The following is a 47,490-nucleotide window of genomic DNA, read 5'->3' as shown; positions in this document are numbered from 1 at the left end:
CCGTCCGCGGTGGTGGCGATGTTGCAGGTGTGGGTGTCGGTGCGGAAGTAGCGGTCGCGGGGGCCGTCGTCCTCGGACGTCGCGGGGTTGGCGCCCTCGCCGACGCCGCCGACGTGCGCGGTGTTGCTCTCGTCGTCGACGTAGCCCTGATAGCCCGGAGGCGAAGACGGCGATGGAGAGTCGAGGGCGCTGGTGGTGCGGGTGTCGCGCTCAGTGCGAGCGAAAAACAGAGGGTTGCGAGTCGAACAGCGTTCATGCGTCGTCCCGATCGAGATGCTCGGCGCCGACCACGTTGACGATGACCCAACGATCGCGCTGGTGGGTCACTTCGATGCGCTGTTCGGCAACCACAGCGTCCTCGCTGAACACTTCGTCACCTTCCTGATTAGTGATGGTGACTGGTTCGACTTCCACACTGATGTCGATGGGCCAGATGCCGGTGGGTTCATCTTGCTCGTAGGTGTGCAGGATCTCCACGGTCATTTCGCCGCCATGAAATTCATCCCCGTTCTCGGCGATGGTCCGGGCCTGTTCGAGCCGCTTGGTGCACGTGCTGCATTCCTCGTGCGACATCGCCTCCCATTCGGCGGTGTCGCCTGTCTTCATCATGTGGTCGTCGAGGCTGAGGAAGTACTTCGCGGCGGCCTCGGCACCCTGGTAGCCGTCGTCATCCATCTCGGCGGGCCGCTCGGGAGCGATCACGACCGGAGCGGGTGAGGACTCGACGGGCGAGGGCGACGGGCTCGAGGTGGCCTCCGCCGTCGTCCCTGGCTCTGTGGGTGCGGGTTCGGCGGTGGTGCATCCGGCGAGCAGCAGCGCGACCAGCGCGGCCGCACCGAGGATGGTGGCACGGGACATCAAGGGTTCCTTCACCAGGGGAGTCGACGGCGACATCCACGACACCGTAGCGAAACCACAGGTCCCTTGCGCGCCCCTGTGGACAACGTCTCGCCCACTGGAACGAGCGCTCCTACCTCGGCCGTTGTCCTACTACCTCGGCGGGGTCAGAGACCGCCGACCGTCGAACCCGGCTCGAGGTTTCCGTCGCGAAGGTCCGCCCAGAACTGGTCGGCGTCCTCGGCGAGCAGGACGGTCGAGCCGACGCCGCCACCCGGGTTGTAGCCGGGGTTGGCGATCGGCGGCGTGCCCGTGACCCCTTCGGGACCGGTCGCCCCCTTGAAGGCGAGAGCGAGCCGTCCCAGGTTGAACAAACCCGTCTTCTGGTCGACCACCAGGGCGTCCGTCCCGGCGCCGACGAGCTGGACCTGGTCGATCGGGTTGAGGAGCACGCTCGGCTGCACGGCCGTGTCGGCGATGCCGGCGATCACCTGCTGCTGCCGCTCGCCCCGCCCGATGTCGCCCTTGGGGTCCGAGTACCGCATGCGGGAGAAGGCGAGCGCGGTGGCGCCGTCGGACTGGTGGCATCCTGCCTCCCAGACCAGCTCGGACTTCGGGTCGTCGACGTCGTAGTCGAGGCAGAGCTCGACGCCGCCGACGGCGTCCACGATCTCCTCGAGGCTGCCGAACCCGACCTCGGCGTAGTGGTCCACGGTGAGGCCGCTGAGAGCCTCGACGGTCCGCACGAGCAGGGGCGCGCCGCCCCAGGCGTAGGCGGCGTTCACCTTGTTCATGCCCTCGCCGGGGATCTCGGCGTAGGTGTCGCGAGGGATGGAGATGAGCGCGGTCGGGCCGCTCCGCGGCTTGTGCAGCACCATGATCGTGTCGGTGCGAGCGCCGGAGGTGCCGTCGTCGACGCCGCCCGAGCCGCGGGCGTCGGACCCGGCGAGCAGGTACGTGGTCCCCGGCGTCCCCTCGGCGTCCGAGAGGGCGTCGGTGTGCTGGATCTGCCCGTCGGCCCAGATGATGAGGCCGATCGGCCAGGCGAGGAGCAGCACCAGGACGAGGAGGAACGCGAGCCCGGCGACCCGACGCTTGCGCACCCGGAACCCGCCCGGACGGTTCCGCCCGGGTCCGGAGGGGCCGCGCCCCGACCCGCCACCGTTGCCGCGTGCTGCGGCGGGCGTGGCGGCGGCTGCCGGCGGACGCTGCCGGGCAGGCATGACGCGTGTCCCGGAGTCGCCGGCGGGTCGTCGGGCGGCGGGCTGCCCCGCAGGCCGCGGTGCATTGGTCCGCGAGCTGCCGACGGCGGGGGCGTACGACTGCGGCTGCCGCGAGGGCGCCGCGGACCGGCGTTGCGGTGCCTGCGGCGTCACGGGGATCTCGCGCGACGACTGCCGGCGGACGCGGGGCTCGCGCGACTCCATCGGCACGGCGTCGTCACGGCGTCCCACGCGGCCGCCGGGACGTGGCCGGGCGGAGCCGGCGCCGCCGACCGAGATGGCGTCGCCGGTCTGCTGGGGGCGCGAGCTGTGGCCGCCGGTGGGCGTGAAGCTCGGGGGGATGCGTCGCTCGTCCGTCACGAGATCACCCGCAGACCGAGGTGACGTCGGCGCCCGTGAAGGCTTCGGCGCCGGCCTCACGGGTCTCGGTGGGTTCCGGCTCCGGCTCGGCGTCCGTGGCGTCCTCGTTCTCGTCGGCCGGCTGCTCGCCGGACCCGTCGGTCGTGTCGTTCGCCGTGTCGTCCTCGTCCGCCGCGTCGTTCGCGGACTCGTCGTCGGTCGAGCCGTCCTTGCCGGCTGCGCTCTCCTCGTCCGCCGGCTCCTCCTCGATCACGTCGCTCAGTGGACGGTCGTGCTTGAGGTTGTCGAACACCGTCACCGCATCGTCGGTGAGCACCACGTTGTTGGGGTTCGACGGGTCGTACTGCCACGGGACCGTCATGAAGGCGATCGTGTCAGGTCGCAGGCCGCGGGCGCTGTACGCCAGCCCGGCGAGTCCTTGGATCGAGCCGAGGTTGCTGCTCATCGTGAGCGAGTCGGTCACGGCTCCGAGGAACTGCAGGAGCTGCGGGGAGTCGGTGAGCAGGTTCTGGCCGAGGACGGTGCGCGCGAGGGCGGCCATGAGCTCCTGCTGGCGGCCGATCCGGCCGATGTCGGAGCCGTCGCCGAGCCCCTGGCCGGTCCGGGCACGGGCGTACTTCAGCGCGGTCTCGCCGTCGAGCTTCTGCGTGCCCGCGGACAGCACGAGGTTGTCCGCCTTCTTCGACGAGATGTCGTTCGGGATGCACATCTCGACGCCGCCGAGCGCCTCGATCATCTTCTCGAACCCGGCAAAGTCGACGACGATGAACCCGTCCATGCGCACGTCGGAGATCGTCTCGATCGTCTTCATCGTGCACAGGGCGCCGGACTCGACGTCGCCGCCGGTCATGACGCCCTGGGCGAAGGCTCCGTTGAACTTCGTCCCGTACAGCGGCGCGGTCTCCCCGCCGGAGGACGTGGGACACGCGGGGACGTCGATCGTCGTGTCGCGCGGGATCGACATCAGCTCCACGCGGGACCGGTCGGCGGAGATGTGCATGATCATCGTGGTGTCGGACCGGGCACCGTCCGTGCCGTCGTCGACCACGCCGGCGTTGTCGCCCCCGCGGGAGTCCGAGCCGAGCAGCAGGACGTTGAGGGGCGACCCCGCGGACGGGTCCTCAGGGACGACGACCTCGGGGCGGTCCGAGCCCAGTGCGGCGTCGGCGTCGACGGTCTGGATGTTCCCCGTGAGCTTGACGGCCGCCGTCGCGGCCCCGACGCCCGCGAAGGCGACGGCCGCGGTCGCCACCATCCCGACGGCGCGCACGAGCGAGTGCCGTCGCAGCGTCCGGGCGTGCGCCGGCCCGCGGGACGGTTCGTCCCGTGGCGCGACGTGGCGGGCAGGCGTGTGGTTCACGATAGGTGAGCATAGATGCCTTGGACGTCGGTGCTGCGGTCCCCCAGGTCCGATGCGGTAGAGGAACTGTGAGGGTCAGAGCCGCGAACCCACCGAGAACTGCTTCTTGGTGACCTTGAGGATGACGTGCACCTTGGGCATCGACCCTCCGTTGACCTGGCGGGCACGAGCCTTCGACACGGGCCGGAGCACGCCGTTGCGCAGGATGTAGATCTGGCTCTTGCCGTTCTGGCGCACGGCCACGACGCGGCTCCAACCGCCGGAACGCGGCACCTCGGACTTGAGCGCCTTGCGCCAGTCCTGGCTCTTCGTCGACGACCGGAACTTCCCGGTGCCGTCGGTCCGTGCGAGTCCGCGCGTCGTCAACAGGAACGAACGGCCGTTCTTGCCCTCGACGACGCCCGTCGTCTTGCCGATGTTCGGCAGCCGGGCCATGCTGCCGCGGTCCAGGTAGCCGCGGTCGAGGTCGCCGAGGGGCGTGTTCTTCTGCAGGTAGTTGCCGATCTTCCCGCTGTGCTTGCGGCCGTTGATGATGAGCCGGTCGTTGCCGTTGCTGCGGTTGGTGACGATGACGCCCGGGCGAACGATCGGGTTGCCGTACGGGAGCCTCCTGAGCGCGTCGGGATGCAGGGACACCGAAGAGGAGGATTTCTTGGCGCGCCGGAGCGAGGCGGTGTCGAAGGCTTCGCGCTTGCTGCCGGTGCCGATCCAGAAGAGTCGGCCGTTGCTCCGGACGGTGCGCTGCAGGCGGCTGCTCTTGATGAGGCCCTTCCACGTCGTGCTGCTCACCTTGCGCGCGCTGCTGCACCGCTCGCCGTAGTGCTTGACCACGGAGCAGTACGCCAGGTGCTTGCGGCCGTTCTCCACGAGCGCGACCTTGCCGCCGGGGTTCCGGATGAAGCTCCCGTCAGGGATGTTGCCCTGGAACTGCCTGGCTGCGGCTCGCTCCTGCGCGGCGGTCGCGCGGCGGCGGATCTCGCCCAGCTTCTTGTAGAGCGTGCGGCCCGGGCAGGCGGTCTGCGCGACGTTCCGGTGCCCGTGGATGCGTTGCTCGCGGGTGCCGTTGATCTTCACGGACCCCTTCGCGCGGACGCCGTGCAGCGAGAGCTTCCAGGCGGCCAGGCTGACGACGGCGCTGACGGCGGACTTGGAGACCGTCGCGTTCTCGTAGTTGCCGAGCACCGAGATGCCCGTGGTGTTCGTGTTGTAGCCGAGGGCGTGGCCACCGATGGTCTGCTTGGTGACTCCTCCGGAGCGCCCTTCCCAGATGCGTCCGTACTTGTCGACGAGGAAGTTGTAGCCGATGTCGCCCCAGCCCCGCGTCTTGGCGTGGTAGGCGTAGATCCCGCGGATGATGGCCGGCACCTTGGACTTCGAGTAGTTGTTGGTGCCGGCGGTGTGGTGGATCGTCGCCGCGCGGATCGAACCCCGCTTGGGCTTCCAGGTCATCATCTTCTCGTTGGCGCCCCACGCCTTGCGCGAGTTGATGGACGGCCGCGGGGTCACGGCGCTCACCGCAGCGACGGACGCGCCACCGGGCGAGACGCCCTCGGGCGGGGTGGGCACGTCGTCGTCCGCGGGGGACGTGCCGGGGTCGACGACGGTGAGCTTCAGGTCGTGCACCGGCTCCGTGCCGGAGACCCGTGCCTGGACGCGTGCCACGTCGCCGACGACGACGGGTTCGGTGCCGTCGAGCGTGCCGTCGGGCGCGGGCTCTGCCGAGACCTCCTCCCAGGCGTCCCAGCCGGCGTCGCCGTCGGCCGGTGCTTCGGGGTCCGCGCTGGTCCGCACCTCCACGACGATGGCGCCCTCGGCGACGTCGCCGGACCACGTGACGCCGACGACGGCGAAGCCGGTGGCGTCGGCCGTCGCGACCTGGGGCTCGGCCTCGAGGGCGAGCAGGGGGACGACCTCGTCGGAGTCGGCCCCGCCCTCAGCCTCGCCGTCGCCTGTGGCCACATCCTCGGCCGGGACGAACTCCGCCTCCTCGGACTCGGGCGTCACGGGTCTCGCGGCGGCCGGGTCCTCGGCGGTCCCGTCGGCCGCCTCGACGGCCGCGGGCGCAGCGGCCGCGGGCGCAGCGTCGGCGGCGGGCGCGGCCTGCGCACCCGGCGGCACGAGGAGGGCGAAGGAGAGCAGTCCGACGACTCCGGTGGCGAGTGCAGACCGGGTCCTGGAGAGAGGGTGACGGTTCACACAGCGCACGCTACGTTCGGCCGAGTGGTTGCGCAGGGCGACATCGGACCGGTCCGGATGTGGTCGGCATGTCGGGTCCGTCCGGTTGGGTCGGCGGAGTGTTCACGCGCACGCCAGCGGGTTCACCCGCCCTGGCCGCCCGGACGCAACCGGGTGTCCCTAGACTCGCCAGCATGCGGATCTCGGTGATCGGGCTGGGCTATCTCGGTGCGGTCCATGCGGCGGCGCTCGCGGCATCGGGCCACGACGTCGTCGGTGTGGACGTCGATCCGGAGAAGGTCGGTGCCCTGGCGCTCGGCAAGGCACCCTTCTACGAACCGGGCTTCGACGAGCTCCTCGTCGACGCCATGCGCAGCGGCCGTCTGCGGGTGGGTACCGACGTCGGGGCGGCGGCCGGCTGCGCGGTGCACTTCGTGTGCGTGGGTACCCCGCAGGCTGCCGGGTCGTCCGCCGCGGACCTGCGGTACGTGGACGCGGCCGTCGAGTCGCTGCTGCCGCACCTGGCGGTGGGGGACGTCGTCGTGGGCAAGTCGACCGTGCCGGTCGGGACCGCGGGGCGCCTCGCCGGGGTCGTCTCGGCCGCCGTGCCCGGTGCCGTCCTGGCGTGGAACCCGGAGTTCCTCCGGGAGGGCCACGCGGTCGACGACACGCTGCACCCGGACCGGATCGTCTACGGGGTGCCCGACGGCGAGGCGGGGGAACGGGCCTCGCGGCTGCTGGACGAGGTCTACGCCGTCCCGCTGGCAGACGGGATGCCGCGGATCGTCACGGACTACCCGACGGCGGAGCTGGTGAAGGTCGCGGCGAACTCGTTCCTGGCCACCAAGATCTCGTTCATCAACGCGATGGCCGAGCTGTGCGAGGTCGCCGGTGGTGACGTGACCCAGCTCGCGGACGCGATCGGGCACGACGTGCGGATCGGGCGGCAGTTCCTCAATGCGGGGCTGGGCTTCGGGGGTGGTTGCCTGCCGAAGGACATCCGCGCGTTCACGGCCCGTGCCGAGGAGCTCGGCGCCGGCGAGGCGGTCGCCTTCCTCGGGGAGGTCGATCGCATCAACGGCCGACGTCGTGAGCGGATGGTCGAGCTGACGGCCGAGATGCTCGGTGGTTCGGTGGTGGGCCGTCGCGTGGCGGTGCTGGGTGCAGCCTTCAAGCCGGAGAGCGACGACGTGCGCGACTCGCCCGCCCTCGAGGTCGCGACGCGGCTGCACGAGGCGGGTGCGGACGTCGTGGTCACCGATCCCCAGGCCGTCCCGACGGCCCGCCTGCGCGCGCCGCAGCTCGCCTGCACCGAGGACGTGGACGAGGCGCTGCGGGGCGCCGACGTCGTCCTCTTGCTGACCGAGTGGCGCCAGTTCCGCGACCTCGACCCGGTGCGGGTCGGCGAGCTCGTCGCCGGCCGGACGGTGCTCGACGGCCGGCAGGCGCTGGATCGCGCGGCCTGGGAGGCGGCGGGCTGGCGCTATCGCGCGCTCGGGCGCAGCTGAGCGGTCAGGACCGGGTGATCTGCTCCGAGGTGACCAGCCGCTCGAGCCGGGACGCGTCCTGGGCGAGCTCGCGGGCGGTGGCGGCTGAGGTGAGCACCACGGACCCGCCGCGTGCCCACACGTCGACGGTCTCGCCGAGCACGCGGCGCACGGTTCCCGCGCCGCGGACCAGCGCGCGCCCGGCGTCGTCCCCGGCACCGGCCGCGCCGTCGGCACCCGGGAGCGCCGAGAGCGGTGCGGGTCGCCCGGCCGCGGGGTCGAACCCGATGGCGTCGCCGTAGGTCATGACCGCGGCGGCGGCGTCGATCGCCTCCGGCGGCAGGTCGCCGTCGAACCGGCGGGCCAACGCGGGCAGGGCGACGGCCACAAGCTCGGCGGTCGTGCCCGCCCAGCGATCGGGCCGGGAGGTCACCACCACGTCGGGTGCGTCCGCGTCCGCGGCGTCGGCGTCCGGGTCGCGCAGCACCACGGCGGCGGCGCACCGTGCGGCCGCCAGCGCCCACACGGTCTGGCGCCAACCGACCGGCAGGTCGACCACGACGTCGGTGCCCGGCCCGGCGTCGAACTCCTCGACGAGCAGGTTGACGGTCTTGGAGACCCAGTTGCCGAGGACCGCCCCGGACAGCTCGATGCGTTCGCCGTCGTCGCCGTACCAGGTCAGGGCAGGTCGTCCGCCGGTGGCGACGAGGCGCTCGAGGAGGTCGGTGACGGTGCTGGGTGGAGTGCTCACGGCGTCAGCCTACGAGCAGCCGCGCGCCTCAGGCGCACCTCAAGTGCACCTCAGACAGTTGTGAACACGACGTGCAGTTTGGCGGCTTAGCACATTTCGGCTTGACGACCCGGAAAGACACGCGTGTAATTCCAGGTATGCAGTTTCCGACAGAACGGCATGGAGGGGCACGCCATGTGGAACTTGCTCGACGGGGACGAGGCCTTCCCGTCTGATGTGATGAGCGAGCCGGACCGGGTCGCACCGGTCCTGCCGCTGTTCGGCCAGGACGTCGTCGAGGACGACGCGACCCTGCTGGGGTGGCAGGAACGAGCTCTGTGCGCCCAGACCGACCCGGAAGCATTCTTCCCTGAGAAGGGCGGGTCGACGCGCGAGGCCAAGAAGGTCTGCGCATCCTGCGAGGTCCGGTCCGAGTGCCTGGACTACGCGCTCGAGAACGACGAGAGGTTCGGGATCTGGGGCGGGCTGTCGGAGAGGGAGCGTCGCAAGCTGAAGCGGCGCGCCGTCTGACGGATATCCCACGCGGTCCGCCTTGCGCGCCGCATCATGGCGGACAGGATGACTGCTCCGCACCTGACCCAGGCACCCCGGCACGACGAGGACGCGACCGACGGCGCGGCCCTCGACACGACGACGTCCCGGGGCGGGACCGGCCGTGTCGCGGTCACCGTCACGACCGTGGTCGTCACCCAGGGCCGCACCCGCTTCCTGCAGGCGACGCTCGACGCCGTCGCCGCACAGGACCGCGCGCCGGAGGACGTGGTCGTGGTCGACGTCGACACGACCGAGTCCACCGCGAGCCACACCGACCTGCGCATGGGCGGGCGCCGGTTCGTCGGCGGTGCGGGAGCACGCACGCTCGGCGAGGCGGTGGACCATGCCCTCGCTGTGACCGACCTCCCGCCGTCCACCTGGCTGTGGATCCTGCACGACGACTCGGTCCCGGCACCCGACGCGCTGGGCCGGCTGCTGCGCGCCGTCGAGCACTCGGCCGCCGTCGCCGTCGCCGGGTGCAAGCAGCGTCGGTGGCACGTCGAGGACGACGGGCCGCAGGCCGCACCCGACCCGGAACGCCCCGGGCTGCTCGTCGAGGTCGGCTACACCGTCTCGCCCCTGGGCCGGCGGATGACCGGGCTCGACGACACCGAGATCGACCAGGGTCAGCACGACGCCCGTGAGGACGTGCTGGCGGTCGGGCTCGCCGGGGCGCTGGTGCGGCGCAGCGTGTGGACCACGCTCGCGGGCACCGACCCCGAGCTCGGCAGGTTCGGCGACAGCCTCGACCTCTGCCGCCGTGCACGCCTGGCCGGGCACCGCGTCGTGGTGGTGCCGGACGCCGTCGTGCACCACGCGCAGGCCTCCTTGCGCGGACTGCGGGGCAACCGTGTCCCCGCCGGGGCCACGGCGTCCGCGTACGCCCGGCGGCGCAGCCAGCTGTACGCGCGCCTCGTCGGTGTCCCGTTGCCGCTCCTGCCGGTCGCGGCCGTGGCCATGCTGGTGTGGGCGCCCTTCGCCGCGGCCTACCGTCTCGCCCTCAAGCGCCCCGCGCAGGCCCGGGACGAGCTCGTCGCCCCGATCGTCACCGTCCTGCGGGTGGTGCCGTGGGTCCGGGGACGACGGCGCGCCGCCCGGACCCGCACCCAGCCCCGGCGGGTCCTGCGCCCCCTGCGGGCGAGCTGGCGGCAGGTCGTGGCCGAACGCCGGGACGCCCGCCTCGCCCGCACCGAGGCCCAGCGGGTCGTCTGGCAGCCGAGCGACCTGGAGCGCCACGAGCTGCGCGGGCTGGCCCGCCGCCGTCGGACGGCGCTCGCGCTGGTCCTGCTCGCCGCCGTCGCGGTGGCCGGCGCGGCGTTCGGGCCGTGGCAAGGCGTCCTCGCCGACGGCGGCCGCGTCGTCGGCGGTGCGCTCCTGCCCGCGCCCGCCGACCTCGCCACGGCGGTCGAGGCCGCCACCTCCGGCTGGGTGCGCGACGGTCTCGGGACCGGCGCACCCGCCGACCCGGTGCTCCTCGTCCTCGCGTTCCTGACCGCCGTCACCGGCGGCAGCGCGCAGCTCGTCGTGAACGCGCTGGTCGTGGCGGCGCTCCCGCTCGCGGCGCTGGGCGGCTGGTTCGCCGCCGGAGTGGTGACCCGCTCGGCCTGGGCCCGGGCAGCCGCCGCGCTGGTCTGGACGGCCGCGCCAGGCTTCCTGGAGAGCCTCGGGACGGGACGGGTCGGCGCGCTGCTCGCCCACCTGACCCTGCCGTGGGTGCTTGTCGCGGTGGCCCGCGCCGTCGGTGCCCACGCCCGTGACGCGGTAGGACCGCCCGCCGCACGGCGCGGCTCGCTCGGTGCCGCCGCCGCTGCGGGCCTGCTCCTCGCCGTCGCCGTCAGCGCGGCCCCCGTGCTGCTCCCGGTGGCCGTCGTGGCCGTGGTCGGCGGGATCGCCGTCGCGTGGCGGCAGTGGCGGCGCCTGCTGCTCGTGCTCCTGCCAGCCGTGGTCGTGCCGCTGCCGTTCTGGTGGCACGCCGTGGCGACCTGGTCGGAGGGCGGGTGGCGTCCGCTGCTCGCCGAACCGGGGGTGCCGTTGCCGACACCCTCGCCGGACGGGCTCATGCTGCTCCTCGGCCACCCCACGGCGCCCACGCCGTGGCTCGCGGGGACCGCGCCGGACGACGGCCCGCTCGCGCTGGTGCTGGCTGCCGGCCCGTGGCTCCTCGGCGCGGGCGTGCTGGCGCTCGCGGTCGTCGGGCTGCTCGTGCGCCGCCGCGTCGTGGCCTCACGGCTCGGCATCGCGCTCGCCGTCGTCGGCCTCGTCGCCGCGCTGCTGGCCGCCGGCACGACGGTCGCCTCCGGCCAGGCCGCGGACGGGATGAGCGCCGCCGTCCACGGCTGGCCCGGGGCAGGGCTGTCCGTGCTGCTGCTCGGGCTCGGGCTCGCCGCGCTGGCCGCCGCACCCGCTCCCGGGGAAGGCCGCACCCGGCGGGTCGGCGTCGGCGCGCTGGCCGCGCTCGCGCTCGTCCTGCCCGTCGGCGGCCTGGCCGTGTGGTGGCTGGACGAGGCGCAGGGCGCCGACTCGGTGGCCGACCTGCAGGTCACCGACGCGGCCGTCGTCCCGGCTGTCGGGCAGCAGATGCAGTCGCCGCCGCGTGCGGCCCGGGTGCTCCAGCTCGACCGCACGGACGGCGTCGTCGACTACACGCTGCTGCACGCGGACGGCTCGAGCCTGCTCGACTCGTCCGTCGTCGTGCGGGCCCGGGACGCCGGTCTCGCGCCCGGCCCGGCCCGCGACGACGTCGCCGGGCTGGACGAGCTCGTCGCCCAGGTCGCCGTCGGCCGGGCCCCCGACCTCGCGGCCCGGCTGTCCGCGCTGGGGGTCGGCGCGGTCCAGCTCCCGCCGGAGGGCGACCCCGAGCTGGTGACCACGCTCGACCTCGTGCCCGGGCTGGCTCGGGTCACGGAGGGCGCCGTGCTGCTGTGGCGGGTCGGCATCGAGGACGTCCCGCCACCGGGCTGGGCCTCCGTGCTCGACGACGTGCCCGACGAGGGCGCCGTCGAGGCACCGGGACGTACTCTCGCGGCGGACGGCACCGCCGTCGACGACCGCGTCGGGGACGGCCCCGGCGACCGCGTCCTCGTCCTCGCCGAGACGGCCGGTCCGTGGTGGCGGGCCGAGCTGGACGGCCGTCGGCTCACCGCGGTCGAGGTGGACGGCCGGCAGGCCTTCGAGCTGGGCGGTGAGGCAGGACACGTCACCGTGGCCCACGAGGCGTCCTCGCGACCGCCCTGGTTCGCCGTCGCCGGTCTGGTGCTCGTCGCCTACGTGCTGCTCGCGCTGCCCGTCGCCCGCCGGAGGCTCCGATGAGCCGGCTCGTGCGCGCAGGACGCGCGACCGTCGCCGTCGTCTCCGGCCTCGCCGTCGTGGGCGTGCTGGGCGCGACCGCCGCCGTCGGCGACCAGTGGGTGGGCCGGTGGACGGGTGCGACCCAGGCAGCGCTCGACGCCGGCACGCGGGAGGTCCCGGTCGAGCCCGCGGAGCGGTTGTCGGTGTGCCCGCCGCCGGTCCGGCTCCCGGACGGCGCCGACGTCGGCGACGAGGAGTTCGACGCCGCACCGGTGCGCACACAGACCACGCTCGGTGCCGCCGTCGGCGGCGCCACGGACCTTCCTGGCCTCACGGCGCTGGACGGCTCGGGCGACGAGCCACTGACCGAGGGTGCCGGTGCGGCGGTGACGTCCGGGCCGGCCGACGAGGTGCGGGTGCTGCACGCGCAGCCCTCGGCGGCCGACCCGCTGCGGACCTCCGCCGCGGTGGCGTCGCTGACGACGGCGGGCGACCTGCGCGGGCTCGCCGCCGCGTCCTGCGCCACGCCCAGCACCTCGCACTGGCTGGTGGGCGGCAGCAGCGAGGTGGGGGCCAGCGCGCTGCTCGCGGTGCAGAACCCCAGCCCTCGGCCGGCGTCGGTCGCGCTCGAGGTGTTCGGCCCGTCCGGGCGTGTCGCCGTGGGTGGTCAGTCGGCGTTCACCGTGGCGCCGGGGGAGCAGGTCGTGACGCGCCTCGACTCGCTCGCCCCCGAGCAGCGCAGACTCGCCGTGCACGTGCAGGCCACCGGCGCGCGGGTGACCACGTCCCTGCAGAGCCAGGGCATCGACGGTCTGCTGCCCGCGGGGACGGACCTCGTCCAGGCGGGCGCCGAGCCGGCCGACACGCTGAGCGTCAGTGGCGTGGTCAGCCGCGGCGAGGCGGCCGACGACGAGCATGCCGCGACCATGTGGCTGCTGGCGCCGGAGGGTGCCGGCACCGCCGACGTGCGCGTCTACGGCCCGGACGGACGGGTGACCCTGCGCGGGGCGGAGCGGGTCGCCCTCGCCGCCGATGACGTCGTCGGCGTCCCCCTGGGCGGCCTGGAACCGGGGCCCTACACCGTGGTGGTGGACGCGGACGTCCCGGTGGTCGGGGCAGCACGCTTCGCCGTGCCCGGCGCTCTGGACGAGGACGCCGTGGTCGACGGCACGCCGTACGACGTGGCGTGGAGCGCCGGCCGGACGCTCGGCGCGCCGGACGAACCGACGTCCGGCCAGGTCGCGCTGCCCCGTGGCGCCGACGGCGCGACGCTCGTGCTCGCGGGCGTCCCGGCGGACCGAGGGGTCGACGACGCTCCCTCCGGCGACGTGGTCGCCACGGTGCGCGGCCTGGACCAGGACGGCACGGTGGCGGCCGAGCAGGAGGTCACCGTGCCGGTCGGCGGCACCGTCGAGCTGCCCGTCGCGGACGTCGAGGCCGTCACCGCGGTCACCGTGGAGGCAGAGGCGGCCGGTGACGCGGCCCTGGTCTGGTCGGTACGCCTGGCCGCAGCGGATGCCGCGCAGACGGCCGACGCGCTCGTCGCGACGCTCGACCCGACGCCCACGGTCGTCGCGCCGGGCGGCGTCGCCGTGCGGCGGGTCGACGCGTGGTGACCTGACGGGCGACCCGGGACGGGCGCCCGATCCGTTCAGCGCGCCCCGAAGCCGGGGTCGATCTCCTCCGGCGTCCGCGCCAGCAGATGTGCCACCTGCTCGACGACGACCTCGTGCACCAGCACCGCGAGGTCCTCGACGTCCATGGCACGTGACTCGACCGGCCGCCGGTAGACGACGATCCGTGCCGGCTGGCCCGCCTCCGCGGGGAAGAGCCGGCCCAGCGGCACCCCGCCGGACTCCCACGGCGCCGGGTCCGACGGCGGGACGTCCTCCACGGCGAGCTCGGTGCCGCTCACCGCCGGCCAGGACCTCTCCACGCGAGCGAGCGCGTCCAGCACCAGGTCGTCGAACCGCTCGGCGCGGGTCCGGCGCGCGGGCGCCCCCGGTGGCATCAGCGGGCCACGGATGCCGCGGCCCCGGCGGTCGCGACGGCGCAGGCCACGGGGAGCGGGGGAGTCGCGCGGGGGCGTCAGGTCGAAGCTGCTCACCGTCCGAGCGTAGCCACGACCGGCGCGCCTGGAGCGGGGAGGGCGCACCCGGAAGTATTCTCCCGGCGTGAGATCGACCAGGCAGTGCTCGCGCACGGCATGCACGGAGGCTGCTGTGGCGACCCTCACGTACGTCTACGCGGACTCCACCGCGGTGCTCGGACCGCTCGCGCAGCACGCCGAGCCCCACAGCTACGACCTGTGCTCCGTGCACGCCGAGCGGTTGACGGCGCCCCGCGGCTGGGAGGTCGTCCGGCTGCAGCCGGAGTTCGCCGTCCCGCCGCCGTCCAAGGACGACCTCTCGGCGCTCGCCGAGGCCGTGCGTGAGGCCGGCCGCGGCCGCCGGACCGACGCCGCGCCGTCGCCCGCCGAGCCGAACGTCACGGAGACCGCCCGCCGGGGCCACCTGCGCGTGCTGCGCGCCGAGCCGGACTGATTTCAACGCGTCAGGTGGTGGGCTGCTCCGGCTCGTCGTCGTGGCGGAACGGCATACCCGCAGCAACCTCGATGTCGAGGCGGGTCTGGGCATCCTCCCAGAGCTGACCGAGGAACCGATCATGCTCCGCGGTGTAGACCTGGCTACCACCCGGTGCGGGGGTGAACTCCCCGAAGACGGGACCTTCGGGGGTCTCGTAGAGATCGACGCGGACGAACGGCAACCGCGTCGCCAGTGAGAGTCGTCGTGCGGCCTCGAGCATCTGCGGCAACGAGTCAGGCACCGGGATCGCCGGGTCGACGACGCGATCGGTGGTCAGTGCACCAAGATCCTCCCCGTCGGCGGACAGGTAGCGGTATCGCGCGGTCGAGGTGCGTCCGTGCTTGTCGGCGCGGCGGAGAAGCACGTGCCCGACCTGGCCGAAGAACATGTAGAACTTGACGTCGTCGGGAATCGGGCTCCCGTCCATGCCATGCAGCAGGGTCTCCACGAAGTAGGGCGGCCGTACGTGGTCGTAGAGGCGACGCCGGCCGTTCTGTGCCACTTGATCGCGCAATCGTTCCTGCAGTTGTGCCGTGGTGACCAGTTCATCGGTGGTGATGACCGAGAAGCGATCATCAGTGCGCCGGGCAAGGGGCCAGACGGCGCGAGATGTCGCTCCACCAGCGGACTTCAACACGAACTGGTCCGGCAGGCCGGTCAGGTCGATCAGATCCACGTCGGGCCACGATGCGAGCACGCCCGGTGTCGCCACACCGTGGAGATGTGCGAGCACCTGCATGCGGGCCTTGTCCACGATCCCGTCGCGCGGTGAGCCGGGTGCTTGCTGGTCGAGGAGCCGACGTTGGCACAGGAGCATGCGCCGGAACGAGGGCTCTGCGTCAGAGCGATCGCGGCCTCGATCCATGGCCCGTGCCGCATCGAGCCGGGAGCGCGCCGTGGTGAGCGCGTCGACGAGCTCCGTCTCCCGCTTCTCGAACCGTCCCGCTCGTTCGCGGGCTGAATCGCGCTGGGAGCGCAGGCGCTCGGCCTGCTCTCGCAGCTGCTGACGTCGGGTCCGCAGCTCGGCGCGTTGAGTGCGCAGCTGTTCGACATGTTCGCGGAGCTTTTCGACCTCTGCGCGCAGCTTTTCGACCTGTTCGCGCTGGCGTGCGATCTCAGTGTCGCGCCGCCGGACAGAGGGAACACGGTGCCAGAGCCGGGCGACCGCACGGTGGGCTCGTCGGGGGATCACTGTTGGGGTTACGCCTCTCACGGTGTCGACCTGACCTCGCACTACGGGTGCGGACGGGCTGAGCCTAGCCCTCCGCAGCTTCGGCGATCGCCAACCGTGACCGTTGCGCTGTCGAGATCAGGGGACCCAGGCGCAGACGACGTGCCCCCGGCCCGAGACCCGCAGGGCGCCCGCGTCGTGCGGCACGAACACCGACCCGCCGCGGGACAGCGGCGTCGGGCGCGGCACGGCCGCTGCGTGCAGCTCGACCTCGCCGTCCAGGGTCAGGACGACGCGCGGACCGGAGCCCGGCAGGTCCGCACCTCCGGCGACGTCGGCCAGGGTGAGCGCGAACTCGGTCACCGGCGCGCGGTAGGTGTGCACGCCCCCCTGGGCGCCCGACGTGGTGCGCTCGGGGACGGCAGGCGGTCGCGGCGCGAACGACGCGCACTCCAGCAGTGCCTCACTGTCCACCCGCTTGGTCGTCAGGCCGGCGCGCAGCACGTTGTCGCTCGAGGCCATGACCTCCACCGCGAGGCCCGAGAGGTAGGCGTGCACCTCGCCCGGGGGCAGGAACAGCGCCTCACCGGGGTCCAGGGTGACCCGGTTGAGCAGCAGCGAGGCGAGCACGCCCGGGTCGCCGGGATGCTGCTCGGCGAGCGCCAGCACCGTGGCGTCCGCCCGGGCCGACGGCGACCCGGACGCCAGGCGGTCGCGTACGGCCTCGACGGTGGTCGCCACCTCGCCGGGGCACTGTGCCGAGGTGCGGGCCGAGAGCAGGTGGGTGAAGGCCGACCGGACGCCGGCGGGGGAGCGGTCCGTCTCCAGCGCGGTGCGCATCTGGGCGACCAGGGGGCCGTCGAGCCCCGCCAGGAGGTCCAGGACCGTCCGCGGGGTGCGGAAGCCGGCGAGGCCGTCGAACTCGGTGAGGGCGACGACCATCTCGGGCTTGTGCTGGTCGTCGTGGAAGGAACGCTCGGGGGAGCCGGGGGCGATGCCGAGGCGGTTCTCCCGGTTGAATCCCGCACGGGCGAGGTGCGGCCTGGGGTGCACCTGCAGGGACAGCGCACGGTCGGCAGCGAGGATCTTGAGCAGGAACGGCAGCCGCGGGCCGAACCGGTCGGAGACCTGCCGTCCGAGCATCGCGTCCGGCGCCGACCGGACGAGCTCGTGCAGCGGCACACCGCCCGCCCGGCTCGGGGCGCTGTGGTGGGCGCCGAGCCACAGCTCAGCCACCGGCCGCCCGTCGGGGACCGTCCCGAGGAGCGCGGGGATACGCGTCGGCGAGCCCCAGTCGTAGCGCCGCAGCGAGTTGTCGAGCAGATGCAGCGCGGTCACGGCCTCAGCCAACCACAGGACGGCGGACCCGGAGGGGTGAAGCCTGCCACGGACGGCCGGCTCGCGGCGGGTTGCCGCTGCCGGTGCGCCGTAGGCTGTCCGGTGTGACCGATCTTTCGAGCATCATCAAGGCGTACGACGTGCGTGGCGTGGTCCCCCAGGAGCTCTCGCCGACCGTGGCGCGGGCGATCGGCGAGGCGTTCGCGCGCGAGGTGGTGGCGCCGGAGGGTGCCTCGCGGGTCGTGGTAGGTCATGACATGCGTGAGTCGGGCCCTGGTCTGGTCGAGGCGTTCGCCCAGGGTGTGACGTCGCAGGGTGTGGACGTGGTGCGTATCGGCCTCTGCTCGACCGACGGTCTGTACTTCGCGTCGGGGTCGATGGACGCGCCGGGGGCGATGTTCACCGCGTCGCACAACCCGGCGCGGTACAACGGGATCAAGCTGTGCCGGGTCGGGGCACGACCGGTGGGGCAGGACTCGGGGCTGGCGCAGGTGCGCACCCGGGCCGAGGAGATCCTCGACGGTGCTGCCGGGCCCGACGGCGCCGAGACGACGCCGGGCGTGATCGGCGACGTCGACCTGCTGGCCGAGTATGCCGCGTTCCTGCGGGGCTTGGTGGACGTCACGACGGTGCGGCCGCTGAAGGTGGTCGTCGATGCGGGCAACGGGATGGCGGGGCTGACCGTCCCGGCGGTGCTGGGCACCGCGGCGGGTCTGCCCGCGCTGCCGCTGGAGATCGTGCCGTTGTACTTCGAGCTGGACGGCACCTTCCCGAACCACGAGGCCAACCCGCTGGAGCCGGCGAACCTGGTCGACCTGCAGGCCGCGGTGGTGGCGCACGAGGCCGACGTCGGTCTGGCGTTCGACGGTGACGCGGACCGCTGCTTCGTGGTCGACGAGCGCGGCGGTGCCGTCTCGCCGTCGGCGGTCACGGCGCTGGTCGGGATGCGTGAGATCACCCGTGAGCTGGCCGCGGGCCGCACCCCGACGATCATCCACAACCTCATCACGTCGCGCGCGGTGCCGGACCTGCTCGGCGCCACCGATGCTCGCCTGGTGCGCACCCGGGTGGGGCACTCGTTCATCAAGGCCGAGATGGCCTCCCACGACGCGGTGTTCGGCGGGGAGCACTCGGCGCACTACTACTTCCGCGACTTCTGGTTCGCCGACACCGGCATGCTGGCCGCGCTGCACGTCCTGGCTGCCCTCGGCAGCCAGCCGCACCCGCTGTCCGCGCTGGCCGAGATGTACACGCCCTATGCCGCCTCCGGGGAGATCAACTCCACCGTGACCGACGTCGCCGAGGCGGCCGAGCGCGTGCGCGAGGTCTACACGCGCGCCTACCCCGAGGCGGTCGTGGACACCCTCGACGGCATGACCGTCTCCCACTGGGACGGTCAGCACCCGCGGTGGTGGTTCAACCTGCGTGCCTCCAACACCGAACCCCTGCTCCGGCTCAACGTCGAGGCGGCCGACGAAGACATCATGATCAAGCTGCGCGACGACGTCCTGTCGCTCGTGCGGGAGGAGAAGGACGCATGAGCGAGACCGGAACGCCCTGGATGGACCCGTGGGTGCGCTCGGTGCTGCGCTGCCCGGTGACGGGCGCGGAGCTCGTCGACGCCGTCGGGCCCGACGGCGAGCCCGAGCTGCACTCCACCGATGCGCAGCGCCCGCTCGCCTACCCGGTCCGGGACGGGATCCCGGTGCTGCTGGAGCCGGAGGCACGGGCCCTCTGACCCGACCTGACGGGGGCACGCCGGCCGGGCCGATGACGTGCGGATGAACCGCAGGTGCCCCTCGGGCGAACAGTGGTCGGCGACTCGCCCCACGGTCGCCGAACTGCTGCTTCGGTGACGTCTGGCCTGGTTACGCTCACGCCGTGCCTCGACAAGATACGGCTGTCGTCCATTTCGTCCGCAGCCTGGACGCCCGGATCGCGGGCGGAGCCAGGGCCGTCCTGGAGCGTGCCGGGATGTTCGCGCGGAGCGGTTGGTCCAGCCACCTGGTCGTCACCGGGGTCGTCAACGAGCGTGACGTCGCCATGGCACGGCAGGCAGGGCTGCTCGACCCCGCACTCCATGTCCACGCCTACCTGCACGAGGCGCCCTCGTGGCAGGACCTGCAGGAGGCCGGCAAGAGGGCACCGCTGGCACCGGCAGCCGTGCTGGGGCGGGGGGTCTCGCTGATCCGCCATGTCGAGACGGACGAGTCCCGTCGCGTCGTCGAGACCTCGGTGGACGGCGTCGTGCGCCGCCAGGAGGTGACGTCCCGCAACGGACGTCGCACGCGACGCGTGAGCCTGTACGACGAGCACGGTCGCCGTACCGAGAACTGGCTCTACATCGACGGCGCCCCTGTCGTGACCAGCGAGATCGACCCGGGCACCGGACGGTGGCTGCGGTCGGACTACATCGCCGAGGGCCGGTACCGGTGGGCGACCGTCGGGTACGAACCGCCGCTGGGCACCGCACCGGCGACGTTGCACACCACGGGGGAGCGCACCGACGTGGGCACGGTGCTCGCACGGTGGCTGGACCGCGAGTTCGCGGCCTGGGCGCAGGTCGTCGTCTTCGCCGACGGGGAGAACGTCTGGCAGCGCGCGCTCCGGCGGATGCGGCACCCCGGGGTTCGCGGCGTGAGCGTCCTGCACAACTCCCACCTCGGCGAACCGTACGACGCCACGGCCGGGACGAAGCCGCACTGGGACGGACTCTTCGACGACCTGACGAACGTGCGCACGATGGTGTGCCTGACGAGCCGTCAGCGGCAGGACCTCATCGAGCGGTACGGGGACCTGCCGCTGGAGATCGTGCACCACGCGGTGCCCGCCCCCCGCGAGCGCCCGGCCGTGCCTCGAGGCCGACACCTGGTCTTCATCGGCCGTCTGGCCGAGCAGAAGCGGATCGAGCACCTCCTGGAGGCCTTCGCGGCGGCCCGCAGGACGGTGCCGGACGCGCGGCTCGAGATCTACGGGTCGGGACCTCTGGAGGACGAGGTCCGCCGGTGGATCTCGGAGCGCGGGCTCGAGGGCGCGGTCGATATGCGCGGGCACACGGCCGACCCGTTGGGCGCGTTCGCCGCGGCCCGCGCCGCCGTGATGACGTCCCGCTACGAGGGCCTGCCGCTCACGCTGACCGAGGGCATGGCGGTGGGCACACCGTTCATCGCCTACGACCTCAACTACGGCCCGGCCGAGGTGATCCGCGACGGGACGGACGGCTTCCTGGTGCCGGCCGGGGACGTCGAGGCGTTCGCCGACCGGATCGTCGCCGTCCTGCGCGACGACGGCCTGGCGAAGCGTCTGAGCACAGCGGCACGAGACGTCGTCCGCCGCTTCTCGGCAGGCCGATATCGACAGAGCTGGACCCGTGTCCTGGACGACGTGGCGGACGGTGCCGGCACCGGCCGGGCTCTCGTGAAGGAGGAGGCATGAGCGCCAGGCAGCGCGCGGTGCGACGGGTCGTGGGCATGGTCGGGCAGCGTGCGGCGACCGCGCTGGCGAGGGTGGCGCCGACCTCGGGACCGGCACGCCGGGCGGCCGACAACGCCGCGTTCCGGGAGCTGGCGCTGGAGCAGACCGGAGGTGGGACGGATGCACTGGCCCGGTCGCGCGAGGAACTGGCCCGGCAGGTGCGGAAGACCTCGCCGTCCGGGAGTCGGCTCTGGCTGCGACTGTCCGTCGGAGAATCGAGCTGGTGGGGCCTGCCGGGCGTCGCGAGCCGGTCGTTCGCCGTCGCCGAGGCTGCGGTGGACGCCGGCCGTCTCGACCTCGCCGACGCGGTGCTCGCCGTGATGGAGCGGTCCCGGCCGGAGTACTCCAAGGTGCTGCACCTGAGGGGCACGCTCCACGCGACGCGAGGCGACTGGGCTGGCGCGCGGGAGTGCTGGGAGGTGGCGGAACGGCGCGGCGGGGGCGACCCGGACGCCGTCGGACGGAGGGTGGCCGACGAGAAAGCCCGCGCCCGCGTCCGCCGGCTCGTCGAGCAGGTGCCGGGTCATCTCCCCGCAGTCCAGGACGGAGCCCCCGGTGCGGCCGCGTATCGCCGGGCGGTCGGGCTCGCACCGAAGTTCTTGCGGTCGTGGGCGTTCGACCGGGCCGTGGAGGAGTTCATCGCCCGTTCGAGCGCCGCCGCCCTCACCGACGGCCTGACCCCCCTGATGGACGCCTGGACGAGGATCGGGGCCAAGCACGTCGCCCTCGCGCCGCCGGAGCTGGTCACCGAGACGGAGTGGGTCGACGTCGAGGGATTCGCCGACTATCTCCGGGGGAGGTCGGTGGCACTCGTCGCGAACTCCCCGGCGCTCCTCACGGCGGAGCTCGGCGAGCTGATCGACTCCTACGACGTCGTGATCCGCTTCAACTCGTTCGTGATCGACCCCGTCCACACCGGTGAGCGGACGGACGTCCACGTGGCGTTCCACAAGTACGACTTCAACCTCGACGTCCCGGTGGACGTCCGCATCATGGTGTCGGGGGAGCCGACGCTCTGGAGGGAGTCGGTCAAGGTCCGGGCCGTGCCCGGCCGGCAGCGGATGCTGGGTGATCTCAGCCTGCGGTGGCCGGCGCCGAGCCTGGGCCTGATCGGCGAGGACGACCCGTTCAAGCTGCCGACGGCCGGCTTCAACATGCTCCGCCTGCTGCTGCACCTGGACGTGTGCCCCGTCGTCGACCTGGTCGGGTTCGACTTCTACCGCTCCGGGATGCTGCGCGTCGACGGAGCGCAGAGCATCCCGCACTCGTCCGGGCACGACTCCCGGGCCGAGCAGGAGTGGATCATGGCCCACGCGGCCGCCACCGACTCTCATGTCATCTCGATGAAGACGAGGACTGCCGCATGACCGCCGCCGAAGCGACCTTCTCCGAGCTGCTCGGCCGTGCGGACGATCTCGCCCAGGACGCCGACCACGAGGGAGCGCTCGAGGTCCTCGCCGAGCTGGCGGCGCGGCCCGGCGTCCTCGCGAACCCGCGGTACGTCTTCCTCCTCTCCCGGGTGCTGCGGGCGACGAGTCGGTACGACGCCGCCGACGACGTGCTCGCGCTGCTGCACAAGGACGACTTCCTCGTGAGCCGGGCCGAGACCGAACGGGCGCAGATCGCCTGGATCCGGCACCGGTACGAGCGCGGCGTCGAGCACGCGACGCACGCCGTGCGGGCCAACCCGGGCAACGCGGCGGCACACGCGGTCCTGCGCCGCGTCCGGGCTCCGATCACGCCCGCGCCGGAGACGGCACCCACCGGAGGTGTCGCGCACGCCGCGTTCTACGTCTCCGACGGTGGCAACTTCGGCGACCTGGCTCTGCCGCTCGCCGTCAGGGCGGCGTTCGTCGAGGCAGCGGGACCCGTCGACTGGCTCCCCGTACACGTGCACCAGGTCTTCGACGAGGAGCGCCTCGAGCTGACCAACGCACAACGGGCTCTCGTGGTCGGTGGCGGCGGCCTGTTCCTGCCAGACACCTCGCCCAACGGCAGCTCCGGATGGCAGTGGAACGTCCCGCGGGCGATGCTCGAGCGTCTCGACGTCCCGTTCGCGGCGTACGCCGTCGGCCTCAACCTCTTCGCAGGGCAGCGGTTCCACGGTGACCTGTTCCGCTCGAGTCTGGAGGCGTTCACCGAACGAGCCCAGTTCCTCGGCCTGCGCAACCACGGGTCCGTCGACCGCGTGCGCGAGATGCTTCCCTCCCACCTGCAGGACAAGGTGCGGTTCGTCCCGTGCCCGACGACGGTCCTGCAGCGCATCCGCCCGGGCCTCCCGCCGGTCGAGGTCGGGACCGGCCGGGTGCTGGTGAACGCCGCCTACGACCGGTCGTCGCGCCGGTTCGGTGGCGGCTACGAGACGTTCCTCGCGCAGATGGAATCCTTCATCGGGCAGGTCTCGGCATCGGGCGCCGAGGTCCGGTTCGCCTCGCACCTACCGGGGGACGAGCGGTTCGTGCGGGACCTTGCGGCGCAGCACGGCCGCGAGCTGCCCGTGGACCGGCTGAACCTCATGTCCCCGGAGCAGGGATTCGCGCACTACCGGCGCGCCAGCCTGGTGGTCGGCATGCGCGGCCACGCCTCGATGATCCCCTTCGGCCTGGGCACGCCGATCCTCAGCATCGTCTCGCACCCGAAGATGCGGTACTTCCTCGAGGACGTCGGTCGGCCGGAGTGGGCGTTCGACGTCGACCGCGCGGACCTGGGCATGGCTCTGGCCGGACGGGCGCAGGACGTGCTGGCGCACGAGCAGCGGTACCGGGCCGACGTCGCGCAGCTCCAGTCCGCGCTGCTCGAGCCGATCGAGAAGGCCGCCGCCGACCTGCTGGCGAACGCGTCCGTCCGAGAGGACCGACGACTGGTGAGCTAGCGGGTGTCAGGTGAACGTCATGAGCCCCTGATCTTCGTGATCCACGACGCGGGCATGCTGCCGTGCGTCGTCGCGCGGCCCACCCACGAGCGCATCTGGTCCGCCTTGCCGGACAGCGTCGCCGTGCGCCCGTTGGGCTGGGTCGCCGTGAGGGTGCGCACCTGACCGCTGGACCACTTGCGGGTGACCTTGATCGAGGCGACCTTGTTGAGCCCGAAGAGGCTGCGGGCCTGCTTCTGGGTGATGGTCCGCGTCCACGAGGCGTAGGAGTTCCCGGGCGCGCGCAGGCTGTACGGGTCGTTGACGCTGCGCTCGTAGGACAGCCTGGAGGACCACACGTCCTCGGAGTTGCCGGTACGGCCGCCGCTCGAGGAGAAGTAGTGGGCCGCGACGGGCCGACCTCCCACCTGCAGCACCCGTGCTCGAGTCTTGCCCTTCGTCGTCTTGTCGACCGCCTTGGTCCAGACCGCGCCGTAGCGGCCGCCGGACCCCTCGTTCTCCTTGTTCCAACCCGTGTAGTGCTGGTCGCGGACGTCGTCGACGATGTGGCAGCGGCACGTGGACTTGCCGTCGTGCTTGGAGATCGCGTACGACCGGGCGGTCATGGCCTGCGCGCGGAGCGCGGTGCCGCCGCCGTTGAGTCCCCAGGACGACGGCATCTCGGCGATGCCGTACAGGTACTCGGTGTTGAGCAGCACGTCGTTGGTGATGTTCGGCGTCATCTTCCGGTTGACGATCGTGAGCCGCCCGTGCCGGTAGGAGCCGTGCGCGCCGTCGATCGTCGCGACGGCCTTCTTGCCGTGCGAGCGCCAGTAGTTGGTGCCTGACCACTGGACGCGCATCATGTCGCCCTTGTAGACCTTGCCGCCGACCTTGACGCGCACGGCGCCACGGTTGCCGATACGGACCTTCATGGTGACCTTGCCGCTGCCCTGGGCGACGGTGCCCTTGCCCGGCTTCTTGACGCGCCAGTCGCCGCCCGAGACTCTGACCCAGGTGGTGCGCCCGGAGTCGCCGTAGCCGGAGAAGTTGTACGGGTCGGGACCGTGGACCTGCACCCGGATGCGCTTCGGCGTCTTGGTGTACGGCGCCTTCGCCCCCTTGTAGTAGTGCTTCAGGATCTTGATGCCGCCGTATCCCTGCCGGGACAGCTCGTAGGCCCCGTACTGGCTCATCCCGACGCCGTGACCGTATCCGGAACCGGACACGGTGAACTTGTCGGGCGCGTCCGCGGCCGATGCCGGCGCGCTCGCGGCGACCCCTCCGGCGGCTGCGACGAGCAGTGCGGTCAGCACGGAGACCGTGCGGTGGTACCAACGACGTCGTTGCATGGTGTGAACCCCCTGTGTTTACTGTGCCTCAGGGGTCTATGCACAGCATCTCGAGATCACCGCGCACCGGTGCGTGGAGGGAGAGCCAGTAGGCTCGCCGTCGTGCATCTCGCCCACCGTCTGATCCTCTCCGACCTGCCCGCGCGGCGACCGCTGACCGTCGAGGACGGTCCCGGTGTGCTCGACGGGGGCGCGCTGCACGTGCCGCCCGGCGCCACGCAGGGTCTGGGCACCTACCTGAACGGCTTCCCGGGTTCCTACTGGGCCCGGTGGACCGGTGCGACGCGGGCACGGATCCGCCTCGAGGTCTCCGGCGAGGGCACCTTGCGGCTGCTGCGGTCGGACGCCGAGGGGCGGGTCAGCGAGGTCGCCTCCGGCCCGGTCGACGAGCCGCTCGAGGCGGACCTCTCGCCGGACGGCGGCTGGGTGTGGTGCGAGGTGAGCGCCGCGGCCGACGACGGCGCGACCGCAGGTGGCGTCGTCGTCGGCGGGGGTGGGTGGTCCGTCGACGTGCCGCCCCGGCGCGACGGCGAGGTGCTCCTGTCGATCACCACGATGGACAAGCCCGACTACTGCGTGGCGACGCTGGCGACGCTTGCCGGGTCGGCCGAGCTGACCGCGGCCGACGTCCGGGTGCAGGTCGTGGACCAGGGCACCCGCAAGGTCGCGGACCATCCGGGCTTCGGGGACGTCGCGGCAGCGCTCGGGGACCGGCTGCGGATCGTCGACCAGCCGAACCTCGGGGGTTCGGGCGGCTTCTCGCGCGGGATGCTGGAGACGCTCGACGCCGGCGCCGACGCCGTGCTGATCTGCGACGACGACGTCGAGGTGGAGCCGGAGGCGTTGCTCCGGGCCGTCCGGTTCCACCGGTCCGCAACCACGCCGGTGGTGGTGGGCGGGCACATGCTCGACCTCGCCCGGCCCACGGTGCTGAACTCCTTCAGCGAGGTGATCCACCGCCGTATCTTCAACTGGGGCCCGCCGGTCATGGAGCACCAGTGGCACGATCTCGCCGGTGGCCTGCGTGCGACGCCGTGGTTGCACGCGCGCGCCGAGTCGGACTTCAACGGTTGGTGGATGTGCCTCATCCCGGCGGCCGCGCTGCGCGAGGTCGGGCTCAGCATGCCGCTGTTCCTCAAGTGGGACGACGCCGAGTTCTCGCTGCGCGCCGGGGAGGCGGGCTTCCCCACGGTCTCCCTGCCGGGCGCCTGCCTGTGGCACATGGCCTGGACCGAGAAGGACGACTCCGTCGAGTGGCAGGCGTACCTGCACGTGCGCAACCGGGTGATCACCGCGCTGCTGCACGCCCGAAGGGCCGGGCTGCTGCCGGCGGCCCTCCTCGCGACCGACCTCAAGCTGCTGCTGGCGATGCGCTACTACCCGGTCGACCTGCACGTCCGCGCCCTGCGCGAGGTCTTCTCCGGCCCTGGCCGCCTGCACCCGGAGCTCGGCTCCGTCGTCGCGCAGGTGCGTGCCGTCGGTGCCGAGCACCCGGAGACGGCCCGGCACGGCGCAGGCGACCCGGCCTTCGACACGGTCGCGGGGACGACGGCGGCACCCCGCACGGGTGCGCGGCCCTCCGGCGCGCCGGCGCTCGCCGCGTTCGTGGTGCGCGGCGTGCTGCGGACCCTGCGGCCCGTGACCGCAGCGGGGCGCGAGGCACCCACCGCGGCCCTCCGGCGCACGGACGCCGGCTGGTGGCAGGTGCCCTCCCACGACTCGGTGCTGGTGCTCGACGCCGACGGCACCAGCGGCGTGTGGTTGCGCCGCGACCGCCGCAGGTTCTGGCGCCTGGCGGGGGCCGCCGTCGTCGCTCACGTCCGCCTGGCGACGCGCTGGCGTTCGCTCGCCCGCACGTGGCGTGCGGCAGCCCCCCACCTGGTCTCCCCGCAGACCTGGCGGGCGGACTTCGCACCTGGTCACGACGACTAGGATGTTCCGGATGTCCGCCCCCGTAGTCGTCGCCGTCGTCGTGTCGTACAACCGAGCTGAGCTGCTCGGTGCAGCGCTCGACGCCCTGGGCGACCAGAACCGCCCCGTGGATCGCATCGTCGTCGTGGACAACGCCTCGACCGACGATGCGCTCGCCGTCGCACGGCAGCACGCCACGGCCCCGCACGTCGTCGCGCTGGCCCGGAACACCGGGGGAGCAGGGGGGTTCGGTGTCGGCATCGCGACGGCCGTGGCCGAGCTGGGCGCCGACCTGGTGTGGGTCATGGACGACGACACGATCCCGACGCCCACCGCGCTGTCCGCCCTGCTCGCCGCGCGTGACGCCTACGACGGCGAGGTCGCGGCGCTCTGCAGCCGGGTCGTGTGGACCGACGGCTCCGACCACCCCATGAACACGCCGCGCCGTCGCCCGGGCGCGAGCACCGCCGAGGTCGAGCGGGCGCAGGCGGCCGGCGCGATCCCGGTCCGCTCGATGTCCTTCGTGTCGATGATGATCGACACCGCGGCCGTGCAGCGCTCCGGGCTGCCCGTGACCGACTACTTCATCTGGAACGACGACTTCGAGTACGCGACGCGTCTGCTGCGGCACCGCGTCGGGCTCTCCGTGCCCGGCAGCGTGGTCGAGCACCGCACCAAGAAGCTCGGGGCGACGGATGCGGACCCGGGGCCGCGCTTCTACTACGAGGTGCGCAACAAGATCTGGATGTTCTCGCGCTCCGAGGCGCTGTCCGTCCGCGAGCGCGTGCTGTACGGCGGCTCGACGGTGCGGCGGTGGCTGCGGACGTTCCTGCGCTCCAGCGACCGGCGCACCCTCGCCGGGGCCGGCTGGCGAGGGTTCTGGCACGGGATCACCCGGGCGCCGCGCCCGGACACGGAGGTGCTCTCCGGCGTCGGCCCTGCGGCGCTCACCGTCGCCCGGCTCCAGGCGGGCGCGTCGCTCCCGGCACCCGTGCCCGTGCGTCGCACCGCGGCGTCCACCGGCAGCTTCGGTACCGGCGAGCCGCTCGACGACCAGCGCTTCTCCGTGCTGCTGCCGGTGTACCGCGGCGACGACGCCGCGCACCTCGAGCGCGGGTTCCGCAGCGCGACCGTCGACCAGACGCTGCGTCCCGACGAGATCGTCGTCGTGCGCGACGGACCCGTGGGCGAGGAGATCGCGGCGGTGCTCGAGCGGTTGCCGGAGCTGACCGACGTCCCGGTCACCGTCGTCCCGCTGCCCCACAACCTGGGCCTGGCGCGGGCGCTGGAGGAAGGTCTCGCCGTCTGCCGCCACGAGATCGTGGCACGCGCGGACGCCGACGACATCTCGCTGCCCGAACGGTTCGCGGTGCAGGTGCCGCTCGTGGCGAAGGGCTACGACATCGTCGGCTCGGCCATCTGGGAGTTCGAGGAGGACGAGGACGAGCGCGGCATGGTCCGGGTCCCGCCTTCCGGCGAGGGCATCGCCCAGGCCGCCCGGTTCCGCGACCCGTTCAACCACCCCTCCGTGGTCTACCGCAGGTCCGCCGTCGCCGCCGTCGGGGGGTACCAGCACCTGGACCTCATGGAGGACTACCTGCTGTTCGCGCGGATGCTCGCCGCCGGTGCGCACGCCCAGAACGTCGCCGATCCGCTGGTGCTCTACCGGGTCGGGGCGGGCGCCTACGCCCGTCGGGGCGGACGGCGGCTGCTCGCCTCCGAGCTGGCGCTGCAGCGGACCCTGCACGACGAGGGCTTCGTGTCCACGCCGCAGATGGTGCGCAACGTCGTCGTGCGGGCGGGCTACCGGCTCGTCCCGCAGCGCGTGCGCCAGGCCGGCTACCGCCGCTACACGCGCAAGCGCGGCGGCTACGTCCCCGACGACCTCTAGAAACCTTCAGGAGATTGACCATGAACGCCGACCTCGTCGTCGTCGGGACCGGGTTCTACGGTCTCACCGTGGCCGAGCGGATGGCTGCCGCCGGCCGCCGCGTGCTGATGATCGACCGCCGGGACCACCTCGGGGGCAACGCGTACTCGGAGGACGACCCGACCACCGGCATCGAGGTGCACCGCTACGGGGCGCACCTGTTCCACACCTCGAACGAGCGGGTGTGGGAGTACGCCAACCGGTTCACCGACTTCACGGGGTACCAGCACCGGGTGTACACCACGCACCGGGGCGAGGTGTTCCCCATGCCGATCAACCTGGGGACCATCAATCAGTTCTTCCGGTCGGCGTACGGGCCGGAGGCGGCGCGCGAGCTGGTGCGCGAGCAGGCGGCCGAGCTGGGCGACAAGGAGCCGGAGAACCTCGACGAGCAGGGGGTGCGCCTCATCGGCCGCCCGCTCTACGAGGCGTTCATCCGCGACTACACCGCCAAGCAGTGGCAGACCGACCCGCGGGAGCTCCCGGCGTCGGTGATCTCGCGGCTGCCGGTGCGGTACACCTACGACAACCGTTACTTCTCGGACCGCCACGAGGGCCTGCCCGTCGACGGGTACACGGCGTGGCTCGAGCGGATGGCGGACCACCCGAACATCGAGGTGCGGCTGTCCACGGACTTCTTCGACACCTCGCAGCCGGTCCACGCCGGTGCCGTGGTGGGCCAGGTGCCGGTGGTCTACACCGGGCCGGTCGACCGGTACTTCGACTACGCGGAGGGCGAGCTGTCCTGGCGGACGCTGGACTTCGAGACGGAGGTGCTCGACGTCGGCGACTTCCAGGGCACCACGGTGATGAACTATGCCGACGCCGAGGTGCCGTACACCCGGATCCACGAGTTCCGGCACTTCCACCCCGAGCGCGACTACCCGCGCGACAAGACCGTCATCATGCGGGAGTTCTCGCGGTTCGCCGCCCGCGAGGACGAGCCGTACTACCCGGTGAACACCCCGGAGGACAGGGCGCGGCTGCTGCGCTACCGCGAGCTGATGCGCGGTGAGGCGGACGTGCACTTCGGGGGCCGGCTGGGCACGTACCAGTACCTCGACATGCACATGGCGATCGGCGCGGCCCTGTCGCTGGTGGACAACCACCTCACCTGACCCCTCCCACTCCTGTTGCCGTTCGGCCGCCGGGGAGGATCACGCCGCAGGGTGGGGCGGGGGTCAGGGGACCCAGGCGCAGACGAGGTGCGCGGCGCCGTCGGCCGTGACGGGCCCGGCGGCGTCGGGCACCAGGCAGGACTCGCCGCGGCGCAGCTCCACCTCGCCCGCGTCCGTCAGCAGCCGCACCACGCCGTCCAGCACGAGCACGATCCGCGGACCGTCGGGGGCGAGGGCCACCGGTTCGGCCGGGTGGACGTCGGCGGTCATGAGGGCGAACTCGGAGACCGGCGCCCGATAGCTCGTCACGAGGCTCTCGTTCCCGGCGACGACGGTGTCCGGCCGCACCGGCGGTCGCGGGGCGAACGCCGCGCACTCGACGAGCGCGTCCGCGTCGACGTGCTTCGTCGTCAGACCGGCGCGCAGCACGTTGTCCGAGGCCGCCATGATCTCCATGCCGAGCCCGGAGAGGTACGCGTGCACCTCGCCGGCCGGGACGAACATCGCCTCGCCCGGCTCGAGCGACACCCGGTTGAGGAGCAGCGAGGCGACGGCACCGGGGTCACCGGGGTGCTCGGCGTCGAGCTGCAGCACGGTCGCGTCCGCGCGGGCCGACGGCGAGGCGTGCGCGGCGCGGTCCCGCACGGACGCGACGGTGGCCGCGACGTCGGCCGCGCAGCCGGGCGCCGACCGTGCCGCGACGACCAGCTCCATGGCAGCCCGCAGCCCGGCGGCGGACCGGGTGCCCTCCAGCGCACCGCGGACCCGGGAGACGAGCTGGCCGTCCAGGCCGTCGAGCAGCTCGAGGACGGCGCGCGGGCTGCGGAAGCCGGCCAGCCCTTCGAACGCGGTGAGGGCGACGAGCATCTCTGGCTTGTGCTCGGTGTCGTGGAACGAGCGGTGCGGCGCCCCGGCGGGCAGCCCGGCACGCGTCTCGCGGTGGTAGCCGGCCCGCGCCGCGTGCGGCCGGGGGTGCACCTGCAACGACAGCGCGCGACGCGCGGCGAGAACCTTCAGCAGGTACGGCAGGCGGGGACCGAAGCGGTCCGCGACGCGCCGGCCGAGCACCGCGGTGGGCGCGTCGGCGACCAGCTCCGCCACGGACGCGCCGGTGCCGAGCCGTGACGGGGCGGACGGGTGCGCCCCCAGCCACAGCTCGGCCGCGGGCCGGCCGTCGCGGGGGAGGCCCAGCAGGCCTTGGATGTGGTCGTGGGAACCCCAGTCGTACGGTTGGACCGTGTTGTCGAGCCGGTGGGTGGCGGCGAGATCGACAATTGTTGTTGGTGAGGTGTTCATCGGTGATTCATCGACTTTCCGCGCGGAGATGTGATTCACTCGGCGCTCGATCCTCGCGCCGACCGACCGGAGAATTCGTGCACGCCTTCCATTCCTTGGCCTATCTCGACGTGGAGAAGTCTGGTTCCACCTACGTCTCGCACTTCTTGCGCGATTTCCTGGACGACGACGAGGTGGCGTTCCGCAAGCACGTCGAGCTGGAGGACCGTCCGCCGTCGGGCCGCGTCCACGTGATCTCCGTGCGCGACCCGCTGGACACCTACCTCTCGCTGTACTCGTACGGCTGCCAGGGCCGGGGCGGGCTCGCGGGGACCGTCCGGGAGGCCGGTCTGGGTCACCTCTACGACGGGACCGCCGACGGTTTCGACCGCTGGCTCGACGTCGTCCTCGACCCGGCGTACGCCCCGGCGCTCAACCCGCGCACGTACCACCGCTCGGGCGTCGCGCCGCACACGGGGCTGCTGTCGTTCCGGGTGGCGCGGCTGTCGAGCCCGCGCGCGATGCGCTGGATCCGCCGGGCCGCCTCCGCGGAGGACTTCGTCGCGCGGTACCGCCGCCACACCGTGGTCGACGTGGTGCTGCGCAACGAGTCGCTCACCGAGGACCTCGAGGCGCTCGTCCTGCGCGAGGACCTGGCGTGGCGCCCGTCGCGCGAGGCGGCGCTGGAGGCGCTGCGGGCCCAGCGTCGCCTGAACACGAGCCGACGCCTCGACGACGACGGTGCCTTCGAGGTCCCCGCGGACGCCCGGTCGCGCGTCGTCGCCCGGGAGCGGCTGCTCACGGAGGTCTTCGGGTACGACGGCGGTCATCTCAGCTCCACCAGCGAGCCGACCGCGGCGAGGTCGTCGGTGTAGCGCTCGGCCAGCTCGGCGGCGGTCCCGGCGTCCAGGAACGATGCCGGGACGTCGCCGGGCGCCGGGTGCCGGCCGAGCGCGTCCGTGACGAACCGGTGGAACGCCGCCCGCTCGTCCGCACCGTGCAGCAGCGGCAGCACCTCGAGGGAGAGGTCGGCCATGCGCTGCGTGTAGCGGGTGTTGGTGCGTCGGGAGGCCTCGTCACCGATCTCGACGCCGGTCGCGCCGAGCCGGTCGAGCGCGTCGGTGACGATCTGCCCGACGAGCGGTCGGTGGCCGGTGCGGTCGCGGTCGTAGTCGTAGACGGTGACGTGCTCCGCCCCGAAGACGCGCACGAGCTCCTCGACGACGCCACGCCAGGACATGGTCGCGACGACGCGGTCGGCCAGCTCGTCGAAGCGCACGATCTTGCCGTGCTTGAGCTGCTGCTGGTAGGCGGACTCGAGGAAGTCGCCGTAGCCGCGCACGGTGAACTGCACGTGCCGGGGGACGCCCTCGGTGGCGCGGGCGACGCCCTCGAGGTTCTCGGTGATCCGCGGGTACAGGCCGGGCATGCCGGGGGCGAACGCCGGGCCGGTGTTGGACTCGCAGGAGTAGAACAGCCTCGGCGCCCGGGTGGTGCGCCAGGCGGACGTCAGGAAGTCGCGCAGGTTGTCGTCGGCGCCGGGGCGGGTGACGTCGTACCAGCCGCCCAGCGCGGCTCGGATCTCGGGCTGCGTGGTGCGGGTGACGACGCCGGCGGCCGCGAGCTCGGCCGTGTGCTCACGGCACCAGGACTGCACGGCGGTGGTGCCGGTCTTCTGGGACCCGAGGTGCAGCACGACCTGCCGGCCGGGCGGCAGGGGGCGCCGCGCGGTGACGGCGCCGCGGAGCCGCTGGACGATGGTCATCGGACCTCCACGATGTCGCGCAGCCGGGCCAGGTCGGCCTCGTCGCGGGCGGCCAGCTCGGCCTCCTGGGCGGGCGTCAGGGGATGGGCCGGCGTGCCGCCGTCGTCCACCTGCCGGTCCACGAACCGGGTGAGGGCGCTGCGTTCGTCGTGGGAGCGCAGGTGCGGCAGTGCGGCGAGCGCGACCTCGATCTGGCGTGCGCTCCAGTGCGCCTCGGGCTCGCCCGCGACGTCCGCGAGCGGCAGGTCGTCGGCCCGGCCGGTCAGGTGGTCGAGCGCGGCGGTCAGCACGGAGCGTCCGACGGCGGCGGTCGCCTTCGGGGGGTCGCCTGCGGTGCGCACGGTGGTCGCGTCGTGCACGCTCACCCGGTCGGCGCCGACGGCGTCCACGAGGCATTCGACGAGCGGGACCCAGCTCTGCCCCTCGAGCGTGGACCGGTAGGTGTCGAGGTCGACGACGTGGCCGTGCCGCACGGCGGCGACCCATGCCGCCGTGACGACGTCGGCGTGGGCGGCGACGGTCAGCTGGACGCCCCACGGCACGCCGGTGAGTGCTGCGGCCAGCCCGTCGACGCCGGCCGCAGCGTACGGGTACAGGGTCCCGCCGCGGGGCAGGTAGGCCGGCCCGAGCGGGGCCGTGGAGGAGAACAGCACGGGTCCGTCGGCGGTGAGGTGCTCGCGCAGCCGGTCGCGGCCCTTGTCGGATCGCCAGTCGAGACCGGGGACGGCATCGCGCAGCGCGGACCAGGACGTCCGGGCGGACACGTGGTGCGCGGCGAGCGCTCCACGGTGCGTACCGCACCACTCGCGCACGGCGCGCACCGTCGGGCGGTGCGTGCCGAGATGGACGGCCACCGCGGGGGGCGCCTCGGGCATTGTTCGGGCTCCTTCGTGCCGGGTCGTGGACGCTGGAAGGCTAGCCCTTCGATACGCCTGAAGTGACATCTTCATGGCGTGGGAACGCATTGTGCGACAGATAGTGGAAAGTGTTCACCAACGGGTCACGGAGAGTTCTTCGACAGTTTCCGGGATATGGCCGGGTGCGCTGCTTTCGGCTCATAGTGTCGCCGCCATGAACGAATCCGTGCTCGTCGTCGTCCCCGCCCGTGGCGGTTCGGCCGGCGTGCCGCTGAAGAACCTGCAGCGGGTCGGGGGCAGCTCCCTGGTGGCCCGCGCGGTGCGCTCGGCGGCCACCGCACCGGTGGTGACCGACGTCGTCGTCTCCACCGACCATGCCGAGATCGCCCGCGAGGCCGGCCGGCACGGTGCCCGGGTGGTCGAACGTCCCGCTGACCTGTCGGGAGCCACCGCCAGCTCGGAGTCGGCGGTGCTGCACGTCCTCGACGCGCTCGCGGCCGACGGCGTCCCCGAGCCCGCCGTCACCGTGCTGCTGCAGGCGACCAGCCCGTTCGTCGACCCGGCCGACCTCGACGGTGCGGTGCGCCAGGTGCTCGACGGTGCCCACGACGTCGTCGTCGCGGTGGCACCTACCCACGACTTCCAGTGGCGGACGGGCCCGGACGGGCCGGTCCCGGTCGGTCACACGACCGACCACCGGCCCCGCCGGCAGGACCGGGCGCCGCACTACCGCGAGACCGGCGCGTTCTACGTGATGCGCACGGCGGGGCTGCGGGAGCACGGCACGCGGTTCTTCGGGTCGGTCGGCCTGCAGCCGGTGGCCGCCGAGTGGGCGGTCGAGATCGACGAGCCCCGCGACCTCTGGCTCTCCCGCGTGCTCCTCGACCAACCCACCGGCGCCGAGCGTCGAGGTTCGGACCGTACTGCGCCCGCAGAACGGTCCCGACCTCGACACTCGGCACCGGAGGGGATGGACGTGGATGCGCTCGTCACCGACTTCGACGGCGTGCACACCGACGACGGCGTCTACGTCTCCCAGGACGGCGTCGAGCAGGTGCGGGTGCACCGCGGCGACGGCCTCGGCGTCGGCCACCTGCGCGCCGCCGGCATCCCGCTGCTCATCCTGTCCAAGGAGACCAACCCGGTCGTGACCGCCCGGGCGCGCAAGCTCGCCGTCGACGTCCTGCAGGGCGTCGACGACAAGGCCACGGCACTGCGCGACTGGTGCGCCGCCAACCGGCTCGACCCCGACCGGGTCGCCTACGTCGGCAACGACGTCAACGACCTCCCTGCCCTGCGCGTCGTCGGCTGGCCTGTGGCCGTCGCCGACGCCCACCCCGACGTGCTCGCCGCCGCGCGGGTCGTCACCGAAGCGCGCGGCGGCCACGGGGCCGTCCGCGAGATCTGCGACCGCATCACCACCCACCGGAAGGACCCCGTCATGACCGCCACCTCCACCGCCCCGGCCCAGCCCGTCCACATCGGCGAGCACGCCGTGGGCACCGGCGAGCCCGTGTACGTGATCGGGGAGATCGGCATCAACCACAACGGTGACGTCGAGATCGCCAAGCAGCTCATCGACGTCGCGGTGGCCGCCGGCTGCCAGGCAGTGAAGTTCCAGAAGCGCACCCCGGAGATCTCCACCCCGAAGGACCAGCGGGACAAGATCCGCCAGACGCCGTGGGGCGAGATGACGTACCTGGAGTACAAGTACAAGGTCGAGTTCGAGCACGAGCAGTACTCCGAGATCGACCAGTACGCCAAGGCGCAGGGCGTGCAGTGGTTCGCCTCCCCGTGGGACGTGCCCTCGGTCGGCTTCCTCGAGGAGTTCGGGGTGCCGACGCACAAGATCGCCTCGGCGTCCGTGACCGACCACGAGCTCCTGCGGGCGCTCGCGGACACCGGCAAGCCGCTCATCCTGTCGACCGGCATGTCGACGCTGGAGCAGATCGACGCGGCCGTGGAGATCCTCGGCACCGACGGTCTGGTCATCCTGCACTCCACCTCGACCTACCCGCTGCCGCCCGAGGAGGCCAACCTGCGCACCATCGGCACGCTGCAGGAGCGGTACGGCGTGCCCGTCGGCTACTCCGGCCACGAGACCGGCCTGCAGATCTCCCTGGCGGCCGTCGCGCTCGGGGCCGTCGCCGTCGAGCGGCACATCACGCTGGACCGCGCGATGTGGGGCTCGGACCACGCCGCGTCGCTCGAGCCGAAGGGCCTCACCAACCTCGTGCGCGACATCCGCATCCTCCAGGACGCGCTGGGCGACGGCGAGAAGAAGGTCATGCCGGGCGAGCTGGCCCCGATGTCGCGCCTGCGCCGCATCGACGCCTGAGCACGCCCGGAGACCGACCGCTCGAAGCACGGAGGACGCCGCACGCATGACCGTCTCACGACCGCAGGTGTCCGTCGTCGTCCCCGCACGGGACGCCGGCGGGCACCTGCCCGATGCCCTGGGGAGCCTGCAGCGCCAGGACCTCGACCTGCGCGACCTGGAGGTCGTGGTCGTGGACGACGGCTCCACCGACGACACGCTCGCGGTCCTGGAGGAGGCCTCCGCCCGGCTCCCGCTCCTGCGCTGGGTGCACCACGGCGCGCCGCAGGGCGTGTCGGCGGCGCGCAACCGGGGCATCCGGGAGTCGCGCGGTCGCTGGGTGACGTTCCTGGACCCTGACGACTGGTACTTCCCCGGGCACCTCGCCGCGATGCTCGACGCCGCCGAGCGGCACGACGTCGACTTCCTCGTGTGCGACCAGGTGCAGGCGTACGGCAACGAGCGCCGCCGGGTGCGGGCGCCCGAGCCCCGGCGGCACGTACCGCTCGACCCGCGCACCGGGATCATGCCCACCTCGCGGTCGACGATGGTCAACTACGTCCAGGTCTCCTCCCGGTTCCTCTCCCGCCGGGTGGTCGACGACGGCCTGGCCGTCTTCGACGAGCAGCTCCCGACGGCGGAGGACCGGGAGTGGGCGTGGCGCCTGCTCCTCGGCACCCACCGGTACGCCGTGGTGGACGCGCCGGGCTACGTCTACCGGCGGGCCGTCACGGGCTCGCTCACCGACGTGGGGGACGCCCGTCAGCTCGGGTTCCTCGAGGCCTACGACACGGTGCTGGAGCGCCTCCGGCGGGACGGCCTGGACGCCTACGAGCCCAAGGTGCTGCGCGACGTCCTCGCCGTGCTGCACCACCATGTGGCTCGCCGCAGGGCCTACGCGGACGACGTGTGGCACGCGATGACCGCCCGTGCCCGGCAGCTCGTGGGGCGGTTCGACAAGCAGGTCGTCACCCAGCAGGTCGCGGCGCTCGGCCCGGAGCGCGTGCGAGCCGTCCGCAAGCAGGGGGTGCCGCTGTGAGCGACGTGACCACGCAGGTCGTGACCGCCTCCACGCTGTTCGGTGCGGCCACGGTCGCCGCGGCGTGGGACGCGGGCGTGCTGCCCCGGCGCGAGCGGACCGTCCTGGTCGTGCAGCACAACGTCCCGGCGCCCGAGACCACCGACGACTTCACCACCGGTCCCGCCTTCGCGGCGCTCGCCGACCGGTTCGACGCCGTCGTCGCCTGGAACGACGTGGTGACGCCGTACCACCCCAAGGAGTGGAAGCCGCGGCCGGCGGACGTGCCGCTGTGGGAGCGGCTGCTGCGCGAGCGGTGGGGCCTCGGCGACGGTCCCCTGGAGATCGTCGGGGAGTCCGTGGCCACCCCGCCGACCGGCGCGCTGGTCGCGATCTTCTCCTCGGCCGCCGTCAGCGTGTACGCCGACGGCCTCATGGTCTACGGCCCGACACGCTTCGACCTGCGGCACGACGTCGGCGGTCGTGTCGAGCGGCTGCTGCACCTCGACCTGCTGCCGGGCGTGCGCCCGACGCTGCTCGCCGAGTGGGACGTCCCCGGGGTCGTCGTGCCCGCCGAGTCGTTCCGCAAGATCGTCGGTGCGCTCACCGAGCAGGCCGTCGCGGCCGACGTCGCTCGCGCGGAGCGAGAGGGACCGACGAACGGGCACTCCGCCGTCGTGCCCCGAGCGCTCGCCGAGCGGCTGCCCGAGGCCGGGTCGTACGCCCTGCTGCTGGGCCAGTACATGGCGGCGATCGGGCTGGTCAGCGACGCCGAGGAGGCCGCGCTGCACCGCCGGATGGTCCAGACGGCCGCCGATCGCGGGTTCACCCGGGTGCTGCTCAAGCCGCACCCGTCGGCCCCTCGGCAGGGCACCGCGGAACTGGTCGAGCACGCGCGCACCCTGGGGGTCGAGCTGGAGGTGGCCCCGGCCGCGGTGCTGGCCGAGTCCCTGTACGGCGAGTCGGCGCCCGGGCTGGTCGTGTCGTGCTTCTCGACGGCGCTCGCGACGGCCCGCGCCCTGTACGGCGTGCCCACGCAGAACGTCGGTACCCGCATGCTGCTCGAACGTCTCGAGCCGTACCCCAACTCCAACCGGGTGCCGGCCGTGGCGATCGACGCGCTCGGCCGGTCCGGAGGCCGGTGGGAGGACGCCGCCGCGATGCAGCGGCTGGTCCGCGCGGTCTCCTACTGCCAGCAGCCACAGCTCCTGGCGCGCTTCCGCGACGAGACCGCCGACCTGCTGCGCGAGCTCGACGACGCGAGCCTGCGGCTGTGGTTCCGTCGCAAGCGGCTCACCGCGCTGGGCCTCCCGGGCGGGTTGCCCGTGCCGCGCTGGCGCTCGCCGCGGGTCGTCGCCGTGGTGGACGCCGCGGACCGGCGGCTCCTGGGCGGGCGCCTGCGGCGGCTCGTGCGACGCCGGTACGCCGGGGCAGGCGACGACCTGCGGGCAGCCGTCGGTTCGGTGAAGGGCGAGATGGATGGCTGAGCCCGACGAGACGGTCACCCTGCAGCAGGCCGGCGAGCCGGCACCGACGTGCGGGGTGACCGTCGTCGCGTGCGTGCGGGACGAGGAGGCCTATCTCGCGGCGGCGGTCGGGTCGGTGCTGGCGCAGGACCACGAGGGCGACCTCCGCCTCGTGCTCGCGGTGGGTCCGTCGGACGACGCGACGGCAACGATCGCCGCCGCCCTCGCCGGCCAGGACGACCGCGTCACGGTGGTGGACAACCCGACGGGGTCACGCTCGATCGGTCTGAACCTGGCGATCGAGCACGGCGCGGGCGCCGAGGTGTCGGCCGACCACGCCGTCGTCGTCCGGGTGGACGGGCACACCGAGCTGCCGCCGGACTACGTGCGGCGGTGCGTCGGGCTGCTCCGGGCGACCGGCGCCGTGGGCGTGGGCGGCGTGATGACGCCCGTGGGCGTCGGTACGGTCCAGGCGGCGGCGGCTCGCGCGATGAGCCACCCGGCCGGCATCGGGCCTGCGTCGTTCCACACGGGTGGCCGCGCCGGCCCGGCGGAGACGGTCTACCTCGGAGCGTTCCGCCGCAGCGCGGTGCAGGCCGTGGGCGGCTACGACCCGACGCTGTTCCGGGCCGAGGACTGGGACCTGTGCCTGCGGCTGCGCCGGGCGGGCGGCCTGCTCTGGTTCGACCCGTCGCTGGTCGTGGAGTACCGCCCGCGCCGCACGCTGAGGGCCGTGGCGAAGCAGTTCTGGCGCACGGGCATGTGGCGCCGCGAGGTCGTGCGGCGCGATCCTTCCACGGCGGGCCTGCGCTACCTCGCGCCGCCGGTGCTGGTGATGTTCCTCGGCCTGTCGCTGCTGCTGGTCGCCTGCGGCGCCGCCGTCGGGTCGGCCCTCGTGCTGGGTGCGGGCCTCGCGGTGCCCGTGACCTACCTGCTGGGCGTGCTGGTCGCGGCGGGCCACGCGGCGTCACGCCGACCGGCCCTGCGCGGAAAGGTGGCGCTGACGCTGCCGGTCGTGCTCGTGGTGATGCACGTGTGCTGGGGGGCCGGGTTCGTGCGCGGCCTGACGGCGCGGGCCGCCGCGGACCACCGAGCCTGACGCCCGGTCTCAGCGGGTGAGGCGGGCGGAGAGCGCCACGGGGAGCGCCGAGCGCGTGGTCGACCACAGGTACCGCGGCCACGACCAGGGCACGACGGCGTCCCGCGCCTCGAGGGTCCCGGTCCGGGCCTGCTCGGCGAGCGCGCGCACGGCCGGTCCCAGGTCGTCGCCGCGGTGCAGGTACCCGTCCTCGCACCACGCGGGGTCGGGGGTCGGTCCGCCGGCGCGCAGGACGGCGGCGACCTCGTCCAGCCGGTACAGGCACCCGGACCCGAGGTACGCCTCGTTGAGCTGTTCGCGGCCCACCCCGAAGTCGGCGAGGAAGACCGTCGGCAAGCCGCGCGCGAGCGACTCCAGCCCGGCCGTCGAGCTGACGGTCAGCAGAGCCGTGCCGGGGGTGAGGTGGTCGGACATCGGGCCGACGGCGAAGCCCACCTCGTCGGCGGACCTGCCGAGCCGCCGGTGCTCGGCCGTCCACAGCACGTCGAGCGGGTGGGGCTCGTTGTGCGTCTGGCGCTCGCCCGCGCGTGCCCGCAGCTTGACCGTGATCTTGTAGCCGTCGTCGGCGAGGCGCGCCAGCCCGTCGAGCAGCCGGACCCGCTGGTCGCGGGTGGCCGGCACCTTGGCCTGCGCGGCCACGACCACGCGGTGCGGGGTCCCCGGGACGCGTCGTGGCGACGTGCGCGACGGCGTGCCCGACGGCGGAGCACCGGCAGGGGCGGCGTGATCGGCCGCCGCGTCGAGGAACGGCAGCCGGGACAGCACGACGTGCGGGGCGGCGCCGTGCCGGGCGAACGCGGCACGGTAGGGATCGGCCTCGTGGCGGCCGTGCACCACGAACGCGTCGGCCCAACGGCGCCACCCGGTGCCGTGCGGCGTGGCCGGCAGCGCCATCCCGGGCAGCCCGGTCACCAGCGCCGGGCGCCGTCCGGACCGTGTGGCCCGCAGCACACGTCGTGCCACGAGCTCGGCGACCGGCCCGGTCGCCGCGATGAGCACGACGTCGGGCCGGTGGGTGGCCGCGAGCCGGCCGACCGCTCCGGGGGACAGCACCGCCGGAGTGGTCAGTCCCGTACCGGCGACCGCCGCGCGCGCCTGCTCGGGAGTCGGGGCCAGGGGTGAGCGGACCACGACGGCGACCGGCTCGACCGCCGGGGTGCCGCCGTCGTCCCGGAGCCGGGCGAGGCTCCACGCCGCCCACTTGAGGTAGGAGTCGGAGTCGGCGACCGCGAGGACACGCAGGCCCGTCATGCGACGGAGCGGCTGCGCGGTCCCGACCGGTGCTCGGCACGGGACCCAGGCTCGCCGACGCCCCGCTCGGCCGCGGCACGTGCGAGGTCCGCGGCCACGCCGAGGTGCTCACGCAGCGCTGGGGTGGCGCGCTCCGTCCACCACGAGTCGGGCACGTCCTGCGGCAGCACGCCGACACCGCGGGGCACCAGCAGGCGCGTGAGGGTCACGGCCGACGTGGAGGGCAGGGAGACCACCCGCTGGTCGGCGCCGAGCCCGCGCAGGCGGATCTCGACCGGCGCGCCGGGGGAGTCGACCTGGACCCCGGGCAGCCGTTCGAACAGGGCCGTGACCAGGGGGTCGTGGCGACGGTGCGGGATGTAGCGGACCGGGCCGTCGGCGGCGAGGCCCGCCAGCCAGGCGGCGTACTGGTCGGCGTGCACGAGCCGGTCGGCGACCAGGCCGGAACCGACCACGACCGTCGGCTCGTCGATCGTGGCCGGTGCAGCGGCGTCGGGCCGGGAGGCGAGCCACTCGAAGGCGTGCGCGACGACATCGACGCCGAGGGCGCCCAGAGCGTCGGCCAGGTCGTCGTCCAGGGGCAGCATGGTGCACACGGTCAGCCGACCGGCTCGCGCCAGGCGGCGCAGCCTCCGCGTCGTCACCGCACCGAGGGTGTACCGCAGCGGACCCGCCGGGGTGGACAGGCGCACCATCGGCTCGCCGTCGACGAGCCGCCGGGCCATGTCGAGCGTCGCCAGGCCGTCGTCGACCACCACGATGCGACCCGGGGCGCCGGCGCGTGCCAGCGCGGTCTGGAAGACCCCGGAGAACGGGTCGCCGACCAGGTGCACGGGACCGTCGCCGAACGCCCGGCCCGGCGGCCCCACGGTGACGTCGAGGCCGTCGGGCAGCCCGAGGTCGCGCAGGGCACCGACGGCGATCGCGAGCGTGGGGACGTCGGACCGCGCCACGATCCGGCCGCGCGTCGCGGACGGTGTGACGTGCCCGGCGGCATGCGCCTCGACGGCGCACAGCAGCTGCAGCGGGGACTCGACCAGTGCGCTCACGCCCTCAGGGAAGCACGGAGGTGCGACGCTGCGGTGGCCAGCGGGTTGAGCCGGGATGAACACGGCGCTCGGGTCGGTGCTGCCGGGTGTCGTCCGCCACTACGATGGAGCGGTGCCCAGAACCTCCGGACGCCGCACGGACGCCACGTTCCCGCAGGGAAGCTACGCCGCCGCCACCTGGTCGATCCCCTCCGCCTACGGCGGTATGACGTCGGCGCTCCTGCGCCGGTCACGGACCTTCGTCGAGGAAGCGGGGGTGTCGGTCCGGATCTTGACCTTCTCCGCCACGCTCGACGTCGAGTCGATGCAGGCCAGGCTCATCGAGCGCGGTGAGCTGATCCCGGGCGTCACCCTGCACAACGTCTGGGAGGACGTCCGCGCACTGCCCGACGACCGGGTCGCGCCGAAGCCCGGCGCCGTGCCGACGGCCCGCCCGCAGGGAGAGCCCGGGGAGCGCGTGCGCGTCGAGGAGGACGAGGACGGCAACTCGCTGCGGGAGCTGCACTTCCGCAGGGACGGCACGCTCGCGGCGGTCGACGAGCGACACGACACCGGACGGCAGGTCACGTTGTACACCCGGGACGGGCGCGAGGGCCGCTCGTGGGGCTCCGTCTGGGCCGTGTACCGGATGTGGATCGACCACGTGCTCCCCGAGGAGCCCGCCCACGTCGTCGTCGACAGCAAGTCGCTGACGAAGTTCTTCGCCAGCCTCCGGCGGCCGGGCGTGTACACGGCGCAGCTCGTGCACGGGGCGCACCTGACGGCCGGTGCGACGGACCCGCACGGACCGCTCTCGCGGACCCGGGCGCCGCTCATCGAGCACGTCGACGACTTCGACGCGATCGTGTTCCTCACCGAGGGGCAACGGCGCGACGTGCTGGACCGGGTCGGGTCGCGCGACAACACCTTCGTCATCCCCAACAGCACCGAGCTTCCGCCGGGCAGCGACCCCACGCGAGCCGACCGTCTGGCCGGCGCCATGCTCGCCAGCCTGAACGGCCGCAAGCGCGTCCCGCACGCGATCCGAGGCGTGCAGCGGGCGGCCGCCCGGACGGGGCTCGACATCACCCTCGACGTCTACGGCGACGGACCTGATCGCGAGAAGCTGGAGCGGATCGCCGCCAAGGTCCCCGGAGTGACGATGCGCGGGTTCGTCCGGGGCGCCGCCGAACGGCTCGCCGACGCGTCGTTCCTGGTGCTGACGAGCCGTGCCGAAGGGCTCCCGCTCGTCTTCGCCGAGGCGATGGCACGAGGTTGTGTCCCCATCGCGTACGACATCCGCTACGGCCCGGCGGACATCATCACCGACGGCGTGGATGGGTTCCTCGTGCCGCAGGGCGACATCGACGCCCTGGCCGAGGCGATCGAACGGTTCGTCACGCTGGACGATGCCGCGATGGAGAGCATGCGACGTGCCGCGATGACGACGGCGCAGAAGTACGCCGCACCTGCCGTCGTGGCGCGATGGGCGGACGTCTTCGCGGACATCGAGCGTCGCCGTCCGCGGCCGGCGACGTCGCCGGCACCGGTGTCGGCACCGTCGGCCGAGCGCAACCTGGTGCGGCGCATGGCCGGTATGCTGCGGCGCGCCCCCCGCTGAACCGACCTCAGGAGACCCATGCCCGCCACCCCTCGTGGTGCCACGTTCCGCCGTCGGATCCGGTCTGCCGGCGGTCAGGTCATCCGCCGGTTCGGCCTGCTGCCGGCCGGGACGCCCGACGGTCGCGGCGAGGACGCGGCGCTGCTCGGCACGTCCTGGCCCTACGAGGTGCTGGTGTACTTCGCGGACACCCCGGAAGCGCTCTACCAGCTCGAGCAGTGGTACGAGGCGTTGCGGGCGCTCGACGCCGAGCACCCCGTCGTGGTCGTCACGCGGGACTCGCGCACGGCTGCCGCGGTGCGGCGCGACTCCGGCCTGGCCGTCCGCACGGTGGCGCACTACACGACGCTCGACGACGTCCTGGGTCGCTCGACGACCAGGCTGGCGCTGTACGTGAACCACAATCCCGAGAACTTCACGTGCCTCCGGTTCGGGAGCCTCGTCCACGCCTCGCTCATGCACGGTGACAGCGACAAGGTCGTCACGGTGTCGAACCAGACCAAGGCCTACGACTTTTCCTTCGTCGCGGGTCAGGCCGCCGTCGAGCGGATGGCACGCTTCAGCACGCTCTACGACGCCCACGCGCGCTGCGTGCCGGTCGGGCGCCCTCAGCTCGACGGTCAGCTGCGGCTCCGCTCGGAGACGGAGCGGGGACCGGTGCCGACGATCCTCTACGCGCCGACGTGGGAGGGCGGCCAGCCGTCCGCCGAGTACGGCTCGGTGGCCACCCACGGTCTGCGCCTGGTCCGGACCCTCGTGGAGTCAGGGCGCTACCGGGTGGTGTACCGCCCGCACCCCCTGACCGGCGTGCGTGACGCGGCGTACGGTGACGCCGACGCGGCGATCCGGGAGTACCTGGGCTCGGTGCCGGCACCGGCGGGAGCGAAGCCGCACGCCACCGACACCCACCGGGACGTGGGACCGGCCTTCGCCGACGCGGACCTGCTCGTGTGCGACGTCTCGGGCGTCGCGATGGACTGGCTCGCGACGGGGGCGCCGATCGTCGTCACCCGGCCCGCGGGTGCGGCGATGATCGCCACGAGCCCGCTGCTCGACCTGGCGCCGGCACTGCCCGTGGAAGGGCTTGAGCAGCTTCTCGAGCTCGTCGACCGGGAGGTGCGCGACGACCCGAGCCGCAGCGAACGGCTGCGGTTGCGCGAGCACTACCTCGGCGACACGACGCCGGGAGCGGCGACGCGCCGGTTCGTGGCGGCGTGCGAGGACCTCATGGCCGTCCGAGACCGGGAGGTCGCGCGCATCGAGCGCGAGCTCAGTCGCTGAGGATCAGGGCGTCCCGACGGTCCACGCAGCCGACGACGAAGTCCAGGAATCGACGGCTGCTCTCGCCTCGCGCGAAGCCGAAGTAGTGGTCGCGCATGCCGGCTCGGGCCTCGTGACGGGGGTCGTCCGCCAGGTTCGCCGCGAGGAGTGCCGTGAGGTCGGCGACGGACTCGTCGTCGACGACGTCCACGGCCCCGGCGATCGGGGCGTCGGCAAGAAGGCGCTCGCGGTCGGAGCGCCGGTCGGTGAGCACGATCGGTGCGTCCGGGCGCAGGTACAGGAAGTCGAGGCCTACCGAGGAGATGTCGGTGACCAGGAGGTCCACGCCGTCGAAGAGCCCGAGGATGTTCTCCTCGAAGGGCATGGCGTGACCGGCGGCAGGGTCCTGGTCGGCGAGCAGCCGCCTGATCGTGGCGTGGGCTGCCGCCACCGCCTTGTCGTCGGTCGTCAGCACGCGCGGGTGGGGCTTGTAGATCACCCGCACGTCGTCACGGGCGAGCAGGGTGCGGACGATCGCCACCCCGTAGCGGTCGAGCGACGTGTAGTTGTTGGCGTCGTCCTCGCCCGACCAGGTCGGTGCGTACAGCACCGTCCGTCGGCCGGCGACCGGGGCGAGCACCGGCTCGACCTGCAGGTCGAGCTGCGGACGGCCGCACACCTCGAGGCGTTCGAGGTCGAAGCCGATCAGTGCTCGCTGGTGCCGCTCCACGGCCGCCTGACCCGCCACCACGACGTGGTCGTACGCCTTGGCCTGGTTGGAGACCATCGAGATCTTGTCCGACTCGCCGTGGTTGACGTGGATGTGCAGACCCCGCTGGTAGATGAGCGACTGGAAGTTCCGCATGCCGTTGTTGACGTAGATGACCGCCTTGGCGTCGATCTGGTCGTAGATGCGCCGGAGCCCGTCGAGCTTGCGCGTGAAGAGCACCGGCAGGCTGGTGGAGTCGCGCAGCAGCGTGGTCGTGCCCCAGTTCCGGCTGACGATCGCGAGCGGGCGGTGCTGCGCCAGCTGCTCGAGGACAGGCAACCACTGCTGGATCTGGTAGGCCAGCTCGGGCGGGTCGGCGAAGTAGACGACGACCGGATAGCGGGGCAGCTCGTCGAGCTCGGGGTCGAAGAGCGGAGGCTCACCCACCACCGACTGCCGGACGAGGCGGTTCGCCAGGCTGCCGACCTTGAGCAGGAGGCGGCCGAGGTGTTCACGGCCTCGATCGACGGGCGAGCGGCGCGGAGAGCTCACGGGGGACATCCGTTCCTTCCTGAGGGGGGGCAGGGTGCCGATGGCACACCGAGTATTCCACGCAGGCGGCGTCGGCCACCGACGGCGCCACGGTACGATCGACGGGGCCGGAAGACCACGGCCGCACCTCCCAAGGACAGGTAAGAAACCTTCGTGACCACCGACATCACCTCAGGGGCCACCTCTGGTGACCGTGGGACACCGGACCGCCCCGAGGGGCGGCCCAGCCCGCCGGAGCCACCCGAACCGATCACTCCCGGCATGTCGTCGGCCGAGCGGCGGGCGCTCGCCGACCAGTACGGCCTGACGAAGATGGGCGTGAGACCACCGCTGTGGTCCTACGTCAAGGACGTCGCCTCGCGGTGGGCCTTCATCCGGGTGCTCGGCACGGCGACCGCGTACGCCAAGAACCAGAACACCTACCTCGGGCAGCTCTGGGCGATCCTCAACCCGGTGCTCAACGCCGCGGTCTACGTGATCATCTTCGGTCTGATCCTGCGGACGAGCCGCGGTGTCGAGAACACGATCGCGTTCATCGTGATCGGCATCTTCCTGTTCCGCTTCGTCGAGCAGTCCGTCAACGGCGGCGCGCAGTCGATCAACAAGCGCACCAACCTGATCCGGTCGCTGCACTTCCCCCGCGCGGTGCTGCCGATCTCGAACGTGGTGTCGCACCTCGCCACACTCCTGCCGGCGCTGGTCGTCATGGGGATCATCGTGCTCGCGTCGGGATTGCTGCCCGACTACGACACCGTGCACATCACCTGGGAGTGGCTGCTCCTCGTCCCGGCCGTCGCACTCATGTGGGTGTTCAACATGGGGCTCGCCTTCATCATGGCGCGCGCCGTGGCCATCACGCCGGACCTGGACAACATCATCTCGTTCGTCCTGCGCTTCGCCATGTACGGCTCGGGAGTGATCTTCCCGCTGGCGCACTACGTCGGCAGGCTCCCGGAGTCGGTGCAGGTCTGGTTGGAGCCGGTGCTCACCTACCAGCCGATCGCCGTCTACCTGTATCTGGGGCGCTCGTCCATGATGGAGGAGGAGGCGTTCGTCCAGGAACCGATCATGTGGATCCTCGGGGTCGTCTGGGCGGTCGTGTTCTTCGTGGTGGGCTTCATCATCTTCTGGCGTGGCGAAGAGAGGTACGGACGTGACTGAGGACGTGAGCGAGGCCGACGCCCACCTCGACTTCGACATGGAGCTCGAGGAGGACGACGCCGGTCAGCACGCGGAGAGCATCCCGCTCGGAGACCCGTGCCTGGTGGTGGACGACCTGCACATCGTCTTCCGGGTGTTCGGAGGCAAGCAGCGGGCGCGGGCGCAGCGCTCGGGCGTGCCTGTCGAGAAGGCCGAGCCGGTCCGGCGCAGCCTGGTCAAGCGGCTGCTCGGGGCGGGGCGTCAGCACGTCGGTGCGGTCAGCGAGGTCCACGCCGTGCGCGGGGTGTCGTTCACCGCACGCCACGGCGAGTCCATCGGGATCGTCGGGATCAACGGCTCCGGCAAGTCCACCCTGCTACGCGCCAT

General features: G+C 73.0%; 37 protein-coding genes and 1 pseudogene. 23 read left to right on the top strand and 15 right to left on the bottom strand.

The window, feature by feature from the left end:
• Positions 1-252: 252 nt before the first annotated feature.
• The 4 genes from ACWAT2_RS18085 to ACWAT2_RS18070 form a co-directional block, all read right to left on the bottom strand.
• Positions 253-858, bottom strand: coding sequence for a DUF6318 family protein (locus ACWAT2_RS18085; RefSeq protein ID WP_402377909.1), 606 nt, complete (start codon positions 856-858; stop codon positions 253-255).
• A 146-nt stretch (positions 859-1,004) separates the two neighbouring features.
• The gene (locus tag ACWAT2_RS18080) at positions 1,005-2,420 is read right to left on the bottom strand and encodes an LCP family protein (RefSeq protein WP_402377906.1); all 1,416 of its coding nucleotides are present in this window, start codon (positions 2,418-2,420) and stop codon (positions 1,005-1,007) included.
• A gap of 4 nt (positions 2,421-2,424) precedes the next feature.
• Positions 2,425-3,780, bottom strand: a complete 1,356-nt coding sequence (locus ACWAT2_RS18075) for an LCP family protein (RefSeq protein ID WP_402377903.1) — start codon at positions 3,778-3,780, stop codon at positions 2,425-2,427.
• Positions 3,781-3,855: 75 nt separating this feature from the next.
• Positions 3,856-5,976 (bottom strand): peptidoglycan recognition protein family protein, encoded by a 2,121-nt coding sequence (locus ACWAT2_RS18070; RefSeq protein ID WP_402377900.1) that lies wholly within the window; start codon positions 5,974-5,976, stop codon positions 3,856-3,858.
• A gap of 173 nt (positions 5,977-6,149) precedes the next feature.
• On the opposite strand from ACWAT2_RS18070, the gene ACWAT2_RS18065 reads away from it, so the two are divergent.
• The gene (locus ACWAT2_RS18065) at positions 6,150-7,463 is read left to right on the top strand and encodes a UDP-glucose dehydrogenase family protein (protein WP_402377898.1); all 1,314 of its coding nucleotides are present in this window, start codon (positions 6,150-6,152) and stop codon (positions 7,461-7,463) included.
• 4 nt (positions 7,464-7,467) lie between these two features.
• Here ACWAT2_RS18065 and ACWAT2_RS18060 read toward each other — a convergent pair whose 3' ends face one another.
• Positions 7,468-8,193: a TIGR03089 family protein gene (locus ACWAT2_RS18060; protein ID WP_402377895.1), complete on the bottom strand. Its 726-nt coding sequence runs from the start codon at positions 8,191-8,193 to the stop codon at positions 7,468-7,470.
• 174 nt (positions 8,194-8,367) lie between these two features.
• Here ACWAT2_RS18060 and ACWAT2_RS18055 point away from each other — a divergent pair, with 174 nt between their 5' ends.
• From ACWAT2_RS18055 to ACWAT2_RS18045, 3 genes are read left to right on the top strand one after another with little or no spacing between them, the layout of a single operon-like run.
• Positions 8,368-8,703, top strand: coding sequence for a WhiB family transcriptional regulator (locus tag ACWAT2_RS18055; protein ID WP_402377892.1), 336 nt, complete (start codon positions 8,368-8,370; stop codon positions 8,701-8,703).
• Between the two features lie 48 nt (positions 8,704-8,751).
• The gene (locus ACWAT2_RS18050) at positions 8,752-12,036 is read left to right on the top strand and encodes a glycosyltransferase (protein ID WP_402377889.1); all 3,285 of its coding nucleotides are present in this window, start codon (positions 8,752-8,754) and stop codon (positions 12,034-12,036) included.
• Positions 12,033-13,631 (top strand): DUF5719 family protein, encoded by a 1,599-nt coding sequence (locus ACWAT2_RS18045; protein ID WP_402377886.1) that lies wholly within the window; start codon positions 12,033-12,035, stop codon positions 13,629-13,631. The genes ACWAT2_RS18050 and ACWAT2_RS18045 overlap by 4 nt, the downstream gene beginning before the upstream one ends.
• 35 nt (positions 13,632-13,666) lie before the next feature.
• Here ACWAT2_RS18045 and ACWAT2_RS18040 read toward each other — a convergent pair whose 3' ends face one another.
• Positions 13,667-14,122 (bottom strand): metallopeptidase family protein, encoded by a 456-nt coding sequence (locus ACWAT2_RS18040; RefSeq protein ID WP_402377883.1) that lies wholly within the window; start codon positions 14,120-14,122, stop codon positions 13,667-13,669.
• A 67-nt stretch (positions 14,123-14,189) separates the two neighbouring features.
• Here ACWAT2_RS18040 and ACWAT2_RS18035 point away from each other — a divergent pair, with 67 nt between their 5' ends.
• On the top strand, positions 14,190-14,558 hold the full coding sequence (locus ACWAT2_RS18035) for a DUF3499 domain-containing protein (RefSeq protein ID WP_402377880.1): 369 nt from the start codon (positions 14,190-14,192) through the stop codon (positions 14,556-14,558).
• A gap of 10 nt (positions 14,559-14,568) precedes the next feature.
• On the opposite strand, the gene ACWAT2_RS18030 is transcribed toward ACWAT2_RS18035, so the two are convergent.
• Positions 14,569-15,834: an ATP-grasp fold amidoligase family protein gene (locus ACWAT2_RS18030; protein ID WP_402377877.1), complete on the bottom strand. Its 1,266-nt coding sequence runs from the start codon at positions 15,832-15,834 to the stop codon at positions 14,569-14,571.
• Between the two features lie 75 nt (positions 15,835-15,909).
• On the bottom strand, positions 15,910-17,109 hold the full coding sequence (gene manA, locus ACWAT2_RS18025) for a mannose-6-phosphate isomerase, class I (protein ID WP_402377874.1): 1,200 nt from the start codon (positions 17,107-17,109) through the stop codon (positions 15,910-15,912).
• Positions 17,110-17,204: 95 nt separating this feature from the next.
• On the opposite strand from manA (ACWAT2_RS18025), the gene ACWAT2_RS18020 reads away from it, so the two are divergent.
• From ACWAT2_RS18020 to ACWAT2_RS18000, 5 genes are all read left to right on the top strand, one after another.
• A complete protein-coding gene (locus ACWAT2_RS18020; protein WP_402377915.1) occupies positions 17,205-18,650 on the top strand; it encodes a phosphomannomutase/phosphoglucomutase in 1,446 nt (481 codons plus the stop codon).
• Positions 18,647-18,847: a Trm112 family protein gene (locus ACWAT2_RS18015; RefSeq protein ID WP_402377871.1), complete on the top strand. Its 201-nt coding sequence runs from the start codon at positions 18,647-18,649 to the stop codon at positions 18,845-18,847. Before ACWAT2_RS18020 ends, ACWAT2_RS18015 begins: the two co-directional genes overlap by 4 nt.
• Positions 18,848-18,990: 143 nt before the next feature.
• On the top strand, positions 18,991-20,544 hold the full coding sequence (locus ACWAT2_RS18010) for a glycosyltransferase (protein ID WP_402377868.1): 1,554 nt from the start codon (positions 18,991-18,993) through the stop codon (positions 20,542-20,544).
• A complete protein-coding gene (locus tag ACWAT2_RS18005; RefSeq protein WP_402377865.1) occupies positions 20,541-21,950 on the top strand; it encodes a glycosyltransferase family 29 protein in 1,410 nt (469 codons plus the stop codon). The genes ACWAT2_RS18010 and ACWAT2_RS18005 overlap by 4 nt, the downstream gene beginning before the upstream one ends.
• Positions 21,947-23,455 (top strand): polysaccharide pyruvyl transferase family protein, encoded by a 1,509-nt coding sequence (locus tag ACWAT2_RS18000; RefSeq protein ID WP_402377863.1) that lies wholly within the window; start codon positions 21,947-21,949, stop codon positions 23,453-23,455. The genes ACWAT2_RS18005 and ACWAT2_RS18000 overlap by 4 nt, the downstream gene beginning before the upstream one ends.
• Before the next feature lie 17 nt (positions 23,456-23,472).
• Here ACWAT2_RS18000 and ACWAT2_RS17995 read toward each other — a convergent pair whose 3' ends face one another.
• Complete coding sequence (locus ACWAT2_RS17995) at positions 23,473-24,786, bottom strand: SpoIID/LytB domain-containing protein (RefSeq protein WP_402377860.1); 1,314 nt, start codon at positions 24,784-24,786, stop codon at positions 23,473-23,475.
• A gap of 102 nt (positions 24,787-24,888) precedes the next feature.
• Here ACWAT2_RS17995 and ACWAT2_RS17990 point away from each other — a divergent pair, with 102 nt between their 5' ends.
• Genes ACWAT2_RS17990 through glf form a run of 3 tightly spaced genes read left to right on the top strand, consistent with a single transcriptional unit; the run spans position 24,889 to position 29,745 of the window.
• Positions 24,889-26,718, top strand: a complete 1,830-nt coding sequence (locus ACWAT2_RS17990; protein WP_402377857.1) for a glycosyltransferase — start codon at positions 24,889-24,891, stop codon at positions 26,716-26,718.
• Between the two features lie 10 nt (positions 26,719-26,728).
• Positions 26,729-28,588: a glycosyltransferase gene (locus tag ACWAT2_RS17985; protein ID WP_402377854.1), complete on the top strand. Its 1,860-nt coding sequence runs from the start codon at positions 26,729-26,731 to the stop codon at positions 28,586-28,588.
• 20 nt (positions 28,589-28,608) lie between these two features.
• A complete protein-coding gene (gene glf / locus ACWAT2_RS17980; RefSeq protein WP_402377851.1) occupies positions 28,609-29,745 on the top strand; it encodes a UDP-galactopyranose mutase in 1,137 nt (378 codons plus the stop codon).
• Positions 29,746-29,808: 63 nt separating this feature from the next.
• Here glf and manA (ACWAT2_RS17975) read toward each other — a convergent pair whose 3' ends face one another.
• Positions 29,809-31,041 (bottom strand): mannose-6-phosphate isomerase, class I, encoded by a 1,233-nt coding sequence (gene manA / locus ACWAT2_RS17975; RefSeq protein WP_402377848.1) that lies wholly within the window; start codon positions 31,039-31,041, stop codon positions 29,809-29,811.
• 77 nt (positions 31,042-31,118) lie between these two features.
• On the opposite strand from manA (ACWAT2_RS17975), the gene ACWAT2_RS17970 reads away from it, so the two are divergent.
• Positions 31,119-31,895, top strand: coding sequence for a sulfotransferase family protein (locus ACWAT2_RS17970; protein ID WP_402377845.1), 777 nt, complete (start codon positions 31,119-31,121; stop codon positions 31,893-31,895).
• Here ACWAT2_RS17970 and ACWAT2_RS17965 read toward each other — a convergent pair.
• Both ACWAT2_RS17965 and ACWAT2_RS17960 read right to left on the bottom strand, forming a co-directional pair.
• Entirely contained in the window at positions 31,847-32,785 is a 939-nt protein-coding gene (locus ACWAT2_RS17965; RefSeq protein WP_402377842.1) for a hypothetical protein, read from the bottom strand. The genes ACWAT2_RS17970 and ACWAT2_RS17965 overlap by 49 nt on opposite strands.
• A complete protein-coding gene (locus ACWAT2_RS17960; protein WP_402377840.1) occupies positions 32,782-33,660 on the bottom strand; it encodes a hypothetical protein in 879 nt (292 codons plus the stop codon). Before ACWAT2_RS17960 ends, ACWAT2_RS17965 begins: the two co-directional genes overlap by 4 nt.
• A gap of 73 nt (positions 33,661-33,733) precedes the next feature.
• Here ACWAT2_RS17960 and ACWAT2_RS17955 point away from each other — a divergent pair.
• The 5 genes and pseudogenes from ACWAT2_RS17955 to ACWAT2_RS17935 form a co-directional block, all read left to right on the top strand.
• Positions 33,734-34,972: pseudogene (locus ACWAT2_RS17955) on the top strand (cytidylyltransferase domain-containing protein); the annotation flags it as partial.
• Positions 34,973-35,083: 111 nt separating this feature from the next.
• The gene (locus ACWAT2_RS17950; RefSeq protein ID WP_402377912.1) at positions 35,084-35,980 is read left to right on the top strand and encodes an N-acetylneuraminate synthase family protein; all 897 of its coding nucleotides are present in this window, start codon (positions 35,084-35,086) and stop codon (positions 35,978-35,980) included.
• 46 nt (positions 35,981-36,026) lie between these two features.
• Positions 36,027-36,998, top strand: coding sequence for a glycosyltransferase family 2 protein (locus tag ACWAT2_RS17945; RefSeq protein ID WP_402377837.1), 972 nt, complete (start codon positions 36,027-36,029; stop codon positions 36,996-36,998).
• On the top strand, positions 36,995-38,464 hold the full coding sequence (locus ACWAT2_RS17940) for a polysialyltransferase family glycosyltransferase (protein WP_402377834.1): 1,470 nt from the start codon (positions 36,995-36,997) through the stop codon (positions 38,462-38,464). The genes ACWAT2_RS17945 and ACWAT2_RS17940 overlap by 4 nt, the downstream gene beginning before the upstream one ends.
• Entirely contained in the window at positions 38,457-39,542 is a 1,086-nt protein-coding gene (locus ACWAT2_RS17935; RefSeq protein ID WP_402377831.1) for a glycosyltransferase family 2 protein, read from the top strand. The genes ACWAT2_RS17940 and ACWAT2_RS17935 overlap by 8 nt, the downstream gene beginning before the upstream one ends.
• Positions 39,543-39,551: 9 nt before the next feature.
• On the opposite strand, the gene ACWAT2_RS17930 is transcribed toward ACWAT2_RS17935, so the two are convergent.
• Positions 39,552-40,793: a DUF6716 putative glycosyltransferase gene (locus ACWAT2_RS17930; protein ID WP_402377828.1), complete on the bottom strand. Its 1,242-nt coding sequence runs from the start codon at positions 40,791-40,793 to the stop codon at positions 39,552-39,554.
• Positions 40,790-41,842, bottom strand: coding sequence for a hypothetical protein (locus ACWAT2_RS17925; protein WP_402377825.1), 1,053 nt, complete (start codon positions 41,840-41,842; stop codon positions 40,790-40,792). Before ACWAT2_RS17925 ends, ACWAT2_RS17930 begins: the two co-directional genes overlap by 4 nt.
• Before the next feature lie 112 nt (positions 41,843-41,954).
• Between ACWAT2_RS17925 and ACWAT2_RS17920 the strand changes: the two genes are divergently transcribed.
• Entirely contained in the window at positions 41,955-43,442 is a 1,488-nt protein-coding gene (locus tag ACWAT2_RS17920; protein ID WP_402377823.1) for a glycosyltransferase, read from the top strand.
• 18 nt (positions 43,443-43,460) lie between these two features.
• Positions 43,461-44,723, top strand: coding sequence for a CDP-glycerol glycerophosphotransferase family protein (locus tag ACWAT2_RS17915; protein ID WP_402377821.1), 1,263 nt, complete (start codon positions 43,461-43,463; stop codon positions 44,721-44,723).
• Here ACWAT2_RS17915 and ACWAT2_RS17910 read toward each other — a convergent pair.
• Positions 44,713-45,963, bottom strand: coding sequence for a CDP-glycerol glycerophosphotransferase family protein (locus ACWAT2_RS17910; protein WP_402377818.1), 1,251 nt, complete (start codon positions 45,961-45,963; stop codon positions 44,713-44,715). The genes ACWAT2_RS17915 and ACWAT2_RS17910 overlap by 11 nt on opposite strands.
• A 153-nt stretch (positions 45,964-46,116) precedes the next feature.
• On the opposite strand from ACWAT2_RS17910, the gene ACWAT2_RS17905 reads away from it, so the two are divergent.
• Positions 46,117-47,124, top strand: a complete 1,008-nt coding sequence (locus ACWAT2_RS17905) for an ABC transporter permease (protein WP_402377815.1) — start codon at positions 46,117-46,119, stop codon at positions 47,122-47,124.
• Positions 47,117-47,490, top strand: a 374-nt coding sequence (locus tag ACWAT2_RS17900; protein WP_402377813.1) for an ATP-binding cassette domain-containing protein, incomplete at its 3' end; no start/stop codon positions are given. The genes ACWAT2_RS17905 and ACWAT2_RS17900, both read left to right, overlap by 8 nt.

The organism is Isoptericola sp. GX10416 (assembly GCF_056590155.1).
The sequence above is the reverse complement of the archived record's forward strand: the minus strand, read 5'-3'. Positions and strand labels throughout refer to the sequence as shown.

Excerpts from the sequence above, each read along its gene's own strand:
- ACWAT2_RS18085 (WP_402377909.1), bottom strand. The coding sequence starts at position 858 with ATGTCCCGTGCCACCATCCTCGGTGCGGCCGCGCTGGTCGCGCTGCTG.
- ACWAT2_RS18065 (WP_402377898.1), top strand. The coding sequence starts at position 6,150 with ATGCGGATCTCGGTGATCGGGCTGGGCTATCTCGGTGCGGTCCATGCG.
- ACWAT2_RS18055 (WP_402377892.1), top strand. The coding sequence starts at position 8,368 with ATGTGGAACTTGCTCGACGGGGACGAGGCCTTCCCGTCTGATGTGATG.
- ACWAT2_RS18050 (WP_402377889.1), top strand. The coding sequence starts at position 8,752 with ATGACTGCTCCGCACCTGACCCAGGCACCCCGGCACGACGAGGACGCG.
- ACWAT2_RS18045 (WP_402377886.1), top strand. The coding sequence starts at position 12,033 with ATGAGCCGGCTCGTGCGCGCAGGACGCGCGACCGTCGCCGTCGTCTCC.
- ACWAT2_RS18015 (WP_402377871.1), top strand. The coding sequence starts at position 18,647 with ATGAGCGAGACCGGAACGCCCTGGATGGACCCGTGGGTGCGCTCGGTG.
- ACWAT2_RS18005 (WP_402377865.1), top strand. The coding sequence starts at position 20,541 with ATGAGCGCCAGGCAGCGCGCGGTGCGACGGGTCGTGGGCATGGTCGGG.
- ACWAT2_RS18000 (WP_402377863.1), top strand. The coding sequence starts at position 21,947 with ATGACCGCCGCCGAAGCGACCTTCTCCGAGCTGCTCGGCCGTGCGGAC.
- ACWAT2_RS17995 (WP_402377860.1), bottom strand. The coding sequence starts at position 24,786 with ATGCAACGACGTCGTTGGTACCACCGCACGGTCTCCGTGCTGACCGCA.
- ACWAT2_RS17985 (WP_402377854.1), top strand. The coding sequence starts at position 26,729 with ATGTCCGCCCCCGTAGTCGTCGCCGTCGTCGTGTCGTACAACCGAGCT.
- glf (WP_402377851.1), top strand. The coding sequence starts at position 28,609 with ATGAACGCCGACCTCGTCGTCGTCGGGACCGGGTTCTACGGTCTCACC.
- manA (WP_402377848.1), bottom strand. The coding sequence starts at position 31,041 with ATGAACACCTCACCAACAACAATTGTCGATCTCGCCGCCACCCACCGG.
- ACWAT2_RS17965 (WP_402377842.1), bottom strand. The coding sequence starts at position 32,785 with ATGACCATCGTCCAGCGGCTCCGCGGCGCCGTCACCGCGCGGCGCCCC.
- ACWAT2_RS17960 (WP_402377840.1), bottom strand. The coding sequence starts at position 33,660 with ATGCCCGAGGCGCCCCCCGCGGTGGCCGTCCATCTCGGCACGCACCGC.
- ACWAT2_RS17950 (WP_402377912.1), top strand. The coding sequence starts at position 35,084 with ATGACCGCCACCTCCACCGCCCCGGCCCAGCCCGTCCACATCGGCGAG.
- ACWAT2_RS17945 (WP_402377837.1), top strand. The coding sequence starts at position 36,027 with ATGACCGTCTCACGACCGCAGGTGTCCGTCGTCGTCCCCGCACGGGAC.
- ACWAT2_RS17935 (WP_402377831.1), top strand. The coding sequence starts at position 38,457 with ATGGCTGAGCCCGACGAGACGGTCACCCTGCAGCAGGCCGGCGAGCCG.
- ACWAT2_RS17930 (WP_402377828.1), bottom strand. The coding sequence starts at position 40,793 with ATGACGGGCCTGCGTGTCCTCGCGGTCGCCGACTCCGACTCCTACCTC.
- ACWAT2_RS17915 (WP_402377821.1), top strand. The coding sequence starts at position 43,461 with ATGCCCGCCACCCCTCGTGGTGCCACGTTCCGCCGTCGGATCCGGTCT.